Source organism: Pseudohalocynthiibacter aestuariivivens (genome assembly GCF_018457175.1).
In the GTDB taxonomy this organism is placed as follows: Bacteria; Pseudomonadota; Alphaproteobacteria; order Rhodobacterales; family Rhodobacteraceae; genus Pseudohalocynthiibacter; species Pseudohalocynthiibacter aestuariivivens.
In genome coordinates, this window is the sequence record NZ_JAGFNU010000001.1 from 1 (window position 1) to 57,671 (window position 57,671).

Sequence of the window (57,671 nt, forward strand, 5' to 3'; positions counted from 1 at the left end):
CATCAATGTTTGGCTCAGGCAATACAACCGGATAAGACCACATCACGCATTGAACATGCGCCCGCCAGTGCTTGAAACCTTATTAGAGAAAACGAAAATTACTGGTACTGAAATTGGGGGCTAGACACTATCAGCATCCGATTCTGTGCTGCTTTGTTATAATCAAGAACGATGCCATAAAGCTGGGTCACTTGTGAACACAAGCTCGGTTGTGGGAGTTGTGTTGGTGCCTTGAGTGTCCAAGGGCTTATTGATGTCCCCGTGCTACTCCCTCAAGCATAAATGGTTTTTATGCCAATTGCACACTTCGTTTTTGTAGCAAAACTCTTATTCGCCATTAGAGACAAAGCTAAATTGCCAACGACAATCTTGGGGCAACACGGAGATTTGGAAACAACATTGCTAAACATTCAAGATTTTGATGCTTAACGAAAACAGGTTTTATCTGTCGCTAGAAGGTCAAAACCCTAGCCTGCGCGAGTTACTCAGCCCCTTTTGTCGGCCAAATCAAATCGCTGCCAGCGATCTTCCAGTTCATTATGCAACTCATCTACCTGCTTCTCATATTATCTCGCGCGGAACTCAGCAGGCACACCCATTTTTCATCGGCGTTCATCTTCGCGGAACTGCTCGTGGCAAGAATTGCAGGCGTGCGCAACACGCCAAAGCCCAGCCTCTAGGCTTGTGCCGTTCCGGCCACCCATCATTCCACCACTATGCATCATCCCTCCCATCACTGGCACGTCCTCCCATTTTCGGGGCAGCAGCGACGGATCGGACGACGGTGCGGGGTTCTCTTCGAGCAGCGTGGCAAAATCGCGCAGCAAGTCCGCAAAATGCGAAAAGCTCACGGAATCCTCCCAGATCTTTGGGCTGGCTTCGCTCGGCTCGCGTAAGCTGCCTTCGGGAAACAGCCCAACCAAATCCCCGCCAGACGTTTCCCTAAGCTCGGCAGCCGCGTTGCGCACTACACTTTGAGAATAGGGAAGCTCGCCATGGGCCATTGCGAACAACCGGTCGGCTAGTTCCTCGTAGCGCTCCATCAACTCCATGCGCTCTTTGACCACGCCGCTCGCGCCACCGTGGCCAACAACCGGGGCTGCGGCCCCAAACACACCAAGAGCAGCCATTGCACATCCAATCAACCAATACCCCTTCCAATTCATTTTCTTTCCTCAATTCAATCCAAAGCAATTTTACTTTGCCAATGTATCCCAGTTTCGCCTACACAACTTTTTTCAATGTACGGTCCACTGGCCTGGCTGCACATTGATCTCATTCAAGTGCTATACCATGAAATACCGCAAGGTTTGTTAATCGATTGCCCTTGCCATGCGGGACACTGCATTGTTAAGGCTCTGAAACTCAACGGCCCTCCGTCTTGCTAAGCCAGAAAGACAAAGCCGGACGCGATTTTTGTAAGCCCAGTTGAAGATCGGGCCACAAAAGAAAGCGAAATTCCGTAAATGCCCAAGGTAAATCTGCTGAATTACAGACTTATAAAACTATCCTGCCTTATCCTTGTCAAGAGATCACCGCCAGCCCGTTCAAGAAGAAACGTCAACAATTTCTGAGCAATTACCCCAAGCCCTTGCCTTTAGCCGTTTGGGCTACAATCCGTCCATCTTATTAGGTCCAAAAAGATTGATATGCCCTCATGCTTATGCGTAACTTGAAAAAGGCAGGGTGCCTAAAAACTCTAAGGGACATTCTCCAAACACCACGCGAACAGAGATCCACAGCGCCAAGCAGGCCATTGTATCGCTAATACCTAGAGTGCGTTTTTCTCTTGATACAAATCAATCGCTGGTTGACGTTAATCCACGTACGTGGTTACCGTTCCCCCCAAGAGTACCCGCGCCACCCACCGAAAAAAACGATGAAATGGCCCACATCATATGACTTCGGGCACTGCCTAAAATTCAATGTCTGCGACGAAAACAGGTGTGGCAAGAACTTCACACTCAGCACCATTGAAACTAGTTCTCACGGGAAAGTTAAATGGTAGCAACAAAGCTGAAAAAATCCCTTCATGCCGCGCGAAAGACAATTTTTTCTGCTCTGGTAAACCATCTTCACAAACGCAAAGAAATGATCCCATTTAAGAGTGATTTGGTTGGCGCCAAAGGTTTCTTGGAAGTGGTTAAGGTCTGCAATAACCGCATCCAGATCGAGGGTTGGGCAAACACGAAAACTTTGCGTTTCAGGTGTGCCGGGCTGCAGAAAATCGTGACGCCTGATCTACATCGTGGAGATTTAAAAGATATACCAGAACATCGCAACTTTCAGGCGGCAGGCTTTACAGTTGACATACCTTTTGGGCCAGAGTTGGAAGTTCAGTACTTTTCGGCCGGTCGATGGAAAGACGTAGCTCAACTATCAACGATTGGCAGACCTGATTGGCTGCGTGCAATTTTTCATCTGGCCCTGATCCTGCTGAGAATTGGTGTGACTCGTCCGCGCGCACTCATTCAGTATTTCTTGTTTGGCGACAGGCTGGCTGCAGGCGAACTGGAGCGCATGCTTATCCCGCAAACATCAAAACCTGCGCCCGCCAGATTGTCTGCTGATTTGTTCATGGCGGTGTCTCATGATCCGAAAGCCAGCGCGGAAATTGCAGTGATTGTTCCTGTCTTCAATGCGTTTGAGCTATTACAGAATTGCCTTGATCGTGTTGTGTTGCACAGCGACATGGCCTTTGAATTGATTGTGGTCGAAGACGCCTCGACCGATCCACGCGTTAAACCCTGGCTCAGAGATTGGTGCGCCAAACATAGTCCCAAAGTTAAATTGATCGAAAACTCACAAAACCTGGGCTTTATTGCGTCAGTTAATCGTGCGTTAGAAGAAACCACGAACCGTCACGCAGTTTTGTTGAATTCGGACGCATTCGTGCCAGCAGGGTGGTTATCCCGTCTGATCAAACCGATCTTGGATGACCACCAAGTCGCAAGCGTTACACCTATGTCAAATAACGCTACAATAATGTCAGTCCCGGTCATAAATGGAACACTGCAGCTAAACGCAAGTGAAGTAGATTCGATTGACGCTATTGCAAAACAGCTGAACCCGCAGGTTACAACGAAGAAAATTCCAACCGGTGTTGGGTTTTGCATGGCTATAAATGCCAGGCACCTAAGGCGCATACCCACTTTGGATACGGTGTTTGGAAAAGGATATGGAGAAGAAGTCGACTGGTGTCTGAGAGCTTCCAAAATTGGTGGGATCAATGTTGGAATCGGAAACTTGTTCGTCGAACATCGGAGCGGGCAGTCGTTTTCTCCAGAGACGAAAGCCCACCTTCTTACGAACAATGGGCAAATTATTTCGCAACGATTTCCGCTTTTCAATACTGAAGTCCAAGATTTTATTGCAGAGGATTCTTTGATCTCGGCGCGTATCGCCCTGGCAATTGCCACATTGAATGGTGATGGCGAAGTGCCGATATTTTTAGCTCATACTTTGGGTGGCGGTGCTGAGATTTATCTGACCAATCGGATTGCCGCGTTAAACGAACGGGGCAAGGGCGCGATCATCCTGCGAAAGTCCGGGTCTGAAAATAGTTACGCCCTAGAAGTGCACACTTGCGTAGGTATGCTTGCCTGCCAGATGGATGACTTGCATCAGCTTGAAGCCCTTCTTTCCTGCTTAGACAAGCGCCTGTTTATCTATTCGTGCGTTGTGGGTGCAAAGGATCCTATGGATTTTGTCGAATTCGTCTTTTCGCTGATGGACCCGACCTCTGATAATGCGCACGTTCTGTTGCATGATTTCTTTCCGGTTTGTCCTTCTTACAACCTGTTGAATTACAAGAATGAATTTTGCGGCGTTCCATCACAGAAATTCTGCCAAAAATGCTTTCCCAGCCTCACTTTGGGACATCACCTTGCCTCGGAAAACCTGAAGGATTGGAGAGAACGTTGGGAAAGCCTGTTCAAGCAGGTTGAACGAATTGAAGCATTTTCTGAAAGCAGCAAAGAAATTTTTTCCCGCGCCTATCCCGAATTTCGAAACAAGGTAAAGGTCAATCCACACGAACTGCCAGTCCGCCCTAACACTGTCTCAAACCTGAGTCCGCCAGAAACTGTTATTGCTGTTCTCGGGAACATCGGCTTTGGAAAAGGAGCAGATGTTGTCAGGCGAATGGCTCAGAACATTTCCGACCGCAGAATTAAAGTCATTGTCATTGGAACGATCGACCCTACCTACAGCCATCCTGACGTCTCAGTCCTTGGCCCATACAAAATTTCAGAACTGACCGCTATCGCGAAAGATAACAAGGTATCCTGTTGGTTGATCCCGTCTATCTGCCCGGAAACATTTTCGTTTACAACGCACGAAGCTTTGGCAACGGGCTTGCCGGTTTTCTGTTTCGATTTTGGTGCGCAAGCTGAAGCTGTTTACAAAGCAAAAAATGGCATCGTGCTGCGCAGCAACCCCGAGAACAGCGCAGATAGCCTCGAGGAAATTCTAGACTACTTCACAACCGGAACGACACAACATCAAAGCGAGGTTCTGGTTTGTTGAGTAACGAAATACTTGCAGAACGATCCAGTCAGAAAAGTGTCTTCATTCACATTGGAATGAACAAAACTGGCAGCTCGGCAATTCAAAGCGATTTATTTTCAAACCGGCATTTGCTTGAAGAAAATGGGCTGTTGTATCCGACCTTCGGAGCGGCTGGTGCCGCCCACTATGGGTTGAGCGATTTTTTGGGGTTCAGCCAGAAACCAAACCGAAAACTGGACAGTAATGAATTTGAGAAAAAAAGAAATGCATTTGATGTGGAATTCAACGCGAGTTGTTGCCAATCCGCGGTTTTCAGCTCGGAATTTTTTGTACTCTGGGGTCAACCTGAAGATGTTGCAAAGTTTTTTAATGATTATAAAGTTACCATAATTGTATACCTGCGGCGACATGACAATTGGTGGGTGTCTGCCTACAACCAAGCGTTAAAGACCGTGGCCACCCCCCCTTGGGGGCTCGGCATTGAAAGCTATCTGAATTTTCATAAAGGGAGAAAGTCCCAAGTCTTTAACCACCGCACTCTCCTTAATAGATGGGCAGATGTATTTGGCAAAGAAAACCTAATCGTAAGGCCACACGAGGAAGGCCAGAACCTTCCGAATATCACTAGCGATTTCCTAAGCGCGATTGGACATTCGGCAATTTCGGAAAAGCTCTCCGTAGAAAAGAAGCGTCTGAATGTTTCACTGCCTTATGGCTCGATGGAACTCATGGACATATTTCAGCGTCTTGACGTGTCAGACAGTCTTCGCAGCTTGCTTGTTACGTACACTTTCTCCCTTCCGCCAGATGAAACCAAAACTGAAGTACTTTCTCCCGAAATGCGCCTCGAATTAATCAATGAAAATATAGAGGACTACAAATTCATCGCGCGTGAATTTCTTGGAAGGTCAGATGGTGTTCTATTCTACGAGCAATTGCCTAGTGCAGAACCTTCATGGGTTGGACCAAAACCAATAGACCGCGTCGACCTCGTTCAACATGTGCTTAAAGCACTGAAAAAGCGTTGAGATCAAATTTCCGTAGTATTTCTCACAAGCAACTTTAGATTTTGAAGAGCTTCGACCAAAGGTCAATCTGGTCCTCTTTGTGCGACAGTTTTCCAATGGTTTCAGACAGAGCTTTTGCTTTGATTTTCACGTCCTGACGATTCTCATAGCAATGAATGATTTTATCTGCCCACATGTCAGAATTATTCGGAACTTTTAACGTGTTTGTCGCGAACGCTTTAGGTAAATTCTCTACCCACCAATCCGAATACAAACCAACTGCACCTGTAACAGCATGTTCAATAATCTTGTTGATCGAGCGCGCCCGGTTGAACGGCGTGTCCAGCAAAGGATAGAGAGCTAGGTGAAACCTTTTTTTCGGCAATAATAGCCGATAGTCCCGCCAACGCAGCGCCTGCAGCCGGCGGACACGCGGATGGGTCTCGAGATCACTTGGAATCCGGTGGCCTACAGACAAGGTAAAAGAAGCTTCTGGAATTTCGTCAAGAACGCGCCTTATCGCTGGTAGCAAAAATTCCAGATCGGCCCGGTGTACCTGTCCCCCAAGATAAGCAATGTCAAAGCTATGGCGATCAAAATGATCAAGATCAGCAACAGGTTCAGACCAATAGGGATTGACCAAATAAACATCCGCTTGCGGAGACATCTTACGCAAGTCATCTGCTAGCAATGGCGTGCTCACCACAAACGCGTTTGCCCGTTTCAGGTACCAATCCACAGCGCGCGCCTCAACCAACGCCATCTTATTTCGGTAGAACCAAGACAATCCGGGGTCTTCATCTCTGAAATTCCACAAATCATCAATAAAGTAGACCAAACAGTCGCGAGTCAAATGTGCCGGCGTTCTCGCGTCGTGCCGCATAACAAGTTGGGTGCTAGCAGAAGCAAAAACAGTTGGCGAATATTGCGTAACAAGGCCTTCGGTCAAAATTTCCTGACAGGCGTTTGCGAAATAGAGATCTGATGTTGGCGAACTATCACTGGTCAACCATCGGTTCAAAAGTCCGGTCGGGCCCAATCGTCGAAATGACATCGCCAATGGAATCATGAATTATCCAACTTCGCCGCACCCCGGGTTTTAAGTGGTAAGTTTCTTGCATCGGCGAACTGACAACGCAAGCCCCGCCACAGATTTTTGCTCGAGATGGGATCTCAAAAACTTAGACCTTGGAGCCACCAAAATTTCTACGTATACTTGCATTGCGCCGTCCATGAGCAATCTTGGAGGGAGGCGTTGCTCGTTTGGGCGAACCAAAATTGAGCTTAGAAAGTAGGGCTTAGGCGTTGGGAGACAATAACGAACATTTGAACGAAATCGCCGTCATCGGTTACTCTGTCCGCGTGCCAAATGTAAATTCTCCAGAAGAATTCTGGCAGGTGCTCAGCAATGAACAATGCGTTGTTTCGAGTATTACGCCCGACCGCTGGTCCACTGACAGATATGCGCATCCGAGTAAAAATGTTCCGGGCACAACATATTCAACAGCCGCAGGGCTACTTGAAAATATCTGGAGCTTCGATCCAGGTTTCTTTGGGATTTCTCCGCGCGAAGCTGAACAGATGGATCCGCAGCAGCGCCTGCTTCTTGAAGTCACCTGGGAGGCAATGGAGTCTTCCGGATTAACCCCAGACAGGTTGGATAAAACCCGCACGGGTGTCTACGTTGGCGCATCTTCTTCAGATTATTCGACACAATTCCTAGGCAATCTGGGAGCAATTGATTCCCAGTTTATGCTCGGAAACACGCTTTCAATCCTGTCGAACCGGCTTTCCTATTTCCTGGACATCAACGGGCCAAGTTACACTGTGGATACAGCTTGTTCATCCTCATTCTATGCATTGGATCAAGCGGTTAAGGCAATGAAAGCCGGAGAAATCGACACCGCAATCGTTTGCGGTGTTAACGCTCTGCTTTCGCCTCTACCCTTCATAGGCTTTTCGCGGTCAGCAATGTTGTCACCAGATGGGCTTTGCAAAGCTTTTGACGCTTCTGCGAACGGATATGTCCGCTCTGAAGGGGCCGTTGTTTTCGTAATTCGTAAGTTAAACGTCGCGCAACAATCCGGCGATCTTGTACGCAGTGTTATCATGGCGTCTGGTATAAACTCGGATGGTAGAACTATCGGGATGGCGATGCCCTCCTCGGAGAGGCAAGCAGATTTGTTGCGATCCATTCTAAACACCCATCGGTTTGATCCCAACGACCTCGCATTCGTAGAAGCACATGGCACTGGCACATCTGTAGGCGACCCGCAGGAAGCGCAGGCGATTGGAACGGTTTTCGGTTCTGCACGCGGAAACTCGCTCCCAATCGGCTCTGCCAAGTCAAACTTCGGACATCTTGAGTCAGCCTCCGGGCTGGTTGGTTTGCTCAAAGCTCAATTGTCTCTTGAAAACGGCGTTTTTCCTAAAACGCTTCATGTAAAAAAACTCAATCCTGATATCCCCTTCGAAGAACTGAACCTTTCAGTGGCGACTTCTGCAGTAAAACTGGAAGACCGGAAACGTCCATGGGTTGCGGGTGTGAATTCTTTTGGTTTTGGTGGAGCGAACTCACATGTTTTGCTGCGCCAACCGTGGGAGCATGAAAAATACACCCCAACACCCGTAACGCCAAAGGTAAACGCCCTCGTTCTCTCCGCGGCGACAGAGGACGCACTAAAAGCAACTGCGGCGAATTGGCAAAAGGTTTTGGCAGAATCCTCTGAACGCACAGGTTCCTGCCAGATCAATAATGCGAACCACCGCCTGCATCGACATGACCATCGGCTTGTCGCTCTGGGGAACAACAGTTTCAGCATTGCAGCCGCGCTAGAAGATTTCGCAACAGGCAAGCAGACCTCAGATGTTGTCCAAAGACATACGCGCGGGACAAAGAAAAAGGCCGCATTTGCCTTTTCAGGAAATGGCTCTCAGTGGCCTGGCATGGGGCGGCACCTGTTTGAAACGAACGAGATTTTCAGGCACCAATTTAGACGTGTCGCCAAAATACTATCCGAAGAAAGTGATCTTGATATTGAAGCATCGCTGCTTTCTGACGATCTGGACGCGCAGCTTGCTATCTCAAAGATTGCTCAGCCACTCTTGTTTGCCATCCAAGTCGCGCTTGTAGAGGCTTTGTCCGCCACGGGTTTAACGCCTCATGCCGTTATCGGCCATTCCGTCGGCGAGATTGCAGCGGCTTGGGCAAGCGGAGCTCTGAGCCTACACGATGCCACGCAACTGGTTCGCACCCGCTCTGAGGCACTTGAAGACCTAAAAGGAAAAGGCAGTATGGCTGCCGTCTTGGCAGGAAAACAAACCTTAAGCGACCTGCTTGGAGAGTTTGGAAACCACAGCATAGAGGTTTCGGCCCAGAACAGCCCAAGAAGTTGCACCCTTACAGGTCCAAAGGATGACCTTGAAATATTTGCTAAATTCGCACGCAAAAAACGCGTTGCCATCAAACCGCTGGCGATTGATTACCCATTTCATAGCCGGGCTTTAGACTCAATCAAGAGCCGCTTCTTTGAGAATGTCAAAGATATCGTTCCTAAGAGTGGGGTGCCCTCATATTACTCTTCAACGTTTGGCAAGCGTATCGACTCAAGCAAATTGAATTCAAACTATTGGTGGAAAAACGCCAGAAACGAAGTTCAGTTTCAAAGCGCATTAGAGGATATGGTTGAAGACGGTATCGACTTAGTGGTCGAAATCGGGCCGCGTCCGGTTTTGCGGAATTATGTAACCGATACTGTAAAAACGGCAGGCGGAACGCTTGTCTACATGCCATCGATGGAACAGGGCAATCAGTCTGAAAAAACCGTCCTGCAGATCGTTGCAGAAGCAATTGCTCTGGGAGCCGAGTTACAAGAGTCAAATGTTTTTGGACTTGAAATCCCATTCCGGGGCGGTCTCCCCCCTTATCCGTGGCAACACAAACCGTATCGGGCGGGTTTAACCCCGCAATCAGTGGAGCTGTTTGGCCGCGAAAAGGGCCATACCCTTTTGGGTATTCGGCTTAGAAATGGTGAAGGCGCCTGGCACAGCGAAGTTGACCCCACCAAGTTACCTTGGCTTGCAGATCATGTTGTTGACGGCTTGCCCGTGCTGCCAGCTACAGCTTTCGTTGAAATTGCAATGGCAGCTGGAAAATCCGAATTCGGGCAAGACGCGATCGAGCTCACCGATTTTGAAATTCTTCGCCCTGTGGTTTTTGGCGATGAAAATCCTGTCGAGCTACGCACAGTTTTAGAGCTCTCTTCAGCAACTATAAGGATTGAATCGCGCAAGACCGGCGAACAAATGGATTGGCAACTTTGTGCCTCTGGAACGTTGCGAAAGGATTACGGGTTTTCTGCATCTGATTACCCTGAATCTTCAGAGAGACCAGACATCGTTTCCCTGGACAGCCTTTACACCAAGCTCAAAGATATCAAGCTGGAGTATGGTCCTGCCTTTCGTCGACTTTCCAACCTCAGAACATCAGGGCAAACTGCGTTCGCCGAGTTTTTGCCGTCGTTTCTCGAGTCTTCGGGATACGCTCTGGACCCGACGTTAGCTGATGCTGGTTTTCACGGAATTTTCGATCTTATCAAAAACAACATCACTGGCGATCTCGTAAAAACGCAGTCATTTCTTCCTGTTAGATTTGGGCGGGTAAGGCTTTTGAAGTCAGGCATCGCCCCTGCCAAAGCGATCTTAAAACTTTCGCGGCTTCCCGCGCTTGGAGCAGAAGCTGAGATTGCGTTTTATGATGCACATAATGACCTAATTTGCCAAATTTCTTCGGTTCGGTTCAAGGCCATTAGACTTTCTTCCGAAACCGGGAAAAACCTCCCGCTTTGGCATCAACGCGAGGTAAGACTGCTCGTACAAGGTTCTGGTACGACACTCCCGGAGGCGTGGGCAAATCCTTCTAAGCGACTATTGGAAATTGGCATAGCCGCCAACTGCCTGCCTGACCCCGATGATGCGGCACTTCTTATCGATGCGTTAGCACATCGGATTAGCTGGAATTTGATTGCGCCATATGCGGACACGGAAAGAAGAATTCATGCTTCCATTTTTGACGAATTTGGAAGAGGTTCTTCTGCCCTGCTAAACAGAATGCTAGACGCATTGGTCGAAAGCGATGCGGCTACCGTCTCAGAAAAAGATGTAGTCGTCCTTGCTGAAAAGTGCCCGTTTCCAGCAACTGAAGACCTTTTTGAACTTATTACGACAGCAACTCCTGAACGCTCAGGTGAACTGAAAGATCTTTTGCAACTTGACCAGCAATTGGCGAAAATCTTGCAAGAGGGATTGAGCAAACAGCCACGGCCCTTGAAAGCTGTGGATTTCAGCCCTGCATCACGTTCAATTTGGTCGAAAGCCGCTGATATTATCGTTGATTTAGTAACGACTTGGCCAAAGGAAACGCGACTAAATGTTCTGGTACTTGGGCTAGCGCCACAGGGGTTCATCGACACTCTGAGTTCGTTAGTGGCAATCGACAATCTGAGCCTGTCCGACGTGGAATCAAGGGGCATCGAGTTGATGCGCCAGACCCGAAGAGAAACAGGCAAAGCTAAGATTTTCGGCATGGATGCCGCTTTGAATTCTCTTAGCTATGACGTGGTTCTGCATGCTGATCTACTGGGCCGGGTCGATGCAATGTTTTTCTCTAATATCAAACCAGTGCTGGCCGATGGTGGCCTATTGGTCGGTGTTGAGCGGGAACCTGACCTCGTAGAAGACATGATTATGGGGCAAGCCGAAGAATGGTGGGGTACCACAAAAAATCATCAGCGCCCGCGTAGTAGAAAACGGCCCGGCCAAGAACACTTGAAAGAATTGGAAATGGTCGGCCTTTCTGAACCAATCTCGCTACCACTGAACATTGATACGACAAGCGCGTTTGTGACGATCTCAAAGAATTCAGACGCGTTGGAGCATGTGGAAATCGAACCGCGGTCCTTTCGCGTCTTAGGTTCTGTCGGAAACGATGATCTCGCCAAAAAACTTTCAGATGCTTTGATCGCCAATGGACATTTGGTTTCGGAAGAGGGTGAAGAGGTGATCTATCTCTCACACAAACAGCAAGCAGACGAAGATGACCTGACAAACTCTCTGACGCATGTAATGGCATTGCACCAGTTAATGCAGAAACCACCAGCACAGATTTGGATAATTTCTCAAAACAAAACCAACAAAGCAGGGTCCGGGGCGGCGGCACTGGGTCTTGGGCGCGTGCTAACGAATGAATACCTTCAAACCGAGTTTCGTTTCTTAAAAATGGCGTCGGGGTTATCGGACTCACAGATTGTCAAAAATTTCCTGAATAGTTTGTCGATCGATCCGAACGAAAGTGAAATTTTATGGGACGACAACGGTGCATCTGCAACTCGCGTAGAGCAAAAAGCAGGTTTCGAAACTCTTGCGTCTGACCTTTCTTTTCAAGGATCGCACACACGGACTCTAGAGATTGGTCAATTCGGGAATTTCGAATCCCTGGAATGGAAAAGTACCGCCCGGCACGCGCCAACCGCAAAAGAAGTGGAAATTGCTGTTTCGGCAACTGGGCTGAACTTTCGTGATGTGATGTGGGCACAGGGCCTTTTACCTGAAGAAGCCTTGGAAGATGGTTTTGCGGGCGCAACGCTTGGTATGGAGTGTTCGGGCATCGTTATTCGAACGGGTGCAGACAGCACATTCAATGTTGGCGACCACGTCATCGCATTTGCCCCATCTTGTTTTTCCAGCCATGTGACGGTTTCGGAAAAGGCTGTTGTCAAAGTTCCAGATGTTGTCGATCTTAAAACTGCTGCTGCAATTCCGGCCATATTTGTCACCGCACAATACGCCTTGGCCGAAACCGCCCGCCTAAAAGAAGGTGAAACCGTCTTAATCCATGGCGGAGCCGGGGGGGTTGGGCTCGCGGCCATACAGATTGCCAAGCACCTTGGCGCAAACGTGATTGCGACAGCTGGCAGCCCGGAGAAACGAAGGCTTCTTCAGATTCTGGGTGCCAAAGCGGTCTTTGACAGCAGATCGTTGCAGTTTGCGGATGATCTTATGGCTTACACGTCCGGAAAAGGCGTCGACGTGGTTCTGAACTCCTTGTCTGGCGAAGCAATGGAACGTTCGCTTGGATGCTTGAAAGCCTTTGGCCGGTTCGTTGAGTTGGGGAAACAAGATTTTTATCAAAACAGTCGTATCGGCCTTAGACCCTTCCGACAAAACCTGTCTTACTTTGGAGTTGATGCTGACCAGTTGTTGTCACAACGCCCAGAACTTGTAGAGCAGCTTTTTACCGACCTGATAGATGGATTTGTCAACGGTTTTTACAGGTCGCCACCCTGCCAGATTTTCGAACCCGGAGAGGTTATTGATGCATTCAGGTTGATGCAAAAATCGGGCCATATTGGCAAAATTCTTGTGCGGGCTCCCTCCGTTCCCAAACTGCCTGTCGCAAGCGCAGTGACAAAAATTTCTGGTGGTGCTTGGCTCTTGGTAGGGGGGCTTGGGGGTTTTGGGCTTGCTACGGCACGCTGGCTTGCGAAACAGGGTGTTGAAAAGCTCTGGTTGCTAGGTCGTTCAGGAACATTGTCACGACAAGACCGAACAGAACTTGAAAGCACCGGCGTAAAAATTGAAGTCGTTGCAGCGGATGCTGCAGATATGGATCAATTAGCGACAGTTTTCGAAAAAATTAAAGCTGACCATTTGCCCCTCAAAGGCGTCCTTCACGCTGCGATGGTTCTTGATGACGCGCTTTTTTCCAACCAAACCCCGGAAAGAATGCAGGCGGTTATGCGCGCCAAGATCGCGACCGCCGAGAACCTTGACACGCTAACCCGTAGCCTGCCGATAGACCATTTTATCGTCTACTCGTCTGTCGCCACCCTTTTCGGCAACCCCGGACAAGCAGCCTATGTTGCGGCGAATGCATATTTAGAGAGCCTTGTTGCGTCGCGTCGCAAGCAGGGACTGGCCGGTCTGGCTGTAGCTTGGGGGCCTCTATCTGATCACGGCTACCTCGCTCGAGAGCAAGAGGCACGTGAAATATTGGAACAAAGAATCGGAACCCGGATGCTGACCGCTGATGAAGCATTGGAAGGCTTAGCAACGATCATTGCTTCCGGCTCTCCTGACCCTGTTGTTACAATGGCCCCTATGAACTGGGGGCGGCTAGCCTCTGATCTGAAGCTTATGAAAAAGGCCTTGTTCAGCAGAATCGACCTTAAAACTGATCAGGCGCTTACGGAAACAGCGAATGATCTTAAAAGCCTGATCAACGGATTGAACGAATCCGAGGCTCTGGAAAAAATAACATCCTTACTCGTCGAAGAAACTGCTGGAATTCTGCGACAGCCGGTATCGGAAACGGCCCCTCTTCAGCCCCTTACGGATATGGGGTTTGACTCGCTAATGGCCGTAAACCTTCGCATGGCTGTGGAAGAAAAGTTCGGTGTTGATCTGCCTCTGATGGCTCTCGTCGATGGAATGACCCTCATTCAACTAAGCCGAAAACTTCTGGACGGATTGCTTGAAGAAGATACGGGCCAAGATTCTGCCATCTACGAAACCATTGTTCAGCATGTCGACGAAAACCAGGAAATCGATCACGAGCTTGTCGAGATTCTCAATAGTAATGCAAGAACTGTTACCTCAATCAGTCGGAAAACAAGCTAATGTCAGGCACTTTAAGCAAGACCGCAATTTTGTCGGGTCTGCGTAAAGCGCACGCAATTCGTGAGACACAAAAAGCGTCCGCCCCGGAGAATGAAACACCTGTCACCAAAGCCGCCGCTAAAGCGTTTGATTTCGGCACGCTACCCGCCTTCGAACATATGCGTCTGCAAAGGGCCGCCGCTGATATGCTGAAAATAAACCCGCCTTTTTTTCGGTCAATTGAGGCTGTGTCGGAAAGCCACGTAATGATCGAAGGGAAGGATTGCATCAACTTCGCATCTTACGATTATCTGGGGCTGAATAAATCCCCAGAACTGATAGAGGCAGTTTGCGAAGGTGTGAAAACTTGGGGTGGGTCTGTTTCCGCCAGCCGATTAGTGGGTGGGGAACGGCCGTTTCATGGAGCACTTGAACGCAACCTGGCAGATTGCTACGGGGTCGAAGACGCAATTGTTTTCGTGTCGGGCCATGCAACAAACGTTACGGGTATCAGCACTCTCACCGGCCCGGGTGATCTTGTATTGATAGATTCCCTGATACACAATTCCGTAGCCGAAGGCGTACGCCTGTCCGGCGCATCACATTTGACATTCCCGCACAATGACTACGCCTGGATCGACCGAAAGCTGAGTCAAAGCAGAGATGACTATGGCCAGGTACTGATCGTAATCGAAGGTCTTTACTCAATGGACGGTGACGTTCCCGACCTTGCAAAATTTGTTGAGGTTAAAACGCGTCACAACGCATGGCTCATGGTGGACGAAGCGCATTCTTTCGGTGTTATGGGGAAAACCGGTCGCGGAATTTCCGAAGCCCAGAACATTGACCCAACTTCAGTTGAAATCTGGATGGGCACTTTATCTAAAGCTCTTTGTTCGTGTGGAGGGTTCATTGCAGGGTCAACCGAGCTGGTTGAGTATCTGCGTTACAAAGCAGCTGGGTTTATCTATTCGGTGGGGCTACCAGCATCGCAATCCTTGGCGGCAAACGCTGCGCTGAAACTCATGCTGGCCGAACCAGACAGGGTTGATACGCTTCGTGAAAATGGCGCTCTATTTCTGGAACAGGCTAAACTGTCGGGGCTTGATACAGGCCCGTCGCTGGGATTTGCAGTTACACCAATCATTGTTGGTGATTCACTCAAGACTGTTTTCATTGCGGACAAGCTTCTTGAACGGGGCATCAACGCGATGCCAATCATTTTCCCTGCGGTTCCAGAGAAAATGGCGCGGCTACGCTTCTTTTTGACCGCGAGCCACAGTAAACAAGATATTCAATATGCAGTTGAAACAACTAAGGAACTGGTCGACATAGCAGCAGGTACAAACCTGCTTGAAGGGCTCAGGTCAAAAAGCTGAAGTCATTCGTTTTCTGGCCTAATTTCCGCAGCAAAGCGACGCTCGAACCAATCTGATACAGGCGCGGGCAGTAAATTTCCCAATCGTATCAGAAGCAGAAGTTGCCACGGGAACGAGATCATTGACCGATTATTTCTTATCCCCCTGACGATGATTTTGGCAGCATTCTCAGCTGAAACTTCGAATGGTTTAGGGCCATGATGTCTTGCGGACATTGGCGAAGTAACAAAACCGGGCATAATGACACTTACCCCGACACCCTTGCCTCGCAACCAACCGCGCAATGCGATGCCGTAAGCACGCAAACCGGATTTTGAGGCGCTGTAACTTGGCATATCGGCGTGTGGGCGAACGCCCGCAAGCGAGCTGATAATCGCGATATGGCCCGCTTTCCGGGTGATAAATTCGGGCAAAAGTGTTTCGACGGTGTTTATTGCCCCAATGAGGTTAACTTCGATCAAGCGTTGTGCATGGCCCTCTGGTTCAGGGGATTGGCCCTGCCCCAACCCCGATGAAACACCAGCATTTGCGACCAGAAGATCAACATTGCGACGAGCATCAAATTCTCTCACCAGTTTTGAAAGCTGGCCACCGTCTGTGACATCGCAAAAAGCGAACTCCGCCATTGCCCCCTTTGAGCGCGCTTCTTCAGAAACTTCCTTTAGTTTTGAAATATTGCGACCCAACAAAAGCAAACTCGTTCCTGGTCTGGCAAGTTCATAAACAAGCGCTCGCCCGATGCCGCCAGAAGCGCCCGTTATCACGATAGAGTGGAACTCTTTCATATTTTCGTTCTCCTAAAATACCGGTGGTTGCATCAGCTTGTCAGCTATATTGCGGACTCCGTCTGCGACGCCTTCCCCATCGAATCCACCGGGTACCTGAATTGTTGCCTTCAGCATGTCAGCAAAAGCTGTCACTCGTGCGGGATCCGGTATCTCCGGATCTTGCCAAAAGCTCTGAACTGGACGCTGATCCGTCAATCCTGGAAGGTCATAAATCGCCTTTCCGAGCACCTTTACCGGAGTGCCACCCAAAAGGGCCGTAAGCCCAACTGTTGAGTTCACTGTCACAAGACCAGCCAAACTATTCAGAAGATCGCTTAAGTCGCCACCATCCAGAAAAAAGCACCTCTCTTGGCACCCGTTCTTACTCGCGGCTTGGATCACAAGTTTGCGCCAAGGGGCCAAGCCGTTGTCCAAAGGGTGCACTTTAACAATCAAAACGGCATTCGGTGGAGCGTGCTTGGCAAAGGTCGCTACTACATCGTCTAGCGCGCTGCGCAGCCCGCCATCTGTTCCGTGCTGACGAATTTGATAGTCAGTTTCAAGTTGCAGCGGGAAAACAAACCGGGGGGCTTCTTGGCGCTGTAGCAACAACTCGGTTCGATGAATCTCTTGCTTTCGTAAAGGAAGCATCAGGGCCTTTTTGACCCATCCAGCCCACTCCTGGAACGGAGAATGAATAGAGTGGTTTATAGTGTTTGGATAGAGAATCCAGCCAAATAATACATTTGCCAGATGATACCCTATATCTAATCCCGCATACTCAAGAAAACTGGTTCGATATCCTGTTTCAGGCGGCCAGTGCTTCGAGCCAGATTTAAAGACTTCCGTTTCGAATGCCTGTGGAAATCGCGAGCGTCCGCCCGTTCCATCCGGTTCAATGGTGAGCCAATCAGGACGTAAGTAACCATGTTCCACAATATTAATTCTGGTTTCTGGAAAGCAGCTTCTAATTCTCTCGATCGCAACTTTGTGCCAAAATCGGCCGTCCCCGAGACAAACTAAATCGGTGATTTTTTGTTCTCTCATCGTTTCCGCAAAGAAACGGGACCACATTTCCTTTGGCCGGCGAAAAACAATAGTAGAACCACGCCAGTACAAGCGATCTCCCGGACAGAAACTTACTCGCTCAACAACGCCGCCTCGATCACGCAGTTCATTCGCTAAGGTGTTGAAAAACCACGATGATGGGCCCTGCAAAAATAGAAATCTACGGTTAACGAGGTCTGAAGAGTTGCTGGTGATCATCTGCTCTTTGTTGATTACACATTCCTATTGCAATTCCACCTTGGATTGCAGAAAAATCAGATGAGTGCAATATCGTCACCTGTAAACTCAGCAAAATCAGCCTTCCATCTGGCCAGAAAATACATGAACTCGATCGATAGAAAAATTCTGTTTCTACAGGGGCACCCTTCGGGGTTTTGGCATCGGCTTGCGACAGGGTTGGAAACCGGAGGAGTTCCCACTCGTAAAGTGAATTTTTGTCTCGCGGACTGGGCTTTCTGGCACAGGCGAGGCGCTATCAATTATCGTGGGCGATTTCGAAACTGGCCCACTTGGTTGGAAATTTTCATTCAGAATGAAAAAATTACCGATATTCTATACTATGCAGACCGCCATCCCTATCACGCAGCAGCAGCGGATGTTGCAAGGAAATTGGGCGTGAACTGCTGGGCTATTGAATTTGGCTATCTGCGCCCTGATTGGCTAACGATGGAAGCCGATGGGATGGGGCCAAAATCAAGATTCCCAAAACAGAAAAATCAAATAGAAACTTTGGCACGAAAAGCTGGCAAAGCTGACATGGTGCTACGATACCCACATTCTTTCCTGGAAGAAGCGGTCGGCGAAGTTTTGTTCAATCTTCTTTTGGTGTTTGGAAGACCATTCTATCCCTTCTTTTTTTCCGACAAATACTATTGGCCTGTTATCGACTACTTGGCCTGGTTACCCGAACTTGCAAGATCCCGAAAACAAGCTTTTATTGCAAAGCAAGTTTCACAAAAATGCCTGGACGATCAGTTTCAATACAATCTGGTCGCGATGCAGCTACAGAGCGATTATCAGATTAGATCATCAACAAAGTACAATCATCTTGAAGAATTTCTTCGGGAGATCCTGACCTCATTTGCCAAGCACGCCCCTGCTGAGCGTCATTTGGTTTTTAAAATCCATCCCCTTGATAACGGCCTCGAAAATTGGCCTCGCCGAATAGCCAGCCTGACGTCGGAGTTCGGCCTTAAACATCGGGTGCACGTGATAAAGGGCGGCCCACTCGACAAACTGATTTCCAACTCAAAAGGTGTTGTGCTCGCAAACTCTACGGTTGGTCTTCACGCGATACGACTTGGCGTTCCAATCATCACGCTTGGTGACGCTGTTTTTGATATCCCCGACCTCTCGCACCAAGCCGGGCTAGATAAATTCTGGAATGAGGCCGAACCGGTTAGCCCAACTTTTGCCTCTGATTTTTTTAGGGCATTAACAACAACTCAGATCAAGGGTTCCTTTTATAATCGCACAGGCCAGAATGCAGCTATCAAACAAATTGTCGGTAAGTTTTCATCCTAACTTTCTATCACATAGCTCTTGTGGCGAATGAGCAGAGCCGAACCTAAAACCAGCGATCCCACACCTATCCCTCCAACATAGAGCAAAGAAACATAGTCGGCGTTATAGCTCGCGTAGAACCCTCGGCGCATAACACCAACAATATGTACCAGTGGATTGTACCAGAGTATCGTCTGAATTTGCGGCGGCATTGATTCATAGGTGAAAAAGACACCTGATACCAAAAACAGCGGTCGGCTTAAAACCATCCAAACGCGCTGCCATACCGGGAAAAATGCGAACAATACGCAGTTCATCGTTCCTAGCCCAAGTCCCAACAGCGCCGCAAGTCCGGTAGCTAGAACAATTGCGCCCAGATCCAGGGTGCCGCTCCATTCAGAAACAAATGCTATCGCGAAAAATACAATGACGCTGACAACCAGTAAAGTTAGCACCGAAAGAATAAACCGGGCGATAACGGCGTCCAAAGGCGTAATCGCCGGGAAATGCATAAGCTGCTTGTTAAACGCAACAGCCATGCTCGTATTGTTAGTAATCTCTGAGTAAATATAAAACGGTATGTATCCTGTCGCATAGAACAGTTCAAAGCTGGCACCAATCGGAGGCGCATGAATAAACTGACTGAACGCGAGCGTTAGAAGTGCAATCATTCCGACGGGATCAAGTATTGCCCACATGTAACCACCCCATGTGCGACCGTAGCGTGTATTCATCTCGCGCATGACCATAGCAAACAGAACGCGCGCCGCCTGAAATCTTGGGTTTTGATTTGCTTTTTGGGATGCCAGTAACATTTTCCTGCGCCATGCCCGTGAATGAACAGTTGCTTGCTATCTTATGGCATTCGCGGTTAGATTGTGCAACAATTCGGGGAAAGATTTGTCGGAGATACTAGACAAACAAACGCATATTGAAGGTGTTCCTGAATGCTCGATCAGAAAACTGCGGTTCTAGAAACTGTACCAAACGGGACAGGGAAAATCGAGCCTCCCGCTTCAGTCCCTTGGGCACGAATGAAGATTCGGCACCATATTGTTTTTCTTAGTTTTCTACTGTTGTTTTTGTTCCCCAGCACAGCTGCGAACGTCTACATCGCAGCTTACTCGGCAGATCAATACCACTCAACTACCGCATTTTCTGTACGGTCTGAAGAAGCATCAAATCCGCTTGATATCCTGGGCACGTTTACGCAGGTTGGAACGTCTTCTGCGTCGGACAGCGACATACTTTTTGAATTCATCCAAAGCCAACCTTTGATTGAAAAACTGAATGAAGAACTGGAACTGGAAAAGATTTACAATCGTGTGCCACAGGACTTTGTTTTTTCTCTACGCCAAAATAAATCGATTGAAGATTTAACATGGTATTGGAGCTGGATGGTTTCAGTATCCATCGGCAGCACGACAGGTCTGATTGAGGTAGAAACACGCGCATTTGATCCGGATGACGCTCAACGAATTGCAAAAGCGATTTTGGAAGAAAGCGCCAAGCTCATCAATGATCTGTCACTAATCGCCCGAAACGACACCACAAAATTTGCCCGGGAAGATTTGGAAACAGCAGAAAACCGGTTGAAAAACATACGCCTTAAAATTCGCGAGTTTCGTAACGTTAACCAGATTATTGACCCCGAAGCTGGCGCAGTGAGCCAGCTTGGGCTTCTGTCCGCGTTGGAAATTCAATTGGCCGAAGCGTTGGTGGAGTATGAGATTCTGGAAACATATACCGAAGCAAGCGATCCACGCAGGGTTCGGGGCCAACGAAGAATTGAAGCAATTCAACATCAGATTGATCAAGAAAAATCAAACATCAGCGAAGATGGCTCAGGTGCTGAACAACGCCCCTTGTCTGATGTCATAGGCGAATACGAAGAACTATTGGTTGATCTTGAATTTTCGCAAGCAGCCTATGTTTCCGCGTTAGCGGCCTATGAACAGGCAAAGGCCGAGGCGCGTCGCCAAAGCCGTTACCTGGCGGTTCACGTTCCACCGACAATCTCTGAAGAACCTCAATACCCGCAGCGGTTGGTTCTTGGGTTTCTGGTCACGGCGTTTCTGTTCGCTATCTGGGCGGTCGTAATCTTGATTGGTTACAATGTCCGAGATCGACGGTAGCATAACGATGATCCAGTTTCGAAATGTGACGAAGTTCTACCAGCTAAAAGGTGAAAAGCGCACAATAGTAAGCAATCTGTCGCTAACACTTGAAAAGGGTCATAGCCTTGGATTGCTCGGGCGCAACGGCGCAGGCAAATCTACACTACTCAAATTGATCAGCGGGTCACTTGCTCCCGACCGAGGAGAAATTTTAAGGAAAGGGCGAATATCCTGGCCACTGGGCTTCGCAGGCGGGTTTCACCCTGCGTTGACTGGCATTCAGAATACGCGCTTTGTTGCCAGGATCTATGGCGTCGATACAGACGAACTGGTTGCCTACGTCGAAGAATTTGCAGAACTTGGGCCTTTCCTCAAAATGCCAGTAAGTACCTATTCTTCCGGGATGAAGGCCCGTCTTGCCTTCGGTGTCTCCATGGGCATCACCTTTGACTATTATTTGGTCGACGAGATTACTGCTGTCGGAGACATGGAATTCAAACGCAAATGCCAAAAAGTATTCGAGAACAGATTGTCCGGATCCGATGTGATTATGGTCTCTCACTCTCCGGAAACCATACGTAAATTCTGCAGCGTCGCTGCGATCCTTGAAAAAGGGGAAGTGCGGTATTTCGACGATGTGAATGAAGGCATCAAAATTTACGAGCGTATGATGGCTGGCGCCAATGGGACAAAATAGGGTGATTTGGTAAGGAAGTGCCCCGATAGCCCGTACTTATCTACACAGTTCACACGTACAATAATGCGAGCCATAGCAATATTACAAGCTCTGCCAAGATTGCTGGAACACCGAGTTGGTTACGGTTCTGAGGAATAGCTAACTCAATCATGAGCCAACCTATATAGAGGTACAAGTAAGAATAATATTGCTCTCTTTGAAACAAAGTGTTTCCTTATGATGCTGTTATCATTGCCGTAGCCCGTCGTTTCCTACACCCTACACCCTAAACTCGTCACGAGATTATTTCGCTTCATTAATCGCACTGCATGCGCAAAAAAAATTGACCGGAGCCCCTGAATCTCCTCCAGATTTGTGCAGGCTGCACGGCATCAGCCAGGGCACGCTCTACAAATTTAAATCGAAGCACGGCGGTATGGAGCCGTCCGGTCTCAGCAGCCTGTTCATCGTCAGGCGGGTTGTTCGGTTTTGCTGGAAACTTCTTCAGCCACGCATACTATAAATGCGTAAGCGTTGTTCCGGCCCCATCCTATCCGCTTAGTCCCTAATCTGCGATTCAGGCTTTTCATGATATGAAGGGAGTTTCTCGATGGGAGCTACAAGCGAGTTTCTGGCACGGGTTCCGAGACGGCGGGATGGTAAACGGAATTGGCCTTTGGCGCTGAAGGCGCGGATTGTGGCGGAGACGTTGATTGAAGGCGAGACTGTTAATGCTGTTGCCAAGCGATACGAGCTGATCCCCAGCACGGTATCTGATTGGCGTCGGATGGCGCGTCAGGGCAAATTGGTTCTGCCGAACTTGGATGGTATGGATTTTGTGCCTGTTCAGATAGTGTCCTAGCCCCATATCTATGGGCCACTTTTTTGCAAGGTTTCTGGTACGGGCGGACGCATGTTTAGCGACTGATGTGGACGAAGGGCCAATGTGGTTTATGAAAGAGCGTAAACCTGATTGGACTGGAGGTTGAAAGCTAGGGTGGCTAAAGAACTGCATGCAATCCCTACGCGCACATCCGGAAGAAAGCGATCGTTCACTTTCGAGCAAAGAACGTCGCGCACTTCTCAGAGATCGTGGTTGATACCGATGCTGCGCCCAACCAATAACTCTTTGCTGACAAAGAGATTAATCAAGGTATGTGGTATTCTGCACACGAAACCGGTTTCATCGTCACTAGTTCAGGAGGCAAATGCCCAATAGAGAACCTTGACCTGTCTGACAAACCAGGGTTCAGCTCGTCGTAAATGATCGTGTTTCCTGCACCAGCTACTTAATCGATGAGTGCAATAACCTCGATTTCCACCTCAACATCCATTGGCAAACGAGCAACCTGTACGGTTGAGCGTGCCGGTTTGTGGTTCCCAAATTCTTGGGCGAAGATGGAATTAAGGCTAGAAAAATCGGCCAGATCCGTTACGAAAACAGTCGCTTTGATCACCTTGTCCAATCCGACGCCCGCTTCGTTCAAAACTGCGCGCAGGTTAGCAAAGACTTGGCGGGTTTGTTCCTCAATTCCACCAGAGACCTTTTCCCCGTTTGGTGCCAAAGGAATTTGCCCGGAGCTGAAAAACATATTTCCGCTAACCATTCCCTGGCAATAGGGACCAATGGCTTGCGGCGCTTTGTCGGTTTGGATGGTTCGCATGATCTTTTTTCCTTTACGGTTTCGCGGTATCTGGACGGTGGTATCGTGCGGTAGAACCGCGGTTGCACGGGTTTTCCCCAAATCTATCTCGATAGTTCTTGGTAAAATTCGTCGTGCTTCGGAAACCACAGGCGAAGGCGATTTCACTCATGGCCAGTTCGGTCCCGCAAACCAGGGAACGGCCAAAATCGAGCCTGATGTTTTTATAGTATTTGGCGGGGCTTGTACCCAGATAGCGATTGAACAGGCGTTCTAACTGACGATTCGAAAGATTGACCTGAAGGGCAATATCGCAAAGCGGTACCTTGTCTTCCAGTTTGTCGTTCATGATCCGCACGGCTTCGATCAGGCTCGGGTTGCGCGTATTGATGACTGCTGCAATCGATTTGCGTTGTCCTGTGTCATTATTGCGTTGCATTCCCAATACGCACATATCTGCAACCATATTGGCTAGATCCGTCCCGTGGTCTGTCGCTATCAGGGCGAGCATCATATCGACTGACGAGACCCCCCCACCGCAGGTGATGACCAGACCGTCAATCTCAAATAACTGACCCGAGACTTCAAGGTACGGGTACTGCTCGACAAAAGCCTGAAGGTTTTCCCAATGCAGGGTGACACGTTTGCCGGATAAAATACCCACTCTAGCAAGGGAATAGGCGCCGGTACAAATACCCCCCACCGATCCTCCCTGGCGTATGTGACGGCGGATTGCATCCAGACTCCTGCTTCTGGCTGCCGAGTAGCCATTCAGGCCCGAGCATACCAAGAGGGTATCGTTTCGTGTCAACGGGCCAATCGCGCTGTCCGCGGGTAATGATATTCCGTTCGAGCACTGCACCGCCGCCCCATCCTCTGACATCAAATGCCAGCGGTAAAGGCACTTCCCGGTCAGTTGATTGGCAATACGCAGTGGTTCGATTGCCGCGCTGAACGCCAGCATTGTGAAGCGTGGCAGAAGAAGAAAATGGAAATTCCGGGTTTGCGCGACTGTATTGAGTGGGAAAAACGCAATCCCTGAAGGGACGAAATTGTTTTCGCCTGCCGCATCGATGCATTCTTGTTTCTCCAGGGTCCAAATCACGCCACTCCCTCTGCCATTCATCACTTTGCCCATGCATCCTGAAATCGATCAGAATTGCGCCGAAACCCTGTCGCCGCTAGATGTTCGCGGAACCAGAGCTTTTACAAGGTCGCGCATATCGATCTCGCCGATGGCCTGATCGTGTTCGACAACCCGGAACTTGTGCGAGGTATCGCCGCCGGAGCGCGCGATCAGGCTTTCCAGATTGTCGGTCGGATCAACATCACCGGAAAAACCCTTTTTTCCGCTCAGTTCCTGCATAACCGAACGCACCCGTAGCACGCGGGCACGGTTGATGTCGCTGACGAAATCCTCGATATAGGGATCTGACGGGTTGAGCAGGATTTCCTGGGGTTCACCCTGCTGGACCACCTCGCCATCCTTCAGAATAACCAGATGATCGGCGAGCTTGAGAGCTTCGTCTAAGTCATGTGTGATAAAAACGATGGTTTTGTGAAGCTCGGTTTGAAGCTCAAGTAACAAGTCCTGCATGTCGGTACGGATCAGCGGATCGAGTGCGGAAAACGCCTCGTCCATCAACATGATGTCGCTGTTCGAGGTCAGCGCCCGAGCAATGCCCACGCGTTGCTGCATGCCGCCTGACAGTTGGTAAGGATAGTGGTCTTCGACTCCCTCCAGGCCGACACGTGCCAACCAGCGGCGCGCTTCGCTTTCCTGCTTCTCTTTCGGTTCTCTGCGTGTATGCAGCGACATGGCAGCATTTTGCTGCACTGTACGATGCGGCAGAAGCGCGAATTTCTGGAACACCATCGACATGTCCATTTGCCGAAGATGGCGCAACTCGTCGCGCGACATCTTCATGACATCCTGACCATTCACCAGAATTTCTCCATCGGTCGGATCGATCAGCCGATTCAGGTGCCGAACGAGCGTGGATTTACCCGAACCCGACAGGCCCATGACGACCGTGATCTCGCCATCCTGCATATCCACGTTGATGTCTTGCAGTCCCAGCACATGGCCATGTTCGGTCAACAATTCGGGCTTTCCCATACCTGCCTTCACGTAAGGCAGAACCTCATTCGGCTTGGCACCGAAGATTTTATAAAGGCCGCGTATTTGAATTTGCGGGGCTTTTTCCTGTGCGCTCATCTTGGTCCTCACTGGCTCTTATGGTGTTGATTTGCGTTGAGAACTGACCCGGGTGATTGACGGCATACAAGGATCACGGATGCCATCCAAAGTTTGGGCCGATCTTTATCACAAACCCTGGAAGAGAGCCTCCTATGGCGAGGTTTTACTCGCAAACGATTTATAAATGGGTGACCAGAAATGTGCACATCTGGTCACCCGCTCCTATTCAGGAGTGTCGGTCAGGTCGTCTCGGCGCTCCAGCCGGTGCTGAAGCCAGTCCAGAACTTCATCCTCTACCCATCCCACTCTGTTCGGGCCAAGCTGTACCCGCTTGGGGAATTGACCGGCCTTTTCCAGACGTGCGACGTGTTGCGGTGAATAAAGAACCAACTCCTTCAGCTGGGGTTTTGAAAGTATCCTCATCACGATATCTCCATCTCTGAAGAGCATCGCGATGCCCAAGGTTACGACAATACCCAGGCGGGATAAGGCTAGCAGCAGAAATGCTCTATGGCGAGAACTAGGTTGTGTCTTTCTTGAATTGATCGACCAAATCCGCCCAGTCGGTCATAAGCTGTACACGCTGATCCCAGTACGTGGCGCGGTTATATGTTCGGCGAATAGCGTTCTTGTCCTGATGTGCAAGCGCAGCTTCAATCACATCACCGTCAAATCCACGATTGTTAAGAATGGTGCTGGCGGTAGACCGAAATCCGTGGGCGGTCACTTCCTCCTTCGCGTATCCAATTCTGCGAATGGCTGAGTTGAAAGCGTTCTCGGAAAGCCATTTTCTGTTGGAGTTCAGCGACGGAAAGATCAGCTCGACGCCGTCCACGTCAATCCAGTTCTTTTCGACCAGTCGCAGCGCCTGCTCCGACAATGGGATTATGTGATCTCGGCGCATCTTCGTTCGATCTGCTGGAATACTCCAGGTGTGTTTACTTAGGTCAATTTCTTGTTGCTTGGCTCCGCGGGCCTCTCCTGGCCGTGTCATCGTCAGGATTTGGAACAGGATGGCGTCTTTAATTACGTCAGCTCCGGAATACTCATCCAAATCACGGAGAAACTGTCCGAAGGTAGTTTCGTCGGTGATTGCGGCCCGATTCGTGACTTTCACCGGCAACAGCGCACCCTTTATCGCGTAGGTGGGATCGTTATCGGCACGCAAGGTTACTACGGCCAAACGAAATACGCCGGACAGGGTCCCGCGCAGCTTCTTGGCGGTTTCCCGTCGCCCGCTGAGTTCAATGCCTTTCAAGAGATGGAGAATCTCAGCGGAGGAGATTTCGTTGACAGGACGGTGATGGAGCGGTTCGGCGAGTGTTTGGATATGCCAGACTTTCTTGCGCATGGTTGCATCGGCCAATTCCCGATCATAGGCCATCTGAAGATACTCTTCAGCCACCAAAAGGAAGGTCGTGCGAGCCTGGGTTTCAGCATTGATCTGATCGAGACGTTTTTTGACGGCAGGGTCAATTCCGTCAGCGAGATGTTCGCGTATTGCGTCGCGTTTACTTCGTGCGTCCTTTAGCGAAACGGATGGATATGTCCCATGCGCAATCAAACGCTCTTTACCCATAAGCTTGTATTTTTGGCGCCAGAGCTTTGAACCATTTGGTTTAACCAGCACGTAGAGTCCAAGCGAATCGTACATCTTGTATGGTTTGTCTTTTGCTTTCGACTTTTTGATTTTCAGGTCTGTAAGGGCCAATTGGGGTATCATCTCCGAAAGAAGTCTTCGATACCCCCAAACTGTACCCCAGTTTGGTTGGGGTATGGGTGGTTAGGAGTGTTCGACTATGTTCAGATCATATTCATAAAAGCCCCAAAAAATCAATGTTTTTGAGGTGTTATAAGCAGCTATGTTCAGAAGAATTGGTGCCCAGAAGAGGACTCGAACCTCCACGTCCATACGGACACTAGCACCTGAAGCTAGCGCGTCTACCATTCCGCCACCTGGGCAGGTGTCGTGACGTCGCGATGTAAAGGCAGGCGTTTAAACTGTCAACGGGATTCGTCTCTAATTCCTGCGACGCGATAGCGGGTTGTCCATATCGGTCCGGAAAGATATTGAAGACAAGAGATTCAGACGCGGAGAAGACCCATGTCAAAACTAGTCACTATATACGGCGGTTCAGGTTTCGTCGGGCGCTACATTGCCAGACGTATGGCAAAGGAAGGGTGGCGTGTGCGTGTGGCAGTACGGCGTCCAAATGAAGCGATGCACGTGAAACCCTATGGAGTCGTCGGGCAGGTCGAACCGGTGTTCTGCAATATTCGTGATGACGCTTCTGTTCGGCTTGTGATGAAGGGCGCAGATGCAGTTGTAAATTGTGTTGGCATTCTGAATGAACTTGGCCGCAACAAATTTGACGCAGTTCAGCACGAAGGTGCAGAGCGTATCGCCCGTATCGCTGCCGAAGAAGGTGTTGAGGCGCTGGTGCATCTGTCAGCCATTGGCGCGGACAAAGAAAGCGACAGTGACTACAGTAAATCCAAGGCGCTGGGCGAAGAGGGTGTTTTGCAATACTTCCCTAACGCAATGATCTTGCGTCCGTCCGTCATTTTTGGTCAAGAGGATCAGTTCTTTAACCGTTTCGCCGCAATGACACGCTTTGGGCCTGTTCTGCCGCTTATCGGTGGAAATACAAAGTTTCAGCCGGTTTATGTTGACGATGTTGCACAGGCGGCCGTCAAAGGTGTTCTGGGCGAGGTGGAACCGGGCGTTTACGAACTTGGTGGTCCCGATGTGAATACGCTGCATGCGCTGATTGATCAAATGCTGGGGGTTATTCACCGTCGTCGCCTTGTGATCAACAAACCCTTCTTCGTCGGGACAATCATAGCAACTGTGTTTGACGCAATTCAGGGCGTTACGCTTGGCTTGATATCAAACGGTATCCTTACCCGCGACCAATTGAAGAATCTTCGCAGGGACAATGTTGTCTCTGAAGGGTCCAAAGGCTTTTCCGATCTCGGCATCCAGCCAACAGCGTTAGAGGCTGTGCTACCAGATTACTTGTGGCGGTTCCGCCCGTCTGGCCAGTATGAAGCGATCAAGGAGTCAGCAAAGAATTTGCGGACCTAGCTGTAAGCGATTCCCAGCAAGATCAGACCTAGCGCAACGCGGTAAATCACGTAGGGCGTAAAGCTGACGCTGCGCAACAATCGCATCATCAGGGATAGCGCGAAAAGCGCAGAGATAAACGCGAAGACAGCTGCAATGGCACCATCGCGTGCCATTGCAGCGTCGGCGTTCGCTACAACTTCGGCACCCAAAAGCACGCCAGATGCGATAATCGTCGGTATAGACATAAGCATCGCTAGTTTCGCGGCGTGTTCGCGCCCGTATCCCAAAGCACGGGCACCTGTGATTGTCGCGCCAGATCGTGACGTACCCGGGATAAGTGCAATAGCCTGCCATAACCCCATTATGATGGCGTCTTTGAGGGACCATTCCTGAGATGTTTTCCCGGATGGGCTACGTTGATCGACCCAGTAAAGAACTAGGCCGAAACCCAACATTGTCCAACCTATGACCGTGACAGAGCGCATGGCATCCGAAAGCCCGGTTAGCTTCAATATCAAGCCAAACAGAATTACAGGTAATGTTGCGATAACTAGCAAGAAGGCTAGTTGAGCGCCGGGCGTATCCACTTTGCCGCGCATCAGTCCGGGAATTCCCGAAAACCCCATCACTACGTCGCGCCAAAAATAAATCACGACGGCTGCAAGCGTTCCAACATGTACCGCGACATCGATTGTTTGTCCCTGATCCTGCAATCCAGTCAGTTTAGGTAGCAAAATAAGATGGCCGGAGGAAGAAACAGGTAAAAACTCGGTAATTCCCTGAATAACAGCCACCAAAAAGAGATGGAACAAAGACATGCGTGCGCCTCAATTGATTCGAGCCTCAACCTAACCAAAGGTTCTTGAATAGGAAGGGTGTTTTTATGTCAGCTACTATTCCCTAAATACAAAAGATACAGTGCTGATTTGCGCAAGAATCAGCCATGAGAGCGAAAATTTCCAAAATATGAGCAAGAAAACATTTATATAGGTCAGTAATAATGACTTTTATTTATTTTACTCAGCCGCTAAAAGGGCCGAGTCAGCGTTTCGCGGGGATTGTGATGACCAAAAATCAGATGCTTAAATTTGTCGATGTGGAGCGGGATATGCCTGCTAAACGTGACGCTGGTCTCAGGAACAAAGATTTTCACGAGATTTACGCAGAATTTGCAGATGCAAAAGCACAGGAACAAGCAAGCCGGTGCAGCCAGTGCGGTGTGCCTTATTGCCAAAGTCATTGTCCGCTACACAACAATATACCCGATTGGCTGCGGTTGACCGCCGAAGGCCGGTTGCAGGAAGCGTATGAAATTAGCCAGGCAACGAATACCTTCCCGGAAATCTGTGGTCGCATCTGCCCACAAGACCGGCTTTGTGAGGGAAATTGCGTTATTGAGCAATCCGGCCACGGGACTGTAACGATTGGTGCCGTTGAAAAATATATTACAGATACGGCGTGGGAAAAGGGTTGGGTAAAGCCGATCGTTCCCGCGCAGGAATACGATCAAAGCGTTGGTATCATCGGCGCGGGTCCCGGTGGTCTTGCTGCGGCGGATCATCTGCGCCGCCAAGGTGTGCAGGTCACGGTTTATGACCGCTATGATCGCGCAGGCGGGCTGCTGACCTATGGAATCCCAAGCTTCAAACTGGAAAAACCCGTTGTCATGCAACGCATTGAGCAACTGGAACAAGCGGGCGTTGAATTTGTACTGAATACCACAGTTGGCGAAGACATCTCATTCGACGCGATCCGGGGCAAACATGACGCGGTTCTGATCGCGACAGGCGTCTATAAAACAAGAGATTTGCAAGCCCCGGGGAGCGGTGCTGAAGGCCTCGTAAATGCGGTCGATTACTTGACGGCAAGCAACAAAGTCAGTTTTGGCGATGATGTCCCAGAATTTGAAAGCGGCGAGTTGAATGCAGCCGGTAAGCGGGTTGTTGTTATCGGTGGCGGAGACACTGCGATGGATTGCGTACGCACCGCAGTTCGCCAAGGCGCGACCAGTGTTAAATGTCTGTACCGTCGCGACCGCGCGAATATGCCGGGATCACAACGCGAAGTTAAGAATGCAGAAGAAGAAGGCGTTGAATTCGTCTGGCTATCAGCACCCAAAGGATTCACTGGCGATCCGGTGGACGGCGTGATGATACAGAAAATGCGCCTTGGCGCGCCCGATGCAACCGGACGGCAAAGCCCCGAGTTGATCGAGGGTGAAGATTATATCGAGAAAGCTGATCTTGTGATCAAGGCACTGGGGTTTGAACCAGAAGACCTGCCTAAACTCTGGAACGAAGAGGCGCTGACGGTTACCCGTTGGGGTACCATCCGGGCTGATTTTCGCACTCACTCAACGGAGCTGCCCGGTGTCTACGCAGTGGGCGATATCGTACGTGGCGCGAGTCTTGTCGTCTGGGCAATTCGCGATGGATGCGAAGCCGCAGACAGTATTTTGAATTTTCTGGCACAGCCAGCGCAAGTAGCGGCGGAATAGGGTCGATATGCAGGGTCATTGTCTTTGTGGTGCGGTTCGCCTTTCCTTTGAGCCCAAACAACCAGAGTTACACGCCTGTCACTGTGAAATGTGCCGGCGTTGGACCGGATCGGCGTTTGTTGAGATTGATGCCAAACCTGGAAGCCTGACGTATGAGGGGCCGGTCAAATCTTTTGCTTCTTCTGATTGGGCAGAACGTGCGTGGTGTGACACCTGCGGCTCAACGCTTTGGTACCGTCTGACGCTACCTGGACACGACCACTATTCCATCGCAGCTGGTTTGGTTGATGACGCTGGTGGCTTGGAGCTGACGAAAGAGATTTACATCGACGTAAAACCGGCTGGCTATTCCTTTGCCGGGGAACACGAACTGAAAACCAAGGCGGAAGTAGAGGCAATGTTCGCCTCCTTCCCGGAAGGAGCCAAAGAATGACCAAATATGATGCAAGCTGGGTCGCTGCCGAAGAAGAGAAAAGAGCCTATCTAGCGGAAAACGGGCTCTATAACCCAACCGAGGAGCATTCATCCTGCGGTGTAGGTCTGGTGGTTTCTGTTGACGGTAAACCCAGTCGCGGTGTGGTTGACGCAGGTATTGCCGCCCTTCGTGCAATCTGGCACCGGGGTGCTGTCGACGCTGACGGAAAAACCGGCGACGGCGCTGGCATCCATGTTCAAATTCCGGTTCCGTTTTTCTATGACCAGATCAAACGCACGGGGCACGAGCCGCGTCAGGAAGAACTGGTTGCTGTCGGGCAGGTTTTTTTGCCGCGCACAGATTTTGGCGCACAGGAAAAATGCCGCACAATTGTTGAGACCGAAGTTTTGCGTTTGGGCTATTCTATCTACGGCTGGCGGCACGTTCCGGTCGATGTGACCTGCCTTGGTGAAAAAGCAAACGCGACCCGACCAGAAATTGAACAAATCCTGATTTCCAATTCAAAGGGTGTCGACGAAGACACCTACGAACGTGAACTCTACGTAATTCGCCGCCGGATTGAAAAGGCGGCAATCGCTGCTCAGGTCTCTGGCCTATACATAGCATCTCTAAGCTGCCGGTCGATCATTTACAAAGGTATGATGCTGGCAGAGCAGGTTGCGGTTTTTTACCCTGATCTTATGGATCCAAGGTTCAAATCCGCCTTTGCAATCTATCACCAGCGTTATTCGACAAATACCTTCCCGCAGTGGTGGTTGGCTCAACCGTTCCGGATGCTTGCACACAACGGCGAGATCAACACGCTGAAGGGCAATATGAATTGGATGAAAAGCCATGAAATAAGGATGGCGAGTGCGTCTTTTGGTGATCGTGCAGAAGATATCAAGCCAATCGTTGCGCAAGGGGCATCGGATTCTGCAGCACTTGACGGTGTATTCGAGGTTTTGGTGCGCGCTGGACGATCTGCGCCAATGGCAAAAACAATGCTGATCCCGGAAAGCTGGTCCAAGCAGGCGGTGGAGTTACCGCAGCCATGGCGCGATATGTATTCCTATTGCAACTCTGTGATGGAGCCCTGGGATGGCCCAGCTGCTCTTGCCATGACAGACGGGCGCTGGGTATGCGCCGGGCTTGACCGGAATGGCCTGCGGCCAATGCGATACGTCGTAACGGGTGATGGGCTGCTGATTGCCGGATCTGAGGCCGGAATGGTGCCGATTGACGAAGCGACCGTTGTACACAAAGGCGCGCTGGGACCTGGACAAATGATCGCTGTCGATATGGCCGAAGGACGCCTGTATCGCGACAAAGAACTGAAGGACAAGCTTGCCTCGAACCAGCCGTTTGGTGAATGGGTTGGCAAGATCGTCGATATGGAAGAAACGCTCTCTCAGATCACCGAAACATCGGTTTTCAGTGGTCCAGAGTTGCGTAAACGCCAGATTGCAGCGGGCTACAGCATTGAAGAGCTGGAACAAATTCTGGCACCAATGGCTGAGGATGGCAAAGAAGCGCTGGCGAGCATGGGGGATGACACACCCTCGGCTGTTCTGAGCAAGAAGTATCGCCCTTTGAGCCACTTCTTTCGCCAGAACTTTAGTCAGGTCACGAACCCGCCGATTGACAGTTTGCGCGAATTCCGGGTGATGAGCCTTAAGACAAGGTTTGGCAACCTCAAGAACGTGCTGGACGAAGACAGCAGTCAGACGGAAATTTTGGTTTTGGAAAGCCCATTTGTTGGGAACGCGCAGTTCGAGCTCATGAAGGGCGAATTCAACGCTGCAATGACCGAAATTGATTGCACCTTCCCGGCCGGGCAGGATTCCGACGCTTTGCGGCGAGCGCTGGAAAACATACGCGCAGAGGCTGAAGATGCCGTACGTTCGGGTGCCGGGCACATCGTGCTGACAGATCAGCATCAGAGTGAAGACCGCGTTGCCATGCCAATGATCCTGGCAACAAGTGCTGTGCATAGCTGGCTGACACGCAAAGGTTTGCGCACGTTTACGTCCATCAATGTGCGCTCAGCCGAATGTATTGACGCGCATTATTTCGCGGTTCTGATTGGTTGTGGTGCGACAACGGTAAACGCTTATCTGGCCGAGGATTCGCTGGCTGACCGTATAGAGCGCGGCCTTTTGGAAGGAACCCTGACAGAAGCTGTGGCACGCTACCGCGCCGCGATTGATCAGGGGCTTCTAAAGATCATGGCAAAGATGGGGATTTCGGTGATTTCCAGCTATCGTGGCGGTCTTAATTTTGAGGCAGTCGGTCTGTCGCGCGCAATGTGTGCCGAGTATTTCCCGGGCATGATTAGCCGAATTTCAGGCATTGGTGTCAGCGGGATCCAGAAAAAACTGACAGATGTGCATCAGCTTGGTTGGCTTGGGGGCAGTGATGTTCTGCCGATTGGTGGCTTTTACAAGGCGCGTCATTCCGGCGAAACACACGCGTGGGAAGCGCAGTCAATGCATATGCTGCAGGCGGCCTGTACGCGCGCGTCTTACGAGATGTGGAAGCAGTATTCTGCCAGGATGCGGAGCAACCCGCCAATTCACCTGCGTGACCTTCTGGATATTAAACCTTTGGGCAAACCTGTGCCGATTGAAGAGGTGGAAAGCATCACCTCGATCCGCAAACGGTTTGTGACACCGGGCATGTCGCTGGGCGCCCTGAGCCCAGAGGCACATAAGACACTGAACGTGGCAATGAACCGGATCGGAGCCAAGTCAGATAGCGGTGAGGGTGGTGAAGACCCGGCGCATTTTGTGCCGGAACCAAATGGTGACAACCCGTCCGCGAAAATTAAACAGGTCGCATCGGGCAGGTTTGGTGTGACGGCGGAATATCTGAACCAATGCGAAGAGTTGGAAATCAAGGTCGCACAGGGCGCTAAACCCGGCGAAGGCGGTCAGTTGCCCGGCATGAAGGTGACTGACCTGATAGCGCGGTTGCGGCATTCGACCAAGGGGGTGACGCTGATCTCCCCTCCGCCGCATCATGACATCTATTCAATCGAAGATCTTGCTCAGCTCATTTATGATCTGAAGCAAATTAATCCGCGCTGCAAAGTGACGGTAAAACTGGTGGCGTCTTCGGGCGTAGGTACCATTGCGGCCGGGGTGGCTAAGGCGAAGGCCGATATCATCCTGATCTCCGGCCACAATGGTGGTACAGGGGCGTCACCAGCGACATCTATTAAATATGCAGGCCTACCATGGGAAATGGGTCTGACCGAGGCGCATCAGGTGCTCAGCATGAACAACCTGCGCGAGCGGGTGACATTGCGTACCGATGGTGGGCTTCGCACAGGACGCGACATTGTAATGGCAGCAATGCTTGGGGCCGAAGAATACGGTATCGGCACCGCCGCGCTGATTGCGATGGGCTGTATTATGGTGCGCCAGTGTCAAAGCAACACCTGCCCCGTTGGGGTTTGCACCCAAGACGAAAACCTGCGGGCAAAATTTACCGGCAGTGCCGATAAAGTTGTGAACCTGATCACCTTCTACGCAACCGAGGTTCGGGAGCTATTGGCGAGCATTGGTGCACGGTCTATCGATGATGTGATCGGTCGGGCGGATTTGCTAACGCAGGTTTCACGTGGCTCTGCCCACCTTGATGATCTTGACCTGAACCCGTTGCTAATTACCGTCGATGGGGCGGATCAGATCACCTATGACCGGGACAAGCCTCGCAACGAGGTGCCGGACACGCTCGATTCCGAAATCGTGAAAGACGCGGCGCGGTTCCTGAACGACGGCGAAAAGATGCAACTATCCTATGCGGTGCAAAACACGCTGCGTTCCGTTGGAACGCGTGTCAGCAGCCATATCGTTTCGAAGTTCGGGATGCGTAACAGTTTGCAACCCGACCACCTTACAGTCAAATTAACCGGTTCTGCAGGTCAGGCACTGGGCGCATTTGCAGCTCCGGGCCTTAAGATCGAAGTGTCGGGCGACGCCAACGACTACGTTGGCAAGGGGCTTTCAGGTGGTATGATTGTCGTCCGTCCACCGATGGCGTCACCATTGGTTGCATCGGAGAACACGATCATCGGCAACACGGTGCTTTATGGTGCAACAGACGGGTATCTGTTTGCCGCAGGTCGTGCGGGTGAACGGTTTGCTGTGCGGAACTCTGGCGCAAAAGTTGTGATCGAAGGCTGCGGATCAAACGGCTGCGAATACATGACAGGCGGGGTTGCTGTGATCCTCGGGTCAATTGGCGCTAACTTTGGTGCGGGCATGACCGGCGGGATGGCCTATCTTTATGATCCTGATGGCAGCGTCGATGCGCTGATGAACGTGGAAACGCTTGTGACGTGTCCCGTGACAGTTGCCCATTGGGAGGCAGAACTGAAAGGCTTGATAGAACGCCACTACGAAGAAACAGGTAGCCGAAAGGCCGAAGACATTCTGCAACACTGGGATCTGGAGCGTGACAATTTCCTGCAGGTTTGCCCGAAGGAGATGCTAGTGCATCTGCCAGCCCCACTAGGTGTCGAAGTGGGTGCCGCACGCGCGTGAACTAAGCTCGTTTAAGGTTAGTGAGACATAACTCCCGGCAATGAATTTATTGCCGGGAGTTTTTTGTGAGCTTGCAGATTGGCACCGAAATCAAGCCTGCAGGTGCCAAATTTTTTCCTGACAATGCAAATTTGATCTTGATTTATTTTTAAAACAGGCTAATTACCTCGACATCTAATAACTTGATATAAAGATACTTTGCAAGAAGACACTTGAAATGCGGCGCAAAGCTGTAGCACATACGAAGGAGAATGAAATGAAAATGGAACGCATATCAGAAAATCCCGTAAACACGATCTTTCTGGAGCGGTGGTCACCAAGAGCGTATGACGCAACCCCGATGCCTGAACACGATTTATTAACGATACTAGAAGCCGCGCGATGGGCGCCGTCTGCGTTCAATGTACAACCTTGGCGATTTGTTTACGCACACCGAGGCGATGCACACTGGCAGCGTTTTCTGAGCTTGCTTGACGACTTCAACAGGAGTTGGGCCCAACATGCCTCTGCTTTGGTATTTGTTTTGTCTGATACTGTTATGCCCGGAGACGGGGACCGCGTGGCAAAAGTTTCCCGGACAAACAGTTTTGATGCGGGTGCTGCTTGGGCACAGCTCGCGCTCCAGACAACTTTGCTGGGTTATCAGGCGCACGCTATGGCAGGAATTAATTTTGAAGCGGTCAGAAAGGCGCTCTCAGTACCCAAACAATACAAAGTCGAAATTGCCGTAGCGGTTGGAACCCGCGCGGACCGGTCAAACTTGCCGATTGAATTGCAAGAACGTGAGCAACCCAGCCAACGGTTTTCTTTGGATGAAATAGCGTTTGCCGGATCGTTCCTAAAAGGAGAGGCGTGATCATAGCTCTTTTTGATCAGAACCTTCTACATTTTAAAACGGTTTTTCGCGAACGCTTGATGCGGCACGTTCAAGGGGCAAACTGAAAAAACGGGTAGTAAAAAAATGATACCCTTCAAAGCAACTTTTCCATATGCACGCGAAGATGCGCATCTTCGCCGTGATCAGGCAGCGCTTTGTGGGTTTCTCGGAATCCGAAATGTTTGTAGAGGCGCAACAGGTCCAGCATAATTTCCCCGGTGTGAAGTGTTAGTCGGGTTGCGCCTTCGTTCCTTGCCAAGGTTTCGATTTCTTTCAGCATCCATTTTCCGATGCCTTTACCTTGCCGCTCCGGACGTACCGCAATTTGGTTGATCGAGAGCAGGTCATCTTTGCGGGTTGCCGTAACAGCAGCGACAATTTCGTTTTTTTGAATGCCAACAAATACCGTCTCATTCGCGATGGCCTCTTTGAGCCAAGGGTAGGGTCCGGCTGTCGCGCTGTTTCGTAATTTTTGAACATATGTGGTGAAAGCGCTTTCCATGAGTTGATAGATTGCGTCATGTTCAGCAGCGCGAACGATTTTAAAGCTTAGCATTTCATATCTGCCTTTCAAAAAAACGGGTTACGCGATGCCTGTACGTATTTCAATGTATTCTCGTTAGACGCCGATCTGGTTGGTAGCTTCTTTTGACGATTGCGTGTTTTTCGATAATGCCGCTAAGCTCGCAGAGTGAAACCTTACCAAACGGGAGACGTTGATGAGCCACGGATATGAAAGCGGTCGTTTGAACCTGCCCTTTGTTGGCATCTCAACTTTTGGGAAAAGCCCGTATCAGCCGGATTGGGATGCGATTGACGCTGACATCGCAATTCTAGGTGCACCGTATGATTTCGGGACACAGTGGCGACCCGGCGCGCGGTTTGGCCCACGCGCAATCCGCGAGGCATCGACCCTGTTTTCCTTTGGTCATGCGGGTGCCTATGACTTTGAGGATGATGAGACATACCTTGATGGTGTGCGCATGGTGGATCTGGGCGATGCAGATATCATCCATACCAATACAGAAAAAAGTCACGCGAATATCGAATACGGTGTGCGTAAAATTCTGGCGGCGGGCGCACTGCCTGTTGTGATGGGCGGTGATCATTCGATTAACATTCCATGTGTGAACGCCTTTTCCAATCATGGGCCGATCCACATTGTTCAGATTGATGCGCATCTTGATTTTGTCGATGAACGTCACGGCGTGCGGTTTGGGCACGGTAACCCCATGCGCCGTGCTGCGGAAAAGGATTATGTGACAGGGTTGTCGCAGGTCGGTATTCGCAACGTGTCATCAACAGCGAAAGAAGGATACGAAGACGCCCGTAAGATGGGATCAGACATTTTGTCTGTGCGCCAGTTTCGCAAGATGGGTGTCGAGGCCACGCTTGCACGTGTGCCCGAAGGTGTCGACTACTACCTGACAATTGATATCGACGGGTTTGACCCCTCTATCGCGCCGGGTACGGGCACACCCAGCCATGGCGGGTTCCTTTACTATGAAATGCTGGAGTTCATCGACGGGTTAACCAAACGTGGTCGTATCGTCGGCATTGATCTGGTCGAAGTTGCGCCCGATTATGACCACACCGGGACGACAGCGATACTCGCAGCGCAGGTTCTGTTGAATGCAATCGGGCGCATCATGCTGCGCTAGTCATCCGCGTTTTTTCAGCGTGCGAAAATCAAAGGCGGTTTCAAATTTTGTCGGGTCCTGCCCATCGCCAAATATTTTGTGTTTTTGAATTTTTTGGGTCCCTGTCACAGGCAGTTCATCGACAAACACGATCCAACCGGGTGATTTGTAGTAGGTAAGCCGTTCAAAGGCGTAGTCAAAGATATGTCGGGCCTGTTTTTCGGATTTGTCGCGGTCGTTCAGAACGATGCAGGCCATGACTTCTTCGTCACGCAGATCATCTTCGACCGCAATCACGGCAACTTGCGCGACATTCGCGTGATCCTGGAGGCAGGCTTCAACTTCGGCGGCGGCGATGTTTTCACCAGAGCGGCGGATTATGTTTTTCTGCCGGTCAACGAAGTAGACCATGCCGCTCTCGTCCTGTGTGACCGTGTCACCGGTATGAAACCAACCGCCACGCCATGCGTCTTCGGTTGCATCGGGGTGGTTTAAGTAGCCAGAGAACGCGCCACGCCGCGGCGTTTCTTTGGAGTGGCGCAACACCATTTCGCCGGGCTGGCCTCTTGGAACTTCAGCATCATTGCTGTCAACGACTTTCACGTCCAACCCCGGTCTCGGTCGCCCGATGGCGCGGGTATCTATCTGACGTGGCTCATGGCAATTGGCGAGAATGCGGCACATTTCTGTCATTCCCCAAACCTCTATCAGCGGGAACCCAAAGCGGTCTTCAAACGCGCCATGCAGGGTGGGTTCCACCCCGGCACCAACCGCCCATTTTACTGAATGGGTCTTGTCCCATTCGCCTTCTGGTTCATTCATCAGAACGGGAATAATAATGCCAAGATAATGGGCAACGGTGGCGTGCATTTTGGTTATTTCACGCCACCAGGCGGTTCGACGAAACCTTTCCGGAATAATCTGGCAACTGCCGGTGGACATCACCGCGAAGAACAACAGGATTGCGGCATTCACATGAAACAACGGGAGCGGGCAGTAAACACGCTCTGTTCCGGGTTCAAACGCAATTCTACCGCCACAGTTTGCGTACTCGTGACCCATCATCAACTCGTACTCATGACCCATAATGCAACCTTTGGGTCGACCGGTGGTTCCTGAAGTGTAGATCAAACTGGCTTCGGTCTGGGGGTGAGGTTCTGACTCATAAGGTGCTGGGCGGGGCGCCTTGGTAAAACCCTGACCAAGCAGGCTTATCTCAATTTCTCTGCCACTTTCTGTGATCGCTTCTTTTATCTGGCCAGCAAGCTCCGGTGCCGTCACGATAAGATCCGCATTGGAATCTTGCAAAAGATATGCGGTTTCAGAGGCGCGGTAATCCGGATTGATTGGCACCCATGAAATACCAAGCGTATTAAGCGCCAGTTTCAGCAACAACATTTCCGGTCGGTTTTCCAGAAGTACGGCGACCCTGTGCCCGTGGCCGTAGCCCGCCATGCGTAAACCGGTTACATAGGCTTCTACATGCCGCCCTGCCTGTGTGTAAGTCACCTCGTACCCACCAGAGTGGTAGGCGCGCTCCGGATCACGAGGCACCGCTAAAAACGGATTATCACCGTGTCGTTTAACCATTTCCCGGAAATAGCGGCCAATCGTTTCATCGGTTTTTTGGGTCATGATTTTCTTCTGACAGGGTGCGGAGTTTTCACCCCTGAGCGATATCTTACAGTGAATTTATTTGGTGTTCACCCTCAAGATCAATTCATTTTGCACGTTAGACAAGATCATTCCTGAGCCCGAAGAACCTGCGCAGGCCGCGCGGCAAGTGGTCGCCACGAGAAGATAAGCCCGGCCACAAGGGTCGCCAGAATTCCGCCAAGAATAACTGCAAGAGCAGAGACTGGTTCAAAGCTGTAATCTGTTTCCATCACAAAGCGCGTGACACCCCACCCGGCAAGTGCCCCGGCACCAACCGCAACGCCGCCCGCAGCGAACCCAAGAAGCGCCGAGCGAAGTGCGAAATTTGCAAGAATGGACCGGCGTGAAGCCCCCAAAGTCTTGAGGATCGCAGCCTCGTAAGTCCGTGCACGTTCGCCCGCAGTCGCGGCTCCAATCAGAACTATGCCCCCAGTGATCAGCGTGGCGAGCGCGCCATAAGTAACTGCAGCCGCGATGCCCTCTAAAACGTCGCTGACCCGTTGAACCGCGTCCCGTACCCGAATGGCAGTAACATTCGGATAAGTGTTTGCGAGGTCGCGCAAAATTACGCCCTCTGACGCCTGATCAGCATAGATTGTTGCAATATGTGTATGCGGAGCGCCTTGTAATGCAGCCGGGTTCATCGACAAAACAAAGCCAATCCCAGCGGTGGAAAAGTCAACTTCCCGGAGACTGGTAATGTCCGCAGTGATATCGCGGCCCAAGACGTTGATGGTCAGTGTATCACCAAGCCTCAGACCAAGTTCGTCAGCCTCTTCCGCCGCAAAGCTGATTTGGGGCGTGCCGTTGTAATCCGCTGGCCACCATTCACCTGCGGTAACAGTTGCCTTTTCGGGTGGTTCTGCAGAATAAGTTAAACCACGGTCTCCGTTTAAAACCCAGTGATCGCCCCCAACCTCGCGTGCTGGCAGCCCATTAATCTCTGTAATGACGCCGCGCAGCATTGGTGCGCTTTCAAAGTTCGAGACAGCGGGGTTCTCGAGCAAGCCATGACGGAGTTCGGCAAGCTGGTCGTTCTGAATATCGACAACGAAATAGGAAGGCGCAACATCTGGTAAATCGCGGGCGATGGCACTGCGCAGGTTCCAGTCGATCTGCCCGACAGCAGCGAGCACCGACAGTCCAAGCCCCAGCGACAGCACGACAGAAGTTGTCTCCCCTCCGGGCCCACCAACAGCACCAAGCGCCATTCGAAGAGTCGTGCGTCCACGAAGCGCCCGCATACGCGCCAGCCTTCGTGCAATTTGTCGCGTCAGGGCAGCCATTATGACGAGCGCCACAAAGGCCGCAAGAATGCCACCTGACGCCCACAGGGTCAGCTTGAACTGGCCCGAAAACGCAACCGCTGATCCAACGAGCAGGGCAAAGAACCCGGTCGTTACAAAAAGCCAGAGCGGACGAGGCCAGCCCGTCAACCGGCCTGATGCTTCGCGAAACAGGGCTGCAGCGCGCAGCTTTTCAACCCGTGCCAATGGCCAGAGTGTGAAGAGCGCGGCTGTCAAAAACCCATAAAGTGCGGCCTCTACTAAAGGCATTGGGTATACGCCAAAGGCGGTTGGGATTGGCAGGCGTGCGGAAATGATCGGAGCAAAAACCAGCGGGGCGATGACCCCAATCGCAAGGCCAATCAGAACACCCAGCAGTGTCAGTACACCAATCTGAATGAAGTACACCTGAAAGACCGTTCGGCTTTCTGCTCCCAGCGTCTTTAGCGTGGCGATCACGGCTGTTTTCTGATCAAGATACGCCCGAACGGCGGCGGAAACACCAACACCCCCGACCGCCAGACCGGACAGGCCGACAAGCACCAGAAAGGCTGAGAGACGTTCAACAAAACGGCTGATCCCCGGGGCTCCATTACGTCTGTCGTGCCACCGAAACCCTGACCCTTCAAGCGCACGGGCCGCTTCCGTGTTCAGCGTCGTAAGGTTGGTTTCGGGATCAAGCCTGAGTCGATATTCCGATTCAAACAACGTACCCGGTTGTAAAAGCCCAGATTGAGACAGGGACTCTGCCAGAACCAATGTGCGCGGTCCAAGCGTGAAACCTGCCGTGGTACTGTCAGGTTCGCGCGTAAGCTCTGCCATCAGAATATAGTCCTGCAGTCCAAGGCGAAACACGTCGCCAGGCCGAACGGTAAGGCGGTCCATCAGAACCGGGTCCATGACGGCGCCAGGGATGCCATTCTTCCCGGCGAAGGCCTGTTCAAGCGGCATTTCGGGCGACAGTTCCACTGCGCCGTAAATCGGATAAAGATCGTCAACACCCTTGACCTGCGTCAGCCCGCGTTCGGTTGTTCCATTTCGTTCAACCACAGCCATAGAGCGGAAATCAACGATCTCTGAGACGTCCTCGGCAGCGCTTTGCATCCAGTCACGTTCCGCAGGGTTTGCAAACCGGTAAGTGAATTCAAGTGATACATCGCCGCCCAGCATCGCCGCACCCTCGCGTTCCAGGCCCGCCTCTATACTATCGCGCACTGTTCCGATCGCGGCAATTGCCCCAACGCCAAGCGCAAGGCAGGCCAGAAAAACCCGAAACCCTTTGATCCCGCCGCGTAGTTCACGCCGGGCGATACGCGCTGCCACAGAAAGGCTCATTCTGCGGCCTTCGCTGTATCAGAGGTGTCGATGACGCCGTCACGCAAACGAACAACCCGGTTACATCTGGCAGCAAGAGAGCGTGAATGGGTCACAAGAATCAACGTGGTTCCGTGACGTTTCCGCAGGTCAAACAAAAGGTCCATGATTGTGTTGCCGGTTGTTTCGTCAAGATTGCCAGTCGGCTCGTCCGCTAACAGTATGTCAGGGTGCGAGGCGGCCGCGCGCGCAAGCGCAACGCGCTGCTGTTCGCCACCGGACATTTGTGAAGGGTAATGCCCGGCACGATCAGCCAGACCAACGGCAGCTAATTCTGCCTCCGCTAGTTGAAAGGCATCCTTTTTTCCAGCTAGTTCCAAGGGTGTTGCAACGTTTTCAAGGGCTGTCATTGTTGCAATGAGGTGGAAGGATTGAAAAACAACCCCCATATGTTGTCGACGAAAGCGGGCAAGCGCATCTTCACCCAGTGCTGTGAAGTCGTGGCCAAGCACGTTAACCTTACCACTTGTGGCGCGTTCCAGACCGCCCATAATCATGAGGAGCGAAGATTTGCCCGAACCCGATGGTCCGATAAGCCCGATCGAGTCGCCCCGCGCAACATCAAGTGTAATACCGTTCAGAATATCGACCCGCCCGGCGTTACTGTCTAAAGACAGATACACATCGGCCAAGGACAGGATTGTCTCGGTCATTTCTGGTGTCCTCTTGCTTTGGGCCTCTCTGGTATATGGGCTGCGAAGTGCCGCCCGCAACCTTGGACTGCTATTGATTCTGCCAACAGCAGGATTTGCCGAGCCGATAACCATAGCAGCACTGGGAGATAGCCTAACACAAGGCTACGGGTTGAAGCAGGAACAAGGCTTTGTCCCACAGCTTGAAATCTGGCTTCGTCAGAATGGTGCGGATGTTGAGGTGTTGAATGCCGGCGTGTCAGGCGATACAACGGCGGGTGGTCTGGCGCGTATCGGCTGGACGCTGACGGATGACGTTGATGCGGTGATTGTTGCGCTTGGTGCCAACGATCTGCTGCGCGGTCTGGATCCTGCATTGACCAAAAGTAATCTTGACGAGATTCTAGCCCAGATTACGGCGCGCGATTTACCCGCGATGTTAGTCGGCCTGAAGGCACCGGGGAATTATGGACCAGATTATCAGAAATCCTTTGATGCGATCTATCCGGAGCTCGCAGAAAAATACGACGCGGTGTTGCAGGAAGATTTCTTAGCGGGTTTGCGCGTTTTGGACGATCCGGACGCGACGCGCCAAATTTATATGCAAGCAGATGCGATCCACCCAAATGCTGAGGGTGTATCGCTTATCGTAGAGGCACTGGGACCTGCAGTTTTACAGCTTGTGGATCGGACAAAAGAGAAGTCAGCATCAATGAACTAAACGCATGAAATGCAGCGCTGACTCAAGTCAAATCGACAAAATTCAAAGTAGTCTGTGAATTGCGACATTCTCGGTCTTGACCCCAAGCTGATTAGCGTGGCTAAGGTGGGGCGTGGCAAAGAGAGCAAAAACCAAACCCGCAAGAAAGACGCCGTCGGGGCAAAAAAAGGCGGCGAAACGAAAATGGTTTCGCTCGTACCGCTTGATATTGAAGTGGGGGTCTCGGGCTATGCTGGCAATGGTTGGAATCGCTTTCCTAATGGTTGTTCTATATGCACTCGTGAACCCGCCCACGACGTATTTCATGTGGTCCGAGGGGCGCAGGCTGGACAGTGTGAAACAGGAATGGGTCTCTTACGAGGATATTCCTTCACATGTTGTCAGGTCTGTTGTAGCGGCGGAAGACGCCAATTTCTGCCAACACTGGGGTTTTGATATGCGAGCGATCCGCGCCGCACTGGCAGAGGGCAGCCGTCGGGGCGCATCAACGATTTCGCAGCAGACTGTCAAAAATGCGTATCTTTGGCACGGGCGCAGCTGGCTCAGAAAAGCGATGGAAGCGATGCTAACCCCAATGGTCGAAGCGGTCTGGTCAAAGCAGCGGATTCTTGAGGTATATCTGAACATTGCTGAATTCGGTGAAGGGGTGTTTGGTGTCGAGGCAGCGGCGCAGCACTATTTCCGGGTTGGTGCAAAAGATCTGACAACGGTGCAGGCCGCACGGCTTGCCGCAGTTCTGCCAAGTCCGAAGACAAGGTCTGCCTCAAATCCGTCGTCTTCAACCCGACGGCGTGCCGCAGCAATTATGGACGGGGCCGCAACCATCCGCGCAGATGGGCGGTCAGCATGTTTCGATGGTTGAATTGTTTGACGGTTAACGGCAATTAGAGTGAAACCAAATGAGTGATTTGAAGATGAATCGATTGTACCATGTTCCGTTATCGCCTTTCTGTCGCAAGGTCCGTCTGGTTCTTGCCGAGAAGAAGATCGAGGTCGATCTGGTTGAGGAACGGTATTGGGAACAAGATGCAGATTTCTTGCGCCGCAACCCGGCTGGGAAAGTGCCTGTCCTGAAAATGGACGGTTTGATGATGAGCGAAAGCACGCCCATCTGTGAATACATCGAAGAGAAACACCCAACACCACCTTTGTTGCCCAAATCAGCAACCGAAAGATTCGAAACCCGCCGACTTGTTTCGTGGTTTGATGACAAGTTTCATAGCGAGGTAACCTCGAAACTGCTTTACGAAAGGGTGAACAAGAAGGTCACCGGAGAGGGGTACCCGGATAGCAAAAATGTCAAAGCCGGTGCAAAAGCAATCAAGTATCACCTCGACTACATGGCCTGGTTGCTGGATCAGCGGCGCTGGCTTGCTGGCAACGAAATGACACTTGCTGATTTTGCAGCCGCCGCGCATCTTTCTGCGCTTGATTATATCAGCGATGTTGATTGGAATCGCAGTGACGTTGTGAAGGACTGGTACGCCAAAATCAAATCGCGGCCAGCGTTCAGGTCAGTGCTCGCAGATCAGATTCCGGGCTTTCTGCCGCCGCCCCATTATGCGGATCTGGATTTTTGAACGTTGCGCTGAAAGCAGCGCTTACCCGGACAGCCCTTGAAGAAGGGTTTGCGAAAATTGGGATTTGCAGGCCGGGGGATGTGCCTGAAATAGCGTCACGGCTGGAAACCTTTGTGGCGTCGGGCCGACACGGGCAGATGGGATGGATGGCCGAACGGATGCATTGGCGCGGAAATCCCGCCGCGCTTTGGCCCGAGGCACGTTCCGTGATCATGCTGGCAGAACCTTATACGCCAGCGCATGACCCACTGGACATTCTTGACCAGCCAGATCGGGCCGCGATTTCTGTTTACGCACAAAACCGGGACTACCACGACATTGTCAAAAAGCGGCTAAAGCGGGTAGGGCGCTGGCTTTTGGAACAAACACCGGATGCAGCGATCAAGGTGTTTGTTGATACGGCACCTGTGATGGAAAAGCCTTTGGCAGAGGCGGCGGGTTTAGGCTGGCAAGGAAAGCACACAAACCTGCTGTCGCGTGACTTGGGCAGTTGGTTTTTTTTGGGGGCAATTTTCACGACAGTAGAGCTGCCAACCGATGAAAGAGAACAGGAAAACTGCGGTTCATGCCGTGCCTGTCTTGATATTTGCCCGACAGGGGCCTTCCCGGCGCCAAATCAATTGGATGCGCGGCGCTGCATTTCTTATCTTACAATCGAACATCATGGCCCGGTGGATGAAGAACTACGCCCACTTATGGGCAATCGGATCTATGGCTGTGATGATTGCCTCGCGATTTGCCCGTGGAACAAGTTTGCGCAAAAGGCGACAGAAACACGCTACGCCGCGCGACCTGAACTGGTGTCAGCAAAGCTGGAAGAACTTGTCAAGCTGGACGACGCGGCATTCAGGGCGTTGTTTTCAGGCTCACCGATCAAGCGGATCGGACGGAACAGATTTGTTCGAAATGTGCTCTATGCAATCGGCAATTCCAACGACCGGAGATTGCAGCAATCAGCGATGGACATGTTGGATGATCCTGATCCGACGGTTTCAGATGCGGCGCGCTGGGCGGTTGCACAGTTGGACAATACAGGAAGTCAGCGATGAACCCGATCAAAGGCATCCTTCTGAAAATCTGTGCGGTGTTGCTGTTCATCACCATGTCGTCACTGATAAAGGCGGCTTCGGGTCGTGTGCCTGCGGGTGAAGTGGTTTTTTTTCGGTCGTTCTGCGCATTGCCAATCATTATCATTTGGTTGGCAGTGCGGCGTGATCTGCGAACGGGGCTGCGCGTGAAAAGTCCGCTTGGTCATTTCTGGCGTGGATTTGCCGGAACCATCGCAATGGGTAGTGGTTTTGCCGGGCTTGCCCTTTTACCATTGCCAGAGGTAACGGCTCTGGCCTACGCCGCCCCTTTGCTGACGGTTGTGTTTGCGGCGATGTTTCTGGGCGAAGAGGTGCGCGCCTTTCGTCTGTCAGCGGTCGCTTTAGGCCTCGTGGGTGTGCTGATCATATTGGGTCCAAGGCTGACGTTGCTGAATGATCCAGCAGGCGATGCAGGCGCTGCCGCGGGCGCGTTGCTTGTATTGATGGGTGCAGTTTGCGCTGCTCTGGCACAGATATACGTGCGAAAACTTGTTCAGAGCGAGCAAACCTCTGCAATTGTATTTTACTTTTCCATAACGTCGACGGTTCTTTCACTGCTCACAATTCCCTTTGGCTGGGTCGTGCCAACTGGGCAAGAGGCTACGCTTCTGATTACTGCCGGACTATTGGGAGGAGTGGGACAGATTTTCCTGACTTCTGCCTATCGGTTTGCCGATGCATCAGTTGTTGCACCGTTTGACTATGTCTCAATGATTTTTGCACTCGCGATTGGCTATTTCATCTTTGATGAAGTTCCAACGCATAGCATGCTGGCGGGTGCCGCGCTTATAGTTACTGCAGGAGTTATCATCATCTTGCGCGAACACAAGCTGGGGCTTGAAAGGGCGCAACAGCGAAAATCCACTACTCCGCAAGGCTGAATTTGGGGTCGTTGTACAATCGTGCTAGGATGATTCCATAACACGTAAGGAGGCAAAAATGGGCCGACATGTTTTAGACCACGCAAGCTCCGGCGAAGATGGGGCTGCTCTTCCTCGTTTCACTGAAGAAGAGCGGAAGAAAGGTGTGAAGGGTCCACACCCTGCAACAAAAACACTTCAGCAGCGCAAACGTGAAAAGAGTTCCGAAAGTGCACGTGTGCAGGCGTATGCACGCATTGAGCGCGGCCAAAAAGAGTAATTTAATTATCAGAGGTTAGCCGGTAGGCCGCAATCGCGGCAGAAATGCCCTCGGCCGCACGATAGGCTGAAAACGGGCCGATCATGCTTGCGCCCACAGTGTATGTGACTGCAACCTGATTGCTTCCCGGCGTTTCGTGAATCAGAACGCGGGCCTTGACCCCATGGCCATAGAAAGCGTTCAGAATGTCTTGTGAAAGACCTTGCACGCTGATGTTCTGAACCTTGGTGGTTCCCCAATGAATATGCGCAGTAATAAGTTCGTTCGCCTCGCCGCTGCGCCCTGCCTGCATTTCACCTTCGCGTGTCAGCGCAAGTGGGCGAACCGTGGGGTCCCGGGTAATCAGAAAGTAAAGTGATGACAGGCTGGCCGGCGCTGCAAGGGCAGTTATTATCGTGGCAATATAAAGAATATTGTTACCGCGTTTCTTTCGCATAAGCGGCGTCCCCCAATTAATAGGGAGGACTGTATAAATAATTTGTTTACGAAAGGTAAAAGAGGCGCCGTGACTCTGGTACAATTTGTGTGCGTAGGAAATGATTCGTGATTTTTATTGCGAATGCACCTGATACGTCAAAGAAACGTGCCAAGGCCCGTCAAATAGCGGATGCAGGCCTTGGCGCGAGATTTCTTTTCAGTTCATGAACGAACCAGCTTTTCATAACCTTCTGCGATGTCGCGCGTTAGCGCGCCGACTTCGAAGTTATAGTCACCAATTTGTCCTACAGGCGTAACTTCGGCGGCTGTGCCGGTTAGCCAGCATTGTTCGAAACCCTCAAGCTCTTCGGGCATGATGTGGCGTTCATGAACCTTGATCTGGCGGTCTTTCAACATACCAATCACGGTCTGGCGGGTCAGGCCGTTGAGGAAGCAATCAGGGTCTGGTGTGTGCACTTCACCATTTTTGACGAAGAAGATATTTGCGCCGGTCGCCTCGGCAACATAGCCGCGATAGTCAAACATCATCGCGTCCGAGCAGCCTTTCGCCTCGGCCGCGTGTTTGGACATGGTGCAGATCATGTAAAGACCAGCAGCCTTTGCAGAAGACGGGATCGTTTCAGGGCTTGGCCGTTTCCATTTGGAAATATCGAGCTTGGCCCCTTTCATCTTGGCGTCACCGTAGTAGGCACCCCATTCCCATGCAGCAATTGCCATGCGAACGGGGTTGCGCGCAGAGGCGACACCCATGTCTTCACCCGCGCCGCGCCAGGCGACAGCACGAACATAGGCGTCCTGCAGGCCAGAGGCGGCAAGAACCCCTTCTTTCGCTTTTTCGATTTCATCGACGGAATAAGGAACTTGGAAATCAATCAACTGGCCAGAGCGGATCAGTCGTTCTGAATGCTTGCGGCTCAGGAAAATCTTTCCGTTATAGGCGCGCTCACCCTCAAACACGGACGACGCATAGTGCATTGCATGGGTTAGAATATGCACATTTGCATCACGCCACTCGATCAGCTTGCCATCCATCCAGATTTTTCCGTCGCGGTCGTCATATGCTCCGGCCATAGGCTCTGTCCTTCTATAAACTGCCGGAAATACCGGTCAGGTTTGCAAAAGTTGCGCAAACTAAGTCCGGATCGGACATAATGTTGCGTAAAAACTGACGGTTATTACGAATTGATTCTTGGAAAGTCAACAAGGCTGACATAAAATTAAGTTTGCAAAGATGGTCTGTAAAACGGGGGAAGCGTATGGTGGATGGTGCAATGAAAGGATCGTTGGGTGGTGAAGGGCTGTTGTTTTTAACGGACGAACAGCTTCGAAAAGGTATCGAGGCGATGTTCTTTGCCTACCGTGGGTTTACCGCGGATCCTGATCGGATTTTGTCAAACTATTCTTACGGGCGGGCGCATCACCGTGCTGTGCATTTCGTGAACCGCGCACCTGGCACAACCGTAAACAACCTATTGGCGATTCTTGGCGTCACTAAACAGTCACTTAACCGCGTTTTGCGCACATTAATCGAAGATGGACTTGTTGAAAGCCGCGTAGGCACCCAAGACAAAAGGGAGCGGCATTTGTTTCTTACCGAGAAAGGCGAAGCTCTGGAGCGAGAACTGTCAGATGCACAGCGCGAAAGAATGCGTGCAGCTTATCGTGCCGCAGGGCCCGAGGCAGTACAGGGCTTTCGTCAGGTGCTAGAGGCGATGATGGATCCGGAGTTGAACAGAAAGTTCAATACACTGAAAGAGAGTTCATCATGAACGGTCCGAACGAAGCGCATTTGCTGATAGTTGACGATGATGAACGTATTCGGGGTTTGTTGCAGAAATTTCTGATCCGGCATGGGTTCTGGGTAACTGCCGCGCGAAATGCAGAACATGCACGCAGAATTTTGAGTGGCCTAGAGTTCGACCTGATTGTCCTTGATGTCATGATGCCGGGAGAAGACGGGATCAGCTTGACGCGCAGCCTGCGTGAAACAGTGACAACCCCGATCCTGTTGCTGACGGCCAAAGGCGAGACCGAAGACCGGATTGTCGGCTTTGAGGCGGGCGCTGATGACTACCTGTCAAAGCCGTTTGAACCGAAAGAGCTGCTGCTGCGGATCAACGCAATCCTACGCCGGGTGCCACAGGCGCAGCTGAACGAAGCGGGGTTGAAAGTGCTGCATCTTGGCCCGGTTCGCTATGACATCGAACGGGGTGAAATGTGGCAGGGTGACAAGCTCGTGCGTCTGACAGCGACCGAAAGCCAGCTGATGAAGATATTCTCGGCCTGTCCGGGAGAGCCGGTCAGCCGCGCGGATTTGGTGGAAGAACTTGGTCGCGACGACGGTCAGGCGCAGGAACGCGCTGTTGATGTGCAGATTACCCGATTGCGCCGCAAGATAGAAACCGACCCGAAACAACCACGCTATCTGCAAACCGTGCGTGGTGCCGGCTATATGTTGGCGCCGGACTAATCCGTCGCGTTTGGAAGCGGCAATAGGTGATCTTCGGGCAGACAAGGTTCGGGGATTGTGTCGTCAAAATCTTCGATAGGGATTGCCCCGGCAAAAACTGTGAATGCAGATGTCTCGGCGTTCTCGCCGCGCTGAAGTACACCATTTCCCGTCAGGAAATTCACATCGCAAGTACCATACTCGCTTAGTTCAAGCGTGTCGTACCAATTGTAGGTGAAGCCCGCGAGGATGAAATCATTCTTGCGAAAGGCGATGGTGGCAATGCGGTGCCAGCGGTGACGGCCGATACTTTCGTTCATTGAATGAACTTGCAGCGATCCGCGTTCATTCAACTTCAATTCTGGAATCGTTCCGGCGGCCAACCCGCGCCAGGCAATTTGAGGTGCATAGGTGATTTCCGGGGTTTCTAATTCACTGTTAGATAAAATTACCAAAGACGCAAAGCCGTCTATGTCGCTAAGCAAAAGAGCCTTGTCTGTGCGGCCATCCGCGTCCAGATCGGCTGAAATCTCGTGAATGATTTCATCCGCATTAATCTCTGGAGTCTGCGCTGCGGCAACCGCTGGTAAAAGCACCGCCAGGATCGCAAAAATGCGCATTGTAAACCTCCGCCTGTGTTGGGTCTTGCCTGAGTCCGAGTATTGCCTTAGCTCGGTTTCATGACAACACTCCTCTATACACATCCCGACTGCGACGCGCATGTAAACCCTACGGGTCACCCCGAACAGGTCGCAAGGTTAGAATATATAAAGGCTGCATTGAAGGATCCAAAGTTTAGCTCGCTGATACGAAGAGAGGCACCACTCGGTCAGGAAGCAGATGTTTTGCGGTGCCATCCTCAGCACCACATAGACAGAATAACCGATGCTGTACCAACGGCAGGTTGGGTATCGCTGGACGGCGACACCTCGATGTCACCCGGGTCACTAAACGCAGCATATCGCGGTGTCGGGGCAAATGTTGATGCGGTGGACTCTGTTGTTTCGGGAGCGGCACAAAATGCTTTCGTTGCGTGTCGCCCACCTGGACACCATGCAGAAACTGAGACTGCGATGGGGTTTTGCCTGTTCGGAAACGTCTCTATTGCTGCGAAACATGCGCTGGACCACCACAAATTGGCGCGCGTTGCGATCATTGATTTTGATGTGCATCATGGCAATGGAACGCAGGATTTGCTGTGGAATGAACGGCGCGCAATGTTCGCGTCAACACATCAGATGCCGCTCTATCCCGGTTCAGGATATGAGAGCGAGCGAGGTGCATTTGGGAATGTGCTGAACGTTCCCCTGGCGCCGAACAGCGGCTCTGCGGCGATGCGCGCGGCTTATGACAACGTTGTTCTTCCAGCGGTAGAAGAGTTTGCACCAGAGTTGATTCTTATCTCTGCCGGGTTTGATGCGCACAGGCGCGACCCACTTGCGAACCTGAACTGGGAAAGAGATGATTTTCGATGGGTGACAGAGCGAATTTGCGATGTTGCAGACGCTGTTTGTCAGGGGCGGGTGGTCTCTACTCTGGAAGGCGGTTATGATCTGGACGCGCTGGCAGCATCTGTTGCTGCGCATGTAGGTGTTTTGATGGAGCGGGCAGGATGAGCGACAAGCTAGTCGAAGAAATGAGCTTTGAAGAAGCGATGAGCGCGTTGGAAGCAGTTGTTGGCCAGCTTGAACGTGGCGATGTGCCTCTTGATCAATCCATAACGCTTTATGAACGCGGTGCTGCGTTAAAGAAACGCTGCGAAGCAAAGTTGAAAGAAGCTGAGGAAAAAGTTGCAGCGATCACGCTTGGCGAAGGTGGAGAGCCGACAGGAACGACACCGGTCGAAGGGCTCTGATGTTTGAAACGCAATTGAAAGAAGACAATGCGCTTGTTCAAAGTGTCTTGTCAGCCACACTTCGGGGATTGCACGGGCATTCTGTGAATGCCGCAATGCTATATGCGGTGCGGGGCGGAAAGGGGTTACGTGGATTTCTGGTGCTGGAGAGCGCACGGATACACGGCATCTCTCCGGAACAGTCTGTCTATCCGGCTGCGGCTGTAGAGGCGCTGCATACCTATTCGCTGGTCCATGATGATTTACCCTGCATGGATGACGATGATTTGCGCCGGGGTTCGCCTACGGTGCATGTCAAGTGGGACGAGGCGACCGCCGTATTGGCTGGGGACGCGTTACAGACCTTGGCGTTTGAGCTTTTGACCTATGCCGAAATTGGACCAGCAGACAGACGATTGTCGCTTATCATGACGCTAGCCCATGCAGCAGGTGCGCGTGGCATGGTGTTGGGGCAGGCACAGGACATTGCAGCCGAAACAGCGAAACAGCCGCTTTCGCTTTCCGAGATTACAGAATTGCAGCGTAACAAGACAGGCGCTTTGATCCGCTGGTCGGCAGAGGCTGGCGCATTGATCGCAGCCAAAGACCCCGAACCAATGCGGCATTATGCGCGCGCACTCGGCCTTGCCTTTCAAATTGCTGATGACATCTTGGACGTAGAAGGTGATGCAGCTAAGACAGGCAAGCGCCTGCAAAAAGACGCGGATGCAGGCAAAGCCACCTTTGTTTCGCATTTGGGGCTCGACGGCGCAAGAACACGGGCCAAAGAGTTGGTCGCACAGGCAGAAGCAGCACTTGATCCATTTGGTGACGCGGCGAATAACTTGCGGGAAGCGGCGCGTTTCGTTATTGCCCGCGAGAGTTAGTTAAGCCCCGAAAGGGCAATGCGCGATGAGCGATGATATGAGTGATAAACCTAACACCCCTCTGCTGGATCAGGTTCACCTGCCAGCAGATATGAAGGGTTTGTCAGACGCAGAATTGAAGCTCTTAGCAGATGAATTGCGCACAGAAACGGTAAGCGCAGTTTCAGTTACAGGCGGGCATCTGGGTGCCGGGCTTGGGGTGGTTGAGCTTACGGTAGCGTTGCACGCTGTGTTTGACACGCCAAAAGACCGGTTGATCTGGGACGTGAGCCACCAGTGTTATCCACATAAAATTCTGACCGGTCGGCGTGATCGTATCCGTACCCTGCGCATGAAAGATGGGCTTAGTGGTTTTACCAAACGCAGCGAAAGCCCTTATGACCCCTTTGGCGCCGCGCATTCATCGACCTCGATTTCGGCGGCATTGGGGTTTGCCGTCGCGCGTGATCTGGGTGGTGTAACAGAGCACGGGATCGGTGATTGCATCGCCGTGATTGGTGATGGCGCCATGTCAGCCGGTATGGCCTATGAGGCAATGAACAACGCAGGCCATTTGAAAAAGCGTCTGATTGTCGTTTTGAACGACAATGAAATGTCTATTGCACCACCTGTCGGGGCGATGTCATCTTACCTTTCCAGCCTATATGCAGGTGCCCCGTTTCAGGAGTTTAAGGCGGCAGCCAAGGGTGCAGTAAGCCTGCTGCCCGAACCTTTTCAGGAAGGCGCACGCCGGGCCAAGGAAATGCTGAAAAGCATGACAGTTGGCGGCACTTTGTTCGAAGAACTTGGGTTTTCCTATGTTGGCCCTATCGACGGGCATGATCTTGATCAGCTTTTACCATTGCTGCGCACCGTGAAAGAGCGCGCGACCGGGCCGATGTTGATTCACGTGATCACTAAGAAGGGCAAGGGGTACGGCCCTGCTGAACGCGCACGCGACAAGGGTCATGCCACGGCAAAATTTGATGTGCTGACCGGGGAGCAGAAGAAAGCACCTTCAAACGCGCCAAGTTACACAAAAGTTTTCGCCGATGCTCTTTTAGCTGAGGCCGCAGAAGACAGTAAGATTTGCGCCGTCACCGCTGCGATGCCGGATGGGACCGGGCTGAATTTGTTTGCGGAACGCTACCCAAGCCGGTGCTTTGATGTTGGTATCGCCGAACAGCATGGCGTTACATTCTCCGCAGCTTTGGCAGCCGGTGGAATGAAGCCATTCTGCGCGATATATTCAACTTTTCTACAACGCGGTTACGATCAGGTTGTGCATGATGTGGCAATCCAGCGTTTGCCAGTTCGGTTTGCGATTGATCGGGCGGGGCTGGTCGGGGCCGATGGGGCCACCCATGCCGGGGCATACGACATCGCCTATCTTGCAAACCTTCCCGGGTTCATTGTCATGGCGGCAGCTGATGAGGCTGAGCTTGTGCATATGGTGGCGACTGCTGCGGCCTATGATGAAGGCCCGTCCGCCTTTCGATTTCCACGAGGCGAAGGCGTTGGGGTTGAACTGCCCGAACGTGGCCAGCCCTTGGAGATTGGCAAAGGCCAATTGATTGCAAAAGGTGCGCGGGTTGCAATTCTGTCATTTGGCACGCGATTGTCAGAGGTTCAGAAGGCCGCTGAAGCGTTGAGCGCGAAGGGGATCAATCCGACAATTGCGGATGCGCGGTTTGCCAAACCTCTGGATAAAGAGATGATCCTGAACCTCGCCGCTGAACATGAGGCCCTGATAACGATCGAAGAGGGCGCTGTTGGTGGCTTTGGTAGCCATGTCGCACAGCTTCTTTCCGATGAGGGGGTTTTTGACGAAGGGTTGAAGTTTCGCTCGATGGTGTTGCCGGATATTTTCATTGATCAGGCGAGTCCCGAAGATATGTACCGTGTTGCGGGATTGTCGGCGGCAGATATAGAGGCGAAAGTGCTCGAAGTTCTTGGCGTCGCGCGTATCGGAGAAATGCGGGCTTAAGAGTTTTCATGCCTCCGGCGGGGATATTTCCGGGATAAAGAAAGCGGTTACGAAGCTTACGGTTTGCGATTATTTATCTGCCGAAGTTTTCTGTTGTTCTTCAGCCAACAAAGCGGCCAGACCTTCATTATATGCCGGAAATTTCAATCTGACGCCCAGCTCTGTTTTAATCTTATCATTTCTGACTCGCTTGCTTTCAGCATAAAAGCTGCGCGCCATTGGTGTCATTTCGGCTGTTGCGTAGTCGACCGCTGGCGGCAGAGGGAGGCCGAGCAATTCAGCGGCATGGGCGATCACTGTTTCTGGCGGGGCGGGATCATCGTCACAAACATTGTATATGGCGCCGGGGTTGGGCCGGGCAATGGATGCTGCCAGAACCTGCGCAATATCGGCAACGTGAATGCGTGAAAATACCTGACCGGGTTTGATGATGCGACGTGCAGTACCCGCCCGTACCTTTGCAAAGGGGCCACGACCGGGGCCGTATATTCCCGCAAGGCGAAAGATGTGCAGCGGCAACCCGGTTTCAGAAGCGAGTGTTTGCCAGGCAGCTTCGGCAGCAACCCGCATTTCGCCGCGTCGTGTTGATGGCGTGAGCGGTGTATTCTCATCGACCCAAGCACCTTGGTGATCTCCGTAAACACCTGTTGTAGACAGATACCCCACCCATTTGAGTGAAGACGCGCGGGCGGAAATCTGGTCGCGCAGAACGGCCAAAACAGGATCACCCGCCTCATTCGGGCCAGCGGAAATCAAAAGATGGGTCGCTTTGGCCAGATAAGTCGAAATATCCTGCCCCGGCCACAATATTGGTGTGACTCCGGTTGTCCGCAGAGCTTCGGCCTTATCCTTGGACCGTGTGGTTCCGATGACTTGCCAATCTTCAGATAGCAGGAGCGCACCAAGCGCTTGGGCTGAGTAACCGTGACCAAAGGAGAGTAATATCTGTTCCATGGTGTGACTATTGGGAAATCATCCGGGCAGTGCAACGCCTGAAATGATTTATGGATTTCTTAGTTGTCGCTTTTTGGCAGGACCTCTCAGGCGGGTTGTTTGCCACCTGCAAAGTAAGTGTGACGGAATCGCCTCAAGGGACGGGGTTGTTTGAAAATCACTGGCACTTTTGTTGCATGGCCGCTAGATGCAGCACGAATTCGCGAACAAAGGGTGGCGCTGCCGTTGCCCATATTCTGGAGATTTCTCTGTGAAAGCTGACTTTGTGACCAGTCTGCAAAATGACTGGCTTGGCAACATTCGTGCCGATCTTCTGGCCGGGCTTGTTGTTGCGCTGGCGCTAATACCCGAAGCAATTGCATTCTCGATAATCGCTGGGGTGGATCCAAAAGTGGGGCTATTTGCGTCATTTTCAATTGCAGTGATTACTGCGATTGCAGGTGGCCGGCCGGGGATGATTTCAGCAGCAACTGCTGCAACGGCAGTATTGATGGTGACTCTCGTACGAGACCATGGTCTGGAGTATCTTTTGGCGACGACAGTTCTGGCTGGTCTGCTTCAGATTGGTGCTGGGATGTTGCGCCTTGGCAGTGTAATGCGCTTTGTCTCTAAGTCAGTGATGACCGGGTTCGTGAATGCGCTGGCGATTCTGATTTTCATGGCGCAACTACCTGAGCTGATCGGGGTGACCTGGATTACTTATGCGATGGTCGCTGGCGGTTTGGCGATCATCTACCTGTTTCCGCTTTTGACAAAGTCTATTCCATCGCCGCTGGTGACGATCGTCGTTCTGACGGGCCTTGCGATGTATTTTGGGCTGGATGTGCGGGTTGTTGGCGATATGGGAGACCTGCCCGATACGCTTCCGGTATTTCTTTTGCCGGATATACCGCTGACACTCGAAACCCTGCGCATCATTTTTCCGGTTTCAATCGCGATTGCGGTTGTGGGTTTGCTTGAAAGCTTGATGACTGCGACCCTCGTGGATGATTTGACTGACACGAAATCTGACAAGAACCGGGAATGTATTGGCCAGGGTTTGGCAAATACTGCCACGGGCTTCATTGGTGGCATGGCAGGATGCGCGATGATT

46 protein-coding genes, 1 tRNA gene and 1 pseudogene (1 of these 48 running past the window's edge) are annotated in these 57,671 nt (G+C 51.4%); 28 read left to right on the plus strand and 20 right to left on the minus strand.

Going from position 1 to position 57,671, the window contains the following annotated elements:
- Nucleotides 1–602: 602 nt before the first annotated feature.
- Nucleotides 603–1,166 (minus strand): c-type cytochrome, encoded by a 564-nt coding sequence (locus J4E70_RS00005; RefSeq protein ID WP_213887016.1) that lies wholly within the window; start codon nt 1,164–1,166, stop codon nt 603–605.
- An 835-nt stretch (nt 1,167–2,001) separates the two neighbouring features.
- Here J4E70_RS00005 and J4E70_RS00010 point away from each other — a divergent pair.
- Nucleotides 2,002–4,527 carry a glycosyltransferase gene (locus tag J4E70_RS00010; protein WP_213887017.1) on the plus strand — a complete coding sequence of 842 codons (2,526 nt, stop codon included), beginning with the start codon at nt 2,002–2,004 and terminating at the stop codon, nt 4,525–4,527.
- A complete protein-coding gene (locus tag J4E70_RS00015) occupies nt 4,524–5,537 on the plus strand; it encodes a hypothetical protein (protein ID WP_213887018.1) in 1,014 nt (337 codons plus the stop codon). The genes J4E70_RS00010 and J4E70_RS00015 overlap by 4 nt, the downstream gene beginning before the upstream one ends.
- A gap of 34 nt (nt 5,538–5,571) precedes the next feature.
- Here the strand turns inward: J4E70_RS00015 and J4E70_RS00020 are convergent, their stop codons facing one another.
- Nucleotides 5,572–6,585, minus strand: a complete 1,014-nt coding sequence (locus J4E70_RS00020) for a glycosyltransferase family protein (RefSeq protein WP_213887019.1) — start codon at nt 6,583–6,585, stop codon at nt 5,572–5,574.
- A 236-nt stretch (nt 6,586–6,821) separates the two neighbouring features.
- On the opposite strand from J4E70_RS00020, the gene J4E70_RS00025 reads away from it, so the two are divergent.
- Together J4E70_RS00025 and J4E70_RS00030 are read left to right on the plus strand one after the other, a co-directional pair.
- Nucleotides 6,822–14,192 carry a type I polyketide synthase gene (locus J4E70_RS00025; RefSeq protein WP_213887020.1) on the plus strand — a complete coding sequence of 2,457 codons (7,371 nt, stop codon included), beginning with the start codon at nt 6,822–6,824 and terminating at the stop codon, nt 14,190–14,192.
- Nucleotides 14,192–15,550 (plus strand): aminotransferase class I/II-fold pyridoxal phosphate-dependent enzyme, encoded by a 1,359-nt coding sequence (locus J4E70_RS00030; protein ID WP_213887021.1) that lies wholly within the window; start codon nt 14,192–14,194, stop codon nt 15,548–15,550. Before J4E70_RS00025 ends, J4E70_RS00030 begins: the two co-directional genes overlap by 1 nt.
- A gap of 2 nt (nt 15,551–15,552) precedes the next feature.
- Here the strand turns inward: J4E70_RS00030 and J4E70_RS00035 are convergent, their stop codons facing one another.
- A complete protein-coding gene (locus J4E70_RS00035) occupies nt 15,553–16,335 on the minus strand; it encodes an SDR family NAD(P)-dependent oxidoreductase (protein ID WP_213887022.1) in 783 nt (260 codons plus the stop codon).
- A gap of 12 nt (nt 16,336–16,347) precedes the next feature.
- The gene (locus J4E70_RS00040; protein ID WP_213887023.1) at nt 16,348–17,583 is read right to left on the minus strand and encodes a capsular biosynthesis protein; all 1,236 of its coding nucleotides are present in this window, start codon (nt 17,581–17,583) and stop codon (nt 16,348–16,350) included.
- A gap of 60 nt (nt 17,584–17,643) precedes the next feature.
- Here J4E70_RS00040 and J4E70_RS00045 point away from each other — a divergent pair, with 60 nt between their 5' ends.
- On the plus strand, nt 17,644–18,909 hold the full coding sequence (locus tag J4E70_RS00045; protein WP_213887024.1) for a capsule biosynthesis protein: 1,266 nt from the start codon (nt 17,644–17,646) through the stop codon (nt 18,907–18,909).
- On the opposite strand, the gene J4E70_RS00050 is transcribed toward J4E70_RS00045, so the two are convergent.
- Nucleotides 18,906–19,703 carry an ABC transporter permease gene (locus J4E70_RS00050; RefSeq protein ID WP_213887025.1) on the minus strand — a complete coding sequence of 266 codons (798 nt, stop codon included), beginning with the start codon at nt 19,701–19,703 and terminating at the stop codon, nt 18,906–18,908. The two genes, J4E70_RS00045 and J4E70_RS00050, sit on opposite strands and share 4 nt — an antisense overlap.
- 132 nt (nt 19,704–19,835) lie before the next feature.
- On the opposite strand from J4E70_RS00050, the gene J4E70_RS00055 reads away from it, so the two are divergent.
- The 4 genes and pseudogenes from J4E70_RS00055 (at nt 19,836) to J4E70_RS00065 (ending at nt 22,543) form a co-directional block, all read left to right on the plus strand.
- Nucleotides 19,836–21,023 (plus strand): KpsE/RkpR family capsule polysaccharide export protein, encoded by a 1,188-nt coding sequence (locus J4E70_RS00055; RefSeq protein ID WP_213887026.1) that lies wholly within the window; start codon nt 19,836–19,838, stop codon nt 21,021–21,023.
- Nucleotides 21,004–21,702 (plus strand): ABC transporter ATP-binding protein, encoded by a 699-nt coding sequence (locus J4E70_RS00060; RefSeq protein WP_343229433.1) that lies wholly within the window; start codon nt 21,004–21,006, stop codon nt 21,700–21,702. Before J4E70_RS00055 ends, J4E70_RS00060 begins: the two co-directional genes overlap by 20 nt.
- Nucleotides 21,703–22,051: 349 nt before the next feature.
- A pseudogene (locus J4E70_RS19660) lies at nt 22,052–22,144 on the plus strand (transposase); the annotation flags it as partial.
- A 147-nt stretch (nt 22,145–22,291) separates the two neighbouring features.
- On the plus strand, nt 22,292–22,543 hold the full coding sequence (locus J4E70_RS00065) for a transposase (protein ID WP_246531547.1): 252 nt from the start codon (nt 22,292–22,294) through the stop codon (nt 22,541–22,543).
- Nucleotides 22,544–22,970: 427 nt separating this feature from the next.
- On the opposite strand, the gene J4E70_RS00070 is transcribed toward J4E70_RS00065, so the two are convergent.
- From J4E70_RS00070 to J4E70_RS00095, 6 genes are all read right to left on the minus strand, one after another.
- Nucleotides 22,971–23,345 (minus strand): RidA family protein, encoded by a 375-nt coding sequence (locus J4E70_RS00070; RefSeq protein ID WP_213887027.1) that lies wholly within the window; start codon nt 23,343–23,345, stop codon nt 22,971–22,973.
- 13 nt (nt 23,346–23,358) lie between these two features.
- A complete protein-coding gene (locus J4E70_RS00075; RefSeq protein WP_213887028.1) occupies nt 23,359–24,429 on the minus strand; it encodes a GlxA family transcriptional regulator in 1,071 nt (356 codons plus the stop codon).
- A 48-nt stretch (nt 24,430–24,477) separates the two neighbouring features.
- Entirely contained in the window at nt 24,478–25,542 is a 1,065-nt protein-coding gene (locus tag J4E70_RS00080) for a quaternary amine ABC transporter ATP-binding protein (RefSeq protein ID WP_213887029.1), read from the minus strand.
- 204 nt (nt 25,543–25,746) lie between these two features.
- On the minus strand, nt 25,747–25,947 hold the full coding sequence (locus J4E70_RS00085) for a helix-turn-helix transcriptional regulator (protein ID WP_213887030.1): 201 nt from the start codon (nt 25,945–25,947) through the stop codon (nt 25,747–25,749).
- A gap of 97 nt (nt 25,948–26,044) precedes the next feature.
- A complete protein-coding gene (locus J4E70_RS00090) occupies nt 26,045–27,247 on the minus strand; it encodes a tyrosine-type recombinase/integrase (protein WP_281414267.1) in 1,203 nt (400 codons plus the stop codon).
- Between the two features lie 153 nt (nt 27,248–27,400).
- A tRNA-Leu gene (locus J4E70_RS00095) sits at nt 27,401–27,486 on the minus strand.
- 142 nt (nt 27,487–27,628) lie between these two features.
- Here J4E70_RS00095 and J4E70_RS00100 point away from each other — a divergent pair.
- The gene (locus J4E70_RS00100) at nt 27,629–28,612 is read left to right on the plus strand and encodes a complex I NDUFA9 subunit family protein (protein ID WP_213887032.1); all 984 of its coding nucleotides are present in this window, start codon (nt 27,629–27,631) and stop codon (nt 28,610–28,612) included.
- Here J4E70_RS00100 and J4E70_RS00105 read toward each other — a convergent pair.
- The gene (locus J4E70_RS00105; RefSeq protein ID WP_213887033.1) at nt 28,609–29,412 is read right to left on the minus strand and encodes an undecaprenyl-diphosphate phosphatase; all 804 of its coding nucleotides are present in this window, start codon (nt 29,410–29,412) and stop codon (nt 28,609–28,611) included. The genes J4E70_RS00100 and J4E70_RS00105 overlap by 4 nt on opposite strands.
- 245 nt (nt 29,413–29,657) lie before the next feature.
- On the opposite strand from J4E70_RS00105, the gene J4E70_RS00110 reads away from it, so the two are divergent.
- The 4 genes from J4E70_RS00110 to J4E70_RS00125 all read left to right on the plus strand — a co-directional run bounded on the left by J4E70_RS00110 (nt 29,658) and on the right by J4E70_RS00125 (nt 36,912).
- Entirely contained in the window at nt 29,658–31,091 is a 1,434-nt protein-coding gene (locus J4E70_RS00110) for an NAD(P)-dependent oxidoreductase (protein WP_213887034.1), read from the plus strand.
- Nucleotides 31,092–31,098: 7 nt separating this feature from the next.
- A complete protein-coding gene (locus tag J4E70_RS00115) occupies nt 31,099–31,524 on the plus strand; it encodes a GFA family protein (RefSeq protein ID WP_213887035.1) in 426 nt (141 codons plus the stop codon).
- The gene (gene gltB / locus J4E70_RS00120) at nt 31,521–36,056 is read left to right on the plus strand and encodes a glutamate synthase large subunit (protein ID WP_213887036.1); all 4,536 of its coding nucleotides are present in this window, start codon (nt 31,521–31,523) and stop codon (nt 36,054–36,056) included. The genes J4E70_RS00115 and gltB overlap by 4 nt, the downstream gene beginning before the upstream one ends.
- Nucleotides 36,057–36,312: 256 nt before the next feature.
- On the plus strand, nt 36,313–36,912 hold the full coding sequence (locus J4E70_RS00125; protein ID WP_213887037.1) for a nitroreductase family protein: 600 nt from the start codon (nt 36,313–36,315) through the stop codon (nt 36,910–36,912).
- Between the two features lie 115 nt (nt 36,913–37,027).
- Here the strand turns inward: J4E70_RS00125 and J4E70_RS00130 are convergent, their stop codons facing one another.
- Nucleotides 37,028–37,489 (minus strand): GNAT family N-acetyltransferase, encoded by a 462-nt coding sequence (locus J4E70_RS00130; protein ID WP_213887038.1) that lies wholly within the window; start codon nt 37,487–37,489, stop codon nt 37,028–37,030.
- Between the two features lie 160 nt (nt 37,490–37,649).
- Here J4E70_RS00130 and speB point away from each other — a divergent pair, with 160 nt between their 5' ends.
- Nucleotides 37,650–38,594 carry an agmatinase gene (gene speB, locus J4E70_RS00135; protein ID WP_213887039.1) on the plus strand — a complete coding sequence of 315 codons (945 nt, stop codon included), beginning with the start codon at nt 37,650–37,652 and terminating at the stop codon, nt 38,592–38,594.
- Here the strand turns inward: speB and J4E70_RS00140 are convergent, their stop codons facing one another.
- From J4E70_RS00140 to J4E70_RS19245, 3 genes are all read right to left on the minus strand, one after another.
- Nucleotides 38,595–40,208, minus strand: a complete 1,614-nt coding sequence (locus J4E70_RS00140; protein WP_213887040.1) for an AMP-binding protein — start codon at nt 40,206–40,208, stop codon at nt 38,595–38,597.
- Nucleotides 40,209–40,315: 107 nt separating this feature from the next.
- The gene (locus tag J4E70_RS00145; RefSeq protein ID WP_213887041.1) at nt 40,316–42,850 is read right to left on the minus strand and encodes an ABC transporter permease; all 2,535 of its coding nucleotides are present in this window, start codon (nt 42,848–42,850) and stop codon (nt 40,316–40,318) included.
- Nucleotides 42,847–43,542: an ABC transporter ATP-binding protein gene (locus J4E70_RS19245; protein WP_246531549.1), complete on the minus strand. Its 696-nt coding sequence runs from the start codon at nt 43,540–43,542 to the stop codon at nt 42,847–42,849. The genes J4E70_RS00145 and J4E70_RS19245 overlap by 4 nt, the downstream gene beginning before the upstream one ends.
- 79 nt (nt 43,543–43,621) lie before the next feature.
- Between J4E70_RS19245 and J4E70_RS00150 the strand changes: the two genes are divergently transcribed.
- The 6 genes from J4E70_RS00150 (at nt 43,622) to J4E70_RS00175 (ending at nt 48,050) form a co-directional block, all read left to right on the plus strand.
- Entirely contained in the window at nt 43,622–44,242 is a 621-nt protein-coding gene (locus tag J4E70_RS00150; RefSeq protein ID WP_246531583.1) for an arylesterase, read from the plus strand.
- Nucleotides 44,243–44,471: 229 nt separating this feature from the next.
- Entirely contained in the window at nt 44,472–45,104 is a 633-nt protein-coding gene (gene mtgA / locus J4E70_RS00155; protein WP_213887043.1) for a monofunctional biosynthetic peptidoglycan transglycosylase, read from the plus strand.
- Nucleotides 45,105–45,156: 52 nt separating this feature from the next.
- The gene (fzlA, locus tag J4E70_RS00160) at nt 45,157–45,822 is read left to right on the plus strand and encodes an FtsZ-binding protein FzlA (RefSeq protein ID WP_213887737.1); all 666 of its coding nucleotides are present in this window, start codon (nt 45,157–45,159) and stop codon (nt 45,820–45,822) included.
- Entirely contained in the window at nt 45,819–46,871 is a 1,053-nt protein-coding gene (queG, locus tag J4E70_RS00165; RefSeq protein ID WP_213887044.1) for a tRNA epoxyqueuosine(34) reductase QueG, read from the plus strand. Before fzlA ends, queG begins: the two co-directional genes overlap by 4 nt.
- Complete coding sequence (locus J4E70_RS00170; protein WP_213887045.1) at nt 46,868–47,791, plus strand: DMT family transporter; 924 nt, start codon at nt 46,868–46,870, stop codon at nt 47,789–47,791. Before queG ends, J4E70_RS00170 begins: the two co-directional genes overlap by 4 nt.
- 58 nt (nt 47,792–47,849) lie before the next feature.
- Nucleotides 47,850–48,050 carry a hypothetical protein gene (locus J4E70_RS00175; protein ID WP_213887046.1) on the plus strand — a complete coding sequence of 67 codons (201 nt, stop codon included), beginning with the start codon at nt 47,850–47,852 and terminating at the stop codon, nt 48,048–48,050.
- A 1-nt stretch (nt 48,051) separates the two neighbouring features.
- Here J4E70_RS00175 and J4E70_RS00180 read toward each other — a convergent pair whose 3' ends face one another.
- On the minus strand, nt 48,052–48,486 hold the full coding sequence (locus tag J4E70_RS00180; RefSeq protein ID WP_213887047.1) for a hypothetical protein: 435 nt from the start codon (nt 48,484–48,486) through the stop codon (nt 48,052–48,054).
- Nucleotides 48,487–48,689: 203 nt separating this feature from the next.
- Nucleotides 48,690–49,559: a branched-chain amino acid aminotransferase gene (locus tag J4E70_RS00185; RefSeq protein ID WP_213887048.1), complete on the minus strand. Its 870-nt coding sequence runs from the start codon at nt 49,557–49,559 to the stop codon at nt 48,690–48,692.
- A gap of 185 nt (nt 49,560–49,744) precedes the next feature.
- Here J4E70_RS00185 and J4E70_RS00190 point away from each other — a divergent pair, with 185 nt between their 5' ends.
- A complete protein-coding gene (locus J4E70_RS00190) occupies nt 49,745–50,257 on the plus strand; it encodes a MarR family winged helix-turn-helix transcriptional regulator (RefSeq protein WP_246531550.1) in 513 nt (170 codons plus the stop codon).
- Nucleotides 50,254–50,958, plus strand: coding sequence for a response regulator (locus J4E70_RS00195; RefSeq protein ID WP_213887049.1), 705 nt, complete (start codon nt 50,254–50,256; stop codon nt 50,956–50,958). Before J4E70_RS00190 ends, J4E70_RS00195 begins: the two co-directional genes overlap by 4 nt.
- On the opposite strand, the gene J4E70_RS00200 is transcribed toward J4E70_RS00195, so the two are convergent.
- On the minus strand, nt 50,955–51,557 hold the full coding sequence (locus J4E70_RS00200) for a hypothetical protein (RefSeq protein ID WP_213887050.1): 603 nt from the start codon (nt 51,555–51,557) through the stop codon (nt 50,955–50,957). The two genes, J4E70_RS00195 and J4E70_RS00200, sit on opposite strands and share 4 nt — an antisense overlap.
- Before the next feature lie 60 nt (nt 51,558–51,617).
- On the opposite strand from J4E70_RS00200, the gene J4E70_RS00205 reads away from it, so the two are divergent.
- Genes J4E70_RS00205 through dxs form a run of 4 tightly spaced genes read left to right on the plus strand, consistent with a single transcriptional unit; the run spans nt 51,618 to nt 55,624 of the window.
- Nucleotides 51,618–52,553: a histone deacetylase family protein gene (locus J4E70_RS00205; RefSeq protein WP_213887051.1), complete on the plus strand. Its 936-nt coding sequence runs from the start codon at nt 51,618–51,620 to the stop codon at nt 52,551–52,553.
- A complete protein-coding gene (locus J4E70_RS00210) occupies nt 52,550–52,792 on the plus strand; it encodes an exodeoxyribonuclease VII small subunit (RefSeq protein ID WP_213887052.1) in 243 nt (80 codons plus the stop codon). Before J4E70_RS00205 ends, J4E70_RS00210 begins: the two co-directional genes overlap by 4 nt.
- On the plus strand, nt 52,792–53,658 hold the full coding sequence (locus tag J4E70_RS00215; RefSeq protein WP_213887053.1) for a polyprenyl synthetase family protein: 867 nt from the start codon (nt 52,792–52,794) through the stop codon (nt 53,656–53,658). The genes J4E70_RS00210 and J4E70_RS00215 overlap by 1 nt, the downstream gene beginning before the upstream one ends.
- Before the next feature lie 37 nt (nt 53,659–53,695).
- Complete coding sequence (gene dxs, locus J4E70_RS00220; RefSeq protein WP_213887054.1) at nt 53,696–55,624, plus strand: 1-deoxy-D-xylulose-5-phosphate synthase; 1,929 nt, start codon at nt 53,696–53,698, stop codon at nt 55,622–55,624.
- A 69-nt stretch (nt 55,625–55,693) separates the two neighbouring features.
- On the opposite strand, the gene J4E70_RS00225 is transcribed toward dxs, so the two are convergent.
- On the minus strand, nt 55,694–56,578 hold the full coding sequence (locus J4E70_RS00225) for an SDR family oxidoreductase (RefSeq protein WP_213887055.1): 885 nt from the start codon (nt 56,576–56,578) through the stop codon (nt 55,694–55,696).
- A gap of 265 nt (nt 56,579–56,843) precedes the next feature.
- Between J4E70_RS00225 and J4E70_RS00230 the strand changes: the two genes are divergently transcribed.
- Nucleotides 56,844–57,671 carry the 5' portion of a SulP family inorganic anion transporter gene (locus J4E70_RS00230; protein ID WP_343229440.1) on the plus strand. It continues 648 nt past the right edge of the window, so 828 of the gene's 1,476 nt are visible here — the first part of the coding sequence; the start codon lies at nt 56,844–56,846; its stop codon lies off the right edge, out of view.

Coding starts and splice junctions, on each gene's coding strand:
- J4E70_RS00210 (WP_213887052.1), top strand. CDS start 52,550: ATGAGCGACAAGCTAGTCGAAGAAATGAGCTTTGAAGAAGCGATGAGC.
- J4E70_RS00130 (WP_213887038.1), bottom strand. CDS start 37,489: ATGCTAAGCTTTAAAATCGTTCGCGCTGCTGAACATGACGCAATCTAT.
- J4E70_RS00110 (WP_213887034.1), top strand. CDS start 29,658: ATGACCAAAAATCAGATGCTTAAATTTGTCGATGTGGAGCGGGATATG.
- J4E70_RS00140 (WP_213887040.1), bottom strand. CDS start 40,208: ATGACCCAAAAAACCGATGAAACGATTGGCCGCTATTTCCGGGAAATG.
- J4E70_RS00050 (WP_213887025.1), bottom strand. CDS start 19,703: ATGTTACTGGCATCCCAAAAAGCAAATCAAAACCCAAGATTTCAGGCG.
- J4E70_RS00185 (WP_213887048.1), bottom strand. CDS start 49,559: ATGGCCGGAGCATATGACGACCGCGACGGAAAAATCTGGATGGATGGC.
- J4E70_RS00105 (WP_213887033.1), bottom strand. CDS start 29,412: ATGTCTTTGTTCCATCTCTTTTTGGTGGCTGTTATTCAGGGAATTACC.
- J4E70_RS00030 (WP_213887021.1), top strand. CDS start 14,192: ATGTCAGGCACTTTAAGCAAGACCGCAATTTTGTCGGGTCTGCGTAAA.
- J4E70_RS00175 (WP_213887046.1), top strand. CDS start 47,850: ATGGGCCGACATGTTTTAGACCACGCAAGCTCCGGCGAAGATGGGGCT.
- J4E70_RS00040 (WP_213887023.1), bottom strand. CDS start 17,583: ATGATCACCAGCAACTCTTCAGACCTCGTTAACCGTAGATTTCTATTT.
- J4E70_RS00195 (WP_213887049.1), top strand. CDS start 50,254: ATGAACGGTCCGAACGAAGCGCATTTGCTGATAGTTGACGATGATGAA.
- J4E70_RS00010 (WP_213887017.1), top strand. CDS start 2,002: ATGGTAGCAACAAAGCTGAAAAAATCCCTTCATGCCGCGCGAAAGACA.
- J4E70_RS00055 (WP_213887026.1), top strand. CDS start 19,836: ATGCTCGATCAGAAAACTGCGGTTCTAGAAACTGTACCAAACGGGACA.
- gltB (WP_213887036.1), top strand. CDS start 31,521: ATGACCAAATATGATGCAAGCTGGGTCGCTGCCGAAGAAGAGAAAAGA.
- J4E70_RS00020 (WP_213887019.1), bottom strand. CDS start 6,585: ATGATTCCATTGGCGATGTCATTTCGACGATTGGGCCCGACCGGACTT.
- J4E70_RS19245 (WP_246531549.1), bottom strand. CDS start 43,542: ATGACCGAGACAATCCTGTCCTTGGCCGATGTGTATCTGTCTTTAGAC.
- fzlA (WP_213887737.1), top strand. CDS start 45,157: ATGAATCGATTGTACCATGTTCCGTTATCGCCTTTCTGTCGCAAGGTC.
- J4E70_RS00170 (WP_213887045.1), top strand. CDS start 46,868: ATGAACCCGATCAAAGGCATCCTTCTGAAAATCTGTGCGGTGTTGCTG.
- J4E70_RS00200 (WP_213887050.1), bottom strand. CDS start 51,557: ATGCGCATTTTTGCGATCCTGGCGGTGCTTTTACCAGCGGTTGCCGCA.
- J4E70_RS00045 (WP_213887024.1), top strand. CDS start 17,644: ATGAGTGCAATATCGTCACCTGTAAACTCAGCAAAATCAGCCTTCCAT.
- J4E70_RS00065 (WP_246531547.1), top strand. CDS start 22,292: ATGGGAGCTACAAGCGAGTTTCTGGCACGGGTTCCGAGACGGCGGGAT.
- J4E70_RS00100 (WP_213887032.1), top strand. CDS start 27,629: ATGTCAAAACTAGTCACTATATACGGCGGTTCAGGTTTCGTCGGGCGC.
- J4E70_RS00080 (WP_213887029.1), bottom strand. CDS start 25,542: ATGAGCGCACAGGAAAAAGCCCCGCAAATTCAAATACGCGGCCTTTAT.
- J4E70_RS00085 (WP_213887030.1), bottom strand. CDS start 25,947: ATGAGGATACTTTCAAAACCCCAGCTGAAGGAGTTGGTTCTTTATTCA.
- J4E70_RS00125 (WP_213887037.1), top strand. CDS start 36,313: ATGAAAATGGAACGCATATCAGAAAATCCCGTAAACACGATCTTTCTG.
- mtgA (WP_213887043.1), top strand. CDS start 44,472: ATGCTGGCAATGGTTGGAATCGCTTTCCTAATGGTTGTTCTATATGCA.
- J4E70_RS00205 (WP_213887051.1), top strand. CDS start 51,618: ATGACAACACTCCTCTATACACATCCCGACTGCGACGCGCATGTAAAC.
- J4E70_RS00070 (WP_213887027.1), bottom strand. CDS start 23,345: ATGCGAACCATCCAAACCGACAAAGCGCCGCAAGCCATTGGTCCCTAT.
- dxs (WP_213887054.1), top strand. CDS start 53,696: ATGAGTGATAAACCTAACACCCCTCTGCTGGATCAGGTTCACCTGCCA.
- J4E70_RS00115 (WP_213887035.1), top strand. CDS start 31,099: ATGCAGGGTCATTGTCTTTGTGGTGCGGTTCGCCTTTCCTTTGAGCCC.
- J4E70_RS00180 (WP_213887047.1), bottom strand. CDS start 48,486: ATGCGAAAGAAACGCGGTAACAATATTCTTTATATTGCCACGATAATA.
- J4E70_RS00190 (WP_246531550.1), top strand. CDS start 49,745: ATGGTGGATGGTGCAATGAAAGGATCGTTGGGTGGTGAAGGGCTGTTG.
- J4E70_RS00145 (WP_213887041.1), bottom strand. CDS start 42,850: ATGAGCCTTTCTGTGGCAGCGCGTATCGCCCGGCGTGAACTACGCGGC.
- J4E70_RS00035 (WP_213887022.1), bottom strand. CDS start 16,335: ATGAAAGAGTTCCACTCTATCGTGATAACGGGCGCTTCTGGCGGCATC.
- J4E70_RS00215 (WP_213887053.1), top strand. CDS start 52,792: ATGTTTGAAACGCAATTGAAAGAAGACAATGCGCTTGTTCAAAGTGTC.
- J4E70_RS00225 (WP_213887055.1), bottom strand. CDS start 56,578: ATGGAACAGATATTACTCTCCTTTGGTCACGGTTACTCAGCCCAAGCG.
- J4E70_RS00090 (WP_281414267.1), bottom strand. CDS start 27,247: ATGATACCCCAATTGGCCCTTACAGACCTGAAAATCAAAAAGTCGAAA.
- J4E70_RS00005 (WP_213887016.1), bottom strand. CDS start 1,166: ATGAATTGGAAGGGGTATTGGTTGATTGGATGTGCAATGGCTGCTCTT.
- J4E70_RS00060 (WP_343229433.1), top strand. CDS start 21,004: ATGTCCGAGATCGACGGTAGCATAACGATGATCCAGTTTCGAAATGTG.